Here is a 56,232-nt window from a genome sequence, read left to right on the forward strand (position 1 = left end):
GCCCTACTGGCGGCCCACATTATTTTCCCCGCCGCCGCGCCCCCGCCGACGCGGGGGGGCGCCGGGCTACTCTGTTCGGCGTGGCAGACGAAAGTGGGTCGGTGTCGGTGTCCGATTCGGGCGACGAGGGCAAGCGGCGCAGGAAAAAGGCCGACGACAAGAAGCAACGGCCGTTCTGGCAGGAACTGCCGATACTGGTCGTGATCGCGGCGGTGATCGCCGCCCTGATGGTCACTTTCGTCGGGCGGCCCTACGTGATCCCGTCGCAGTCGATGGAGGACACGCTCCAGATCGGCGACCGCATCTACGTGCAGAAGATCAGCTACTACGGTTCCGAGCCGGGTCCGGGCGATGTGGTGGTGTTCGTCGGCCCCGAATCGTGGAACGGGCACTACAAGTCCATCCGCTCCGACAACGCGGCCATCCGCGGTGTGCAGAATTTCCTGTCGTACTTCGGCCTGGTTCCGCCCGACGAGAACGATCTCGTCAAGCGTGTGATCGCCGTCGGCGGGCAGACCGTGCAGTGCTGCGACCCGCAGGGCCGGGTGATGGTCGACGGGAAACCGCTCGACGAGCCCTACATCAAGAAGGACTACCCCTGGTTCACCGACCGTCCCAATGCCGTGTACCCGGCCGGGCGGATGTTCGGGCCGGTGAAGGTGCCCGAGGGGCATCTGTGGGTGATGGGTGACAACCGCAACGAGTCGGCCGATTCGCGCGCTCATGTGAGCGATGATCTGCAGGGCACCGTCCCGGTCGACAACGTGCGTGGCAAGACCGTGTTCAAGATCTGGCCGCCCGGCCGGATGGGCCCGGTGAGCTCGCAGAATCCGCAGGACAACTAGACACGGGGACAATCGAACTGTGGGGCAGGATCGGACCAGCTGGCCGCCGCGGGTGGTGATGCGCCGGGCGGGTGGCCTACGCACGCTCGAGGCGGCGCTCATCCGCGGTGGCCTCGGCCCGGTGGCCGGTGTCGACGAGGCCGGGCGCGGGCCCTGCGCGGGACCGCTGGTGGTCGCCGCGTGCCTGCTCGCGCCCAAGGCCTACGACAAGCTGGCCGGGCTCGACGACTCCAAGAAACTCACCGAGGCGGCCCGTGAGGAGCTGTTCCCGGTGGTCAAGCGCCTGGCGCTGGCCTGGAGTGTCGTGGTGGTCCCCGCCTGGGAGATCGATGCCATCGGCATCCACGTCGCCAATATCGAGGGGATGCGTCGTGCGGTCGCCCATCTCGGCCGCACCCCCGGCTACATCCTGACCGACGGATTCAAGGTCCCCGGTCTGCCCGCGCCCTCGCTGCCCGTGATCGGTGGCGACGCGTCCGCGGCGTGCATCGCGGCGGCCAGCATCCTTGCCAAGGTCACCAGGGACCGCATGATGGTCGAGCTCGACGCCGAGCTGCCCGGCTACGGTTTCGCCGCGCACAAGGGCTACAACACCCCCGAGCACACCGCGGCCCTGCGCGAGCTCGGACCGAGCACCGAACACCGCCGATCTTGGCGGAATGTGCGCGAACTCGAGGTGCCGGACGGTAGCCGGGTGGCTACCCGCGCGGCTCATGCGCGATGATGTGATCAATGAACGCGGCGCTGCTAGCAGGAGGATGTCCCACCCGATGAGTGCTGAGGACCTCGAGAAGTACGAAACCGAGATGGAACTGTCGTTGTACCGCGAGTACAAGGACATCGTCGGCCAGTTCTCGTACGTGGTGGAGACAGAACGGCGCTTCTACCTGGCCAATTCCGTCGAGCTGCGGCCACAGAACGCCGACGGCGAGGTCTACTTCGAAGTGCGGATGAGCGATGCCTGGGTGTGGGACATGTACCGTCCCGCCCGCTTCGTCAAGCACGTTCGGGTGATCACGTTCAAGGACGTCAACATCGAAGAGCTGGAGAAGCCCGACCTCCGTTTGCCCGAATAAGGGGAGTTGTCCCCAGGGGACGAGTTGTCCACAGGTTTTGTGTTTCCGCAGGTCGTGATCCCGGCGTAGCTTCGCGCCGGGATCACGCTTGCACCCGTGACGGACAAACAGGCGCTCGGCGCATACGGGGAGAAGCTGGCCGCGCAGTATCTGTGCGAGGCCGGGATGCAGATCGTCGCCCGCAACTGGCGGTGCCGGTACGGGGAGCTGGACCTGATCGTCCAGGACCCGTCGGTGACGGCGTTCGTGGAAGTGAAGACACGGTCCGGCCTCGGCTTCGGCAGCCCGGCCGAGTCGGTCACCTTCGGTAAACAGCAGCGGATCAGGCGCTTGGCGTTGTTGTGGCTCGCCGAGCAGGACGGGCCGTGGCGGCGCATCAGGTTCGATGTGGTGTCTGTGCTCGTCCCGCGTGGACGCAAACCGGTGATCGACCACCTGACAGGGGCGTTCTGATGGCCCTCGGACGTGCGCTGTCGGTCGCGGTGACCGGTGTCGACGGCCAGCTGGTGGAGATCGAGGCCGATATCGGCCAGGGACTGCCGTCGGTGAATCTTGTCGGGCTGCCCGACACGGCCCTGCAGGAGTCACGCAACCGGGTGCGCTCCGCCGTGGCCAATACGGGGGAGAAATGGCCCGACGGGCGGGTGATTCTGGCACTGTCGCCCGCGACTCTGCCGAAGGTCGGCTCGGTCTACGATCTGGCGCTCGCCGTGTCGGTGCTGGACGCCTCCGGTGCGGTGCCGGGGGACAAGCTCGTGAAAACCGTGCTGCTGGGCGAGCTCGCCCTCGACGGGCGGGTACGCCGGGTCCGCGGTGTGCTGCCCGCGGTGATCGCGGCACGCAATGCGGGCTGCCCGACTGTCGTGGTGCCCGCCGAGGCGGTGGCCGAAGCCGGACTGGTCGAGGGCGTCGAGGTGCTCGGTGCGACGAGTCTGCGCGCTGTGGTCGCCTGGTTGCGCGGTGAAGGGACGCTGCTGGAACCCGACGGTGTGGTGCCCGGCGTCCAGGTGCCGTGTGGGGACCTCAGCGATGTGGTCGGCCAAGATGAGGCGCGCTGGGCGCTGGAGGTCGCTGCGGCGGGTGGCCACCACCTGCTGCTCACCGGACCACCGGGAATCGGGAAAACTATGCTGGCACAACGTCTTCCGGGGTTGCTGCCGCCGCTGTCGGAGGCCGAGTTGCTCGAGGTGACGGCGATTCATTCGATGGCGGGCTCGTTGACGGCCGAACAACCGTTGATGACGCTCGCGCCGTTCGTCGCGCCCCATCACTCGACATCGGTAACCGCCATGATCGGCGGTGGTTCCGGCATGGCCCGGCCCGGTGCGGTCAGCCGGGCGCATCGGGGAGTGCTGTTTCTCGACGAGTGCGCCGAGATCGGCACCAAAGTGCTGGAGGCGCTGCGTACTCCGTTGGAAGAGGGCGAGGTGCGGATCGCGCGGCGTGACGGTGTGGCTCGCTATCCGGCGCGGTTCCAGCTGGTGCTGGCGGCGAATCCCTGTCCGTGTGCGCCCGCCCGTGATGTCGACTGCATCTGCGCGCCCCTCGCTCGTCGCCGGTACCTCGGCAAGCTGTCGGGTCCGCTGCTCGATCGCATCGATATCTGGGTGCAGATGCGTGGTCAGGCGGGGGCCGCCTTCGGTGACCAGCAGACCGAGACCAGTGCTGTTGTCGCGGCCCGGGTCGCCGCGGCGCGGGCCCGCGCCGCGGAGCGATGGAGTGCGGACGGTTGGGCGACCAATGCCGAAGTGCCGGGGCATATTCTGCGTCAACGGTTCCGGTTGCCCGCCGAGGCGATCGCGCCGATCGAGACCGCGCTGCGGTTGGGGCGGATGTCGGCGCGCGGTGCCGACCGGGCGGTGCGCGTGGCCTGGACGGTCTGCGATCTGCGCGGTGGGGAGCTGCCGAGCGTGCAGGATGTGCTGGCGTCGTTGAACTTCCGTCAGCGGGGTGGGCAATGACGGGGGTACAAGCGGTCGGCACCGTCGACCTCGATGTCGATGAGCGCAGGCTCGCGTGGGTGTATCTGTCTCGGGTGGTGCAGGGTCCGTGTGCGCCGTTGTCGGCGCTGATCGCCTCGGTGGGGGTCTGCGAGGCGGCGCGGGCGGTCCGCGAACACGAGTTGCCTGCCGCATTGCGCGGGCCCACCGCCGCGCGGCGTGAAATGGACTCGGCTGCCAAGGATCTCGAGACGATACAGCGGATCGGCGGCCGGGTCATCACGCCCGATGACGATGAGTGGCCCGGCTGGCGCATGCTCGGCCTCGACCAGCTCGACACCGACCGTGACCGCGAAGCGGCCGTACCGCTCGTGCTGTGGGCGCGCGGACCGCTGTCGCTGCGAACCGCATCGGAACGCGCTGTGGCAGTGGTCGGTTCCCGATGCAGCAGCGGGTACGGGATGCAGGTGGCCAGTGAGATCGCCTGTGACCTCGCCGGCCGCGGCTGGACCATCGTGTCCGGTGCGGCCTTCGGCATCGACGCGGCCGCCCACCGGGCCGCACTCGCCGTCGGCGGGCCGACGGTCGCCGTCCTGGCCTGCGGCGTCGACCGCCCCTACCCCGCACAGCACGACCGGCTGCTCGCCGCCATCGCAGACAGCGGTCTGGTCGTCAGCGAATACCCACCCGGCGTCGCCGCCCAGAAACATCAGTTCCTGGCCCGCAACCGGCTCATCGCCACACTGGGAGACGGCGTACTGGTGGTGGAAGCCGGATTGCGCAGCGGTGCAAGGAATACCGTGAAATGGGCTCGTCGCCTAGGTCGCCCGGCGATGGCGGTTCCCGGGCCGGTCGGGTCCGCGTCATCGGTGGGATGTCACCGCATGATCCGCGAAGGTGAAGCCTTGCTCGTCACTCGCGCCGAAGACGTCATCGAGGAAGCGGGGCCCCTGCGCCTCCCCGTCGGCGAAGGCGCGCCCACCGACCCCGCCCACCACCTGCGCGGCGCCGAAGCCGAGGTCTACGCCGCCCTCCCCACCATCGGCTCCCGTCAACCCCGCGACCTGGCCGGCCAGTGCGGTCTCGACCTGGCCACCGTACGAGCCGTCCTCCCCAGCCTGGAACTGGCCGACCTGGTCGGCTGCGATTCCGAGGGGTGGTTCCGCACCCGTCGCCCGGGCTGACCGGCTCGTCGAGCTCGCGGTCCGCGACGACGAGCGAACATCACTGCCCGCCGGAACAGGTGGGCTTTGTGGTGTCGCCCTGGAGCGGGAGAGTTGCAGGTCTTTTGCCTGGATGGGTGGGAGCTGGTGTCGGCGTTGGGCGTGAGGGCGATGGCGATACTGCCGCCTCGTCGGCCAGGTGACCGCAGCGTCCCAGGCGCCGATCCTCTTATCGGGATAGCGGCGGTGCCTGGCCGACGTGTGGGCGTGGGCGGAATGTGAAAGCGCGAGAGCGACGTGTCCGAGGTGGCGGTGCCCGTCGGCGGTGTGATCGCTCGGGTCGCCGCCGCTGCCACTCGTCGACCCAGCGGTGTGGGTGGTGTGTGAGGGTGCCGGGTGTGCGGCGTGGTGGGTTGCGTGATGCAGGGGGAGGGGCGACGGTGGGGGGATGGATGTGTTGCCCGAGGATTTGACTGCTTTGCTCGGGGAGTTCGGGCGTCATCTGCGGCTGGGACGGAATCGGTCGGCGCATACGGTGCGGGCTTATGTGGGGGATGTGCGGTCTCTGCTCGAGCATCTGTACGCGCGGTCGGCGGATGCGGCGTTGCGGGAGCTCGATCTGGGAGTGTTGCGGTCGTGGCTGGCCGAGCTGGCGGCGGGTGGGGCCGCGCGGACGACACTGTCGCGTAGGGCTTCGGCGGCACGGACTTTCACCGCGTGGCTGACCGAGACAGGACGGCTGGATATCGATCCGGGGCTGCGGTTGCAGGCCCCCAAGGCGCACCGTGTGCTGCCTGCGGTGCTCGGCCGTGAGCAGGCGGCACAGGCGATGGGTGCGGCGGAATCCGGTGCGGCACAGCAGGACCCGATGGCCTTGCGTGACCGGCTGATCGTGGAGCTGCTGTATGCCACCGGCATCCGGGTGAGCGAACTGTGCGGCCTCGACCTCGACGACATCGACCGTGAACGCCAACTCGTCCGGGTACTCGGCAAAGGCAACAAGGAGCGCTCGGTGCCCTTCGGCGCCCCGGCCGAGGCAGCCCTCGTCGCCTGGCTGCGTGCCGGCCGCCCCGCCCTGGCCAACGAGCGTTCCGGTCGAGCGCTGTTCCTCGGCCAGCGTGGCCGCCGCCTCGACCAACGCCAGGCGCGGACCGTCGTCCACGACGTTGTCGCCGCCATCCCCGGTGCCCCCGACATGGGCCCCCACGGCCTGCGCCACACTGCCGCCACCCACCTGCTCGAAGGAGGCGCCGACCTTCGCGTGGTCCAGGAACTCCTCGGCCACGCCAGCATGGCAACCACCCAGCTCTACACCCACGTCTCCGTCGAACGCCTCAAACGAGTCCACGACCAAGCTCATCCCCGCGCATGATCGTCACGCCGACGCCACAACCGCGGTGAACGACCATATTCGACCCGATGCTTGGTCTGTCGGTTGCCGACTCAGCCAGATCGGCCGTTGCCGCGACCAGGTACACCTCGACCCGCTGGGTCAGCTCGTCGAATACGAGAGGCTGTAGAGGTGACAGCGTGGATCGATCCTCGTCGGCGAGTTGTGGGTCGACGCGGCGGTTGTATGAGGTTGATCGGGGATGGGCTGTCGGGGGCGCATGATGGGTGGCGGAGGTGATGGGATGACATTGCCCGAGGTCGGGGCCGAATCCGAGGACGGGGAGGGTGAGGTCGACTATCGGTTCACGCTCGCCAACGAGCGGACTTTTCTGGCGTGGATCAGGACCGCACTCGGCCTGCTCGCCGGCGGCGTCGCGGTGCACACCCTTGTTCAGCCACCGCGATTGGCGGGGTTCGCCGGTGTGATCACGCTGGCCTGTCTGGTGATGTCACTGGCCGTCGCGGTGGGCGCGTATCGGCACTGGCGTCGGGTGAATCGCGCGATGCTGGCAGGTGGGCCGTTGCCGGGCACGGTGCTGGTGCCGGTGCTGTCGGTCGGCGTCGCAGTGATCGCCGTACTCGCCTGTGTGGCGGTCGTACTTTCGTGACCGCGCCGACCCTTGCCATGGAACGCACCGCGCTCGCATGGCGGCGCACCGCCCTGGGAGCTGCTGCCTGTGCACTGCTTTTCGCGCACGAGGCGACCACCGAAGACGGCATGTGGATCGTTCTTCCCTGCGCCGCCGCCGCCGCGGCCGTACTGCTCGCCGGTCTGGGCTGGTATCGCGGTCGGACCCTCGGTCGGGGCCGCTCGGCGGGCGGGCATCGGCTGGTGTCGATCACCACCCTCGTGGTCACGCTGGTCGTCCTCATCGCCGTAGCCGAGGTTCTGCTCGGCAGCCGATACGCATCATGACTCCGATCGAAGAACCGTAACGTCGGGCACCGGAACTCGATCGACGGGTACCGAGCAGGCAATTACAGTCGACTCTCATGACCGCAGGATCACCGGACCAGCCCCTCACCGCGTTGCGGGATCGCCTGCGCACCGCGCTGAAGCCCGCGATGAAAGCCAGGGATCGCAGCGCGGTCTCGGCGCTGCGATCAGCCCTGGCCGCGATCGACAATGCCGAGGCGGTCGACGTCGGCGACGCGAAAGCCGGTGCGCTGGAAGACAGTGCCGTCGGCCTCGGCGCCGCCGAAGTCCGCCGCCGGGAACTCACCGAGGACGACATCGTCGAGATCGTCCGCCACGAGATCAACGAAAGACGCATCACCGCAGGGGAATACGACCGCCTCGGTGCTGTGGACCAGCGCGACCAGGTCACCGCGGAGGCCGACGTGCTGAGCGCCTTCCTCTGACGACCGGCCCCGTGTGGGTCAGCTTCCGGTATTGCTCGGCAATGTTCGAAGGTAGCGGTGGGCGAACCAGTGTTGCAGCAGTCGCGCGACCGGCCCGCCCAGGCGGGTGTACCACGCGGCGGGTGTCGAAAACGCGGTGACCAGTCCGTACACCGTGTCGTCGGCCGGGTCGTATTCGACCGCGAACAACTCCTCGCCCCGTTCGGGATGCCCCGGCAACGTGCCGTAGGCGAACCCGCGGCGGTTCGGTTCGTCGAGCACATAAACCACCCGGCACGGCGCATTGATGCCGAGCGGCCCGGCGCCGAGACGAACCGTCAATTCGGTTCCCTCCCTGGCGTTTTCGGAATCGGCGCGCTGAAAGATGCCGACTCCCTTCTGCATCCCGAAGGCGAGGATGTGCGTCCCGGCCCGATCGAACAGTTCGCGACCGCGCCCTATAGGTCGCCGGAGCCGGAACCGGTGGTAACCGGCAGGAAGCGTCGTCGCGCGGGTCGCGCCGACGTCGGGATAGGTGAAGGGCGTTGATTCTGCGGGCACAGTATCGATTGTGGCCGGTATTCCCTGCGGCTCCGTGCCGGGTCGTCGAGGTCACAGTGCCGGGCTCAGCGGTTTGAGGCGTACCGGGACTTCGTGCAGGAGACCCAACGGGTCGATGTATTCGCGACGGCTGTGGATGCTGGATTCGCGGCGGACACCCCAGTGCAGGCAGGCCGGTGCCGGGCAGCCCTCGTGTCCGGCGACCAGGGTGCCGATCGGGGTGCCGCGACCTATCCGGGCTCCCACTTCTACCTGCGCCTGCACCGGCTCATATGTGGTGCGGAGGCCGCCCTCGTGGTCGATCGACACCACAGGTTTCCCGGCGACCGTGCCCGCGAAGACGACGATCCCATCGCCCGCCGCGAGAACCGATTGACCTTCGGCGCCTGCCAGGTCGACCCCGCGATGGCCCGGCAACCAATTGCGCTCCGGCTTGTCGAACCGCCGTTCCACCGTCGGTCGTGGACGCAGCGGCCAGCCGAACGGTCCGGTTTCCACCGCCCCGACCGGCGCCGCCCCACCCGCGACCACCGTCAGCACGAGGACAGCACCCGAAATCCAGGCGTACGGACGAACCCGGCTCGCCATCGTCGAGCGCCTCAGCGATGGGGGCGTGGCGCAGGCACGCGCTGTGGCACCAGCACGCGCACGAGTTCGCGCAACGCGGCAGGCAGGTCCGCCGCCGAACCGCTTCCGCCGCGCACCCGAATCTCGAGCTCCGGCGCGGAACCACGATCCTTCTCCGGCCGAGCCCGCTGCTGGGCAGGCGCCGCAGACCCGAGGTCGTGCACGGTCACCCGAACTGGAACCGGTGCTGGAACCAGTGCCCCCTTCGGCATCTGGCCGGGCCGCAGAATCGGTGCCTTGCCACAGGAACCGGGCCGCCGCACCGGCACCCGCTCACTGCCGTCGACCGGACCTTCGACACCGCCACACCCCGCCGGAATCCCGGCATCAACGCCTCCCTCAGTGCCCGCGGTGGCGCACGGGCTGCCGGCAGCGCCGACCCCGGTAGGTCGTGGCGCGAGCGGCCCCGGCACCACGATCACAACGACGGGCCCAGGTGCGGCTTTCTCACCAGGCGGTGGCGGCGCAGGCGGTACAGATCCCGGTGCCGCCGCCCGAGACGGTGGGGAAACGACCTCTCCGTCACCCGGTGGCTGCGCGAGGACGGCACACACCGGGGCGGGATGACCGGCCGCCGGCGCCGCTACACCCACCGCGCAGAGGAGGGGAAAGGTGGTGATCAGGACACGCGTCAATGTGTTCATGGCACAACTGTCGACCGCACAATCCCTGAGCGGGACAACGATTTCCCGATTGTGGACAACTCCGGCACATGTGGATATCGCGCACTTCACCACGGAAATCCCCGGTCGGCGAGCGGGGGCGATTTCGGCCCTGGCCTGTCGCCGCGTAGACTGAACGAGCGGTTTGTGCTCAGCAGCAACACGTGTGCACGGCACGGACCGACTTCGCGCGCCACCCGTGCTCGTCCATCCGGTCGTCGCTCGCAACGCAGACGGTCCGCGAGGGCATGTCAGCGCGAGTTCTCCAGCGGATGAACAGTGAAATCGCCGGCTGGTCCCGATCACGTCGATCGGGTCCGGTGGTTTCGGTGGCGCCAGGGCAGTCGATCGCCGATCGGCTGCGTCAACCGGCAACGAAAGAGGGTACGGGAGCTATGGCTGTCGTAACTATGAAGCAGCTGCTCGACAGCGGCGCGCACTTCGGGCACCAGACTCGTCGGTGGAACCCGAAGATGAAGCGGTTCATCTTCACCGACCGCAACGGCATCTACATCATCGACCTGCAGCAGACGCTGACCTACATCGACAAGGCCTACGAGTTCGTCAAGGAGACCGTCGCCCACGGTGGCACCGTTCTCTTCGTCGGCACCAAGAAGCAGGCCCAGGAGTCGATCGCGGCCGAGGCGACTCGCGTCGGTATGCCCTACGTCAACCAGCGCTGGCTGGGTGGCATGCTCACCAACTTCTCGACCGTCCACAAGCGCCTGCAGCGCCTGAAGGAGCTCGAGGCCATGGAGCAGACCGGTGGCTTCGAGGGTCGCACCAAGAAGGAAATCCTCATGCTCACGCGTGAGATGACCAAGCTGGATCGCACCCTCGGTGGTATCCGCGACATGGCCAAGGTGCCCTCGGCCATCTGGGTCGTCGACACCAACAAGGAGCACATCGCCGTCGGCGAGGCTCGCAAGCTGAACATCCCGGTCATCGCGATCCTGGACACCAACTGCGATCCCGACCTGGTCGACTACCCGATCCCGGGTAACGACGACGCGATCCGTTCCGCCGCTCTGCTCACCAAGGTCGTCGCCTCCGCGGTGGCCGAGGGCGTGCAGGCCCGCGCGGGCCGCGCTTCCGGCGATTCCAAGCCCGAAGCCGGTGCCGGCGAGCCCCTCGCCGAGTGGGAGCAGGAGCTGCTGGCTCAGGCGACCCCGGCCGCTGAAGCCCCCGCCGCCGAGGCCCCGGCCGCCGAGACCCCGGCCGAAGCCGCTGCCGAGGTGAAGGCCGACCCGGCCCAGCACACTCCGGCCGACTTCTGAGCTGATCGGTAGCACACTGTTCACCTTGCCGACCCGTCTGAATTCAGACGAGGTCGGCAAGGTGGCGTAAATACCGAACGAACAACTGCCTGGCCCGGCCGAGACATCAGTTCTGCTCTGGTTTCTCGGCCGCCTCGATCTGGACTGACCAGAGGGTGCGACGAAGGAGCGCCCGCCGGGAGGGAAGATCGAGGCCCCCAGGGCCGAGAAACCCGCGGCGCCAGCCGCCATAGACACAGGAGGCTCGCCCCCGATGGCGAACTACACCGCTGCTGATGTGAAGCGGCTCCGGGAGCTCACCGGCTCCGGCATGATGGACTGCAAGAACGCGCTGGCCGAGTCCGACGGCGACTTCGACAAGGCCGTCGAGGTCCTGCGCATCAAGGGCGCCAAGGATGTCGGCAAGCGTGCCGAGCGCGCCACCGCCGAGGGTCTGGTCATCGCCAAGGACGGCGTCATGATCGAGATCAACTCCGAGACCGACTTCGTCGCCAAGAACGCCGAGTTCCAGGAGCTGGCCGACGCGATCGTCACCGCGGCCGCCGCTGCCAAGCCGGCCGATCTGGACGCCCTCAAGGCGCTGAAGCTGGACAACAGCACCGTCGACGAGGCCGTGCAGGCGCTGGCCGCCAAGATCGGCGAGAAGCTGGAACTGCGTCGCGTCGTGTCCTTCGACGGCCCGGTCGCCACCTACCTGCACAAGCGTGCTTCGGACCTGCCGCCCGCCGTCGGCGTGCTGGTCGAGTACGAGGGTTCCGGCGACGCCGCCGCCGAGGCCGCTCGTGCCGCGGGCATGCAGGTCGCCGCGCTCAAGGCCAAGTACCTCACCCGCGACGAGGTGCCCGCCGAGACCGTCGAGAACGAGCGCCGCATCGCCGAGCAGACCGCGCGCGAAGAGGGCAAGCCCGACGCCGCACTGCCGAAGATCGTCGAAGGCCGCGTCAACGGCTTCTTCAAGGATGTCGTCCTGCTCGAGCAGGCCGCCGTCACCGACTCCAAGAAGACCGTCAAGGCTCTTCTGGAGGACGCCGGCGTGACCGTGAAGCGTTTCGCGCGCTTCGAGGTCGGCCAGGCCTGATCAGGCCGACCGACGCCCCCGATGCGCTCAGCATCGGGGGCGTTTTGCCGTGCGCCGCCGACGCGCGGACCGACCCGGCGCGGGCCGCGCGCGAGGGGGTCTTGTGTGGTGGCGGTAACCGGATAAGGCAGGATGGATGCCGCTCTGCCTTGCTGTGCGGCCTGCTCCGCGCGCCCGCAGTTCGAACCGATCTCACCTCGCCGAAGGAGACGAACACCCATGACCGACCCGGGTAACGACCGCCCTGGATATCGCCGGGTGCTGCTGAAGCTGGGTGGGGAGATGTTCGGTGGCGGTGGTGTCGGGCTCGATCCCGATGTCGTGCAGACCGTGGCCGAGCAGATCGCCGAGATCGTCGAGACAGGCGTCCAGGTGGCCGTGGTGATCGGCGGCGGCAACTTCTTCCGCGGCGCCGAGCTCGAGGAGCGCGGCATGGAACGCGCCCGCTCCGACTACATGGGCATGCTCGGCACCGTGATGAACAGCCTTGCGCTACAAGACTTTCTGCAGCAGCAGGGGGTGGATACGCGCGTGCAGACCGCCATCACGATGGGCCAGGTCGCCGAGCCGTACCTCCCGCTGCGCGCCAAGCGTCACCTGGAGAAGGGTCGCGTGGTGATCTTCGGTGCGGGCATGGGCATGCCCTACTTCTCCACCGACACGACCGCGGCCCAGCGTGCGCTCGAGATCGGCGCCGACGTGGTGCTGATGGCCAAGGCCGTCGACGGCGTGTTCGACGCCGACCCGCGCGTGGACGACAACGCCAGCATGTTCACCGAGATCACCCACAAGGAAGTGATCGAGAAGGGTCTGAAGGTGGCCGATGCCACCGCTTTCAGCCTTTGCATGGACAACCAGATGCCGATGCTGGTGTTCAATCTGTTGATCAAGGGCAATATTGCTCGTGCGGTCGCCGGTGAACCCATCGGCACCTTGGTTCGGTCCTGACCCCGCACTCGCGGACGATGACGATGACGACGCTGTGGAGGAACCGGTCGTGATTGATGAAGCGCTCTTCGATGCCGAGGAGAAAATGGAGAAGGCCGTCTCGGTAGCGAAGGACGATCTGGGCAGCATCCGCACCGGGCGCGCCAACCCGGGCATGTTCACCCGGGTCCTGGTCGACTACTACGGCACGCCGACGCCGATCACCCAGATGTCCAGCATCTCCGTGCCCGAGCCGCGCATGGTGGTGATCAAGCCGTACGAGCAGAGCCAGCTCGGTCCGATCGAGAACGCCATCCGCAACTCCGATCTCGGCGTGAACCCCACCAACAACGGTGACATCCTGCGCATCACGATCCCGCAGCTCACCGAGGAGCGGCGCCGCGAGATGGTGAAGATGGCCAAGGGCAAGGGTGAGGACGCCAAGGTCTCGATCCGCAACGTCCGTCGCAAGGCGATGGAAGAACTGGGCCGGATCCAGAAGGATGGTGAAGCGGGCGAGGACGAGGTCGGGCGCGCCGAGAAGGAGCTCGACAAGACCACCGCCAAGTACGTGGGCCAGATCGACGAGCTGGTCAAGCACAAGGAAGCCGAACTGCTCGAGGTCTGAGCGCAGATCTCGCCAGTCCCGCTCGTGCGGGGGATGAACGGAACGACGAGTTGAGCGACGGGACAATCGTGGCCGAAGACGCCGCCGCCACAGGTGCGGCACCGGAACCGGAATCGCCGCCGGACACGGTCGAGCCGACCGGCGCGGCCGCGGCAGGGGACGAACCCGGCGCGGCCGTGCCGCAGGAACAGCCGCAGGCTCCGGCCTCGCGGGCGGGTCGCAACCTGCCCGCGGCGCTGGCGGTCGGCTTGGGCCTCGGGTTGTCGCTGATCGCGATCCTGTTGTTCGTTCCGAAGGTGTTCATCGGCGTCGCCGGTGTCGGTGTCGGCGTGGCCATGTGGGAGGTCACCAAGCGGCTGCGCGAAGCCGACGTCCTGGTGCCGCGCATCCCGTTGCTCGTCGGCGGCCAGGCGGTGTTCTGGCTCGGCTGGCCGTGGGGCGCGAGCGGGGTGCTCGGCGCGTTCGCCGCGACGGCGTTGACCTGCATGGTCTGGCGCCTGTTCGATCACGGCCTGAGCACCGCGCCACGGAACTTCCTGCGCGACACCGCGATCGCGATCTTCACGCTGTCCTGGATCCCGCTGCTCGCGGCGTTCTCGACGCTGCTGCTGCTCGAACCCGACGGCAACCTGCGGGTGCTCACGTTCATGATCCTCGTCGTCTGCTCCGATGTCGGCGGTTACGTCGCAGGCGTGCTGTTCGGCAGGCATCCGATGGTGCCCGCGATCAGCCCGAAGAAGTCGTGGGAAGGGTTCTGCGGTTCATTGGTGTTCAGCGTGATCGGTGGTCTGCTCACCGTCACGCTGCTGCTCGAGGCCAACTCGATGATCGGTGTGGTGCTCGGTGTCGGCCTGGTGGTCGTGGCGACCCTCGGCGACCTGATCGAATCGCAGATCAAGCGTGAACTCGGTATCAAGGACATGGGCACGCTGCTGCCCGGACACGGCGGGATCATGGACCGGCTCGACTCGATGCTGCCCTCGGCGTTCGTGTCGTGGCTGGTACTCAGCGCGTTGGTCTGAGGCGCTCAGGGTTGCCGGGCGGCATGGCGTAGCTGCAGGATGCGGATGCCGCCGACCAGCCCCATCACCAGTGCGCCGAGGATCACCGACAGCAGCACCATGATTCCCAGCGGTAGCGAGAAGCTCCAGAACAGCAGCGTCACCTGCACCTTGTCGAGATTCTGCAGGATGAAGATCAGCAGGACGATCCCGAAGATCGCGGCAGCGAGCAACGCCATCCACGTGTAGCCGGTGCGCGACCGCACCAGCGCGTCCGGCTTCGGTCGTTTGACGGGTGCGTGCGTGGCAGGCGCATGCTCGGGTTCCCGGCCGGCGGTGGGCTCGGCCTCAGGCTCGCGCGCCGGTGGCGTGCCTGATTCTGCGTTCGTGGACATACCTCGATCATGGCCGACCGCTATCACCGCTGCACGCATCTTCTCGATAACGGCGCCCGGCGTGGCGGCCCGGTCGCGGCGTTTGGGACAATGGAGGAATTATGGCCACCTCCCTGCCCCTTGTGTTCGATGCCCCGCGTCGCGGTATGCCGCCGCGCCACCTCGCCGATCTCGACGCGGACGAGCGCAAGGCCGCGGTGCAGGAGCTGGGCCTGCCGAAGTTCCGCGCCGATCAGCTGGCCCGCCAGTACTACGGCCGCCTGCAGTCCGATCCGGCGCAGATGACGGATCTGCCCGCCGACGTGCGCGAGAAGGTGGGCGAGACGCTGTTCCCGCCGCTGCTCGACGTGGTGCGTCACCTGGCCTGCGACGAGGGCGACACCCGCAAAACGCTCTGGCGAGCGCACGACGGCACGCTGCTCGAGAGCGTGCTCATGCGCTACCCCGACCGCAACACGCTGTGCATCTCCAGCCAGGCGGGCTGTGGCATGGCGTGCCCGTTCTGTGCGACCGGCCAGGCGGGGCTCACCCGCAATCTGTCGACCGCCGAGATCGTCGACCAGGTGCGGGCCGCGGCCGCCGCCCTACGCGACGGCGAGGTGCACGGTGGACCGGGCCGGTTGTCCAACATCGTGTTCATGGGCATGGGTGAGCCCCTCGCGAACTACAAGCGCGTGGTCAACGCGGTCCGCCGGATCACCTCGCCCGCCCCCGACGGCCTCGGCATCTCGCAGCGGTCGGTGACGGTGTCGACCGTCGGCCTCGCGCCTGCGATCCGCAAGCTGGCGGACGAGGACATGTCGGTCCGCCTGGCCGTCTCGCTCCACACCCCCGACGACGAACTGCGCGACACCCTGGTCCCGGTCAACAACCGCTGGCCCATCTCCGAGGTCCTCGACGCCGCCCGCTACTACGCCGACAAGTCCGGCCGCCGCGTCTCTATCGAATACGCCCTGATCCGCGACGTGAACGATCAACCGTGGCGCGCCGACATGCTCGGCAAGAAACTCCACAAGGCCCTCGGCCCGCTGGTCCACGTGAACCTGATCCCGCTCAATCCCACCCCGGGCAGCGAGTGGGATGCCAGCCCGAAGCCGGTCGAGAAGGAGTTCGTACGCCGCGTGATCGCCCAGGGTGTGTCCTGCACAGTGCGCGATACCCGCGGCCAGGAGATCGCCGCGGCCTGCGGTCAGCTCGCGGCCGAGGGGTGACCTCCGGCGCCGGGTGGTCGCCGCCCGTCGGTACGACGGATCGACAAGGCTTGTCAGCCTAGATCGGTGAGCACGGTCCGGGCTTCGTCGAGAAAGTTCGCGGCGGCAGGCCCCCATGCGTAGCGTGCGGCGTCGAGCGTGCCGATCAACGCGGCGAGCGGATCGGGGTTGGTCGCTTGGTGCACCGCGGCCCACATCCAGAAGTTCGCGCGGTCACCGACCAATGATCGGCGTGCGCGCAGTTCGGCTTCCGGTGTCAGGGTCCGGCTTTCGATACTCGCGACCACATCCGGGTCATCGGCCAGGTGCGCGAATTCGGCCGTTCGGCGCACAGCCCACCACGTCATCTGGTTCTGCCGGTCGGTGGGCAGATCCGCTAGAAGGTCGGTGTCGCCTCCCAATGGACCGTGCCCCGCGCCGGTGCGGGTGCCGTCGGATCGGCGTGGCACCGGGTATAGCTCACCGAGCAACGGGATCACGGCGAAACCGATTCCGGTCGACTCGATCCGGGCGAGATCGCCCTCGCCGAATCCGCTGCCGGTGAAACGTTCCAGTGCGACAAGTCCCTTGGCGATCCGGTGGCCGTAGTCGTCGAAATCCAGGTCACGCAGGATCGGCTCGAGCGCGGGGTCGTTCTGCGGTTCGCCGAGTTCGAACGCGGCGACGATCCGGCCGTCGTCGGCGAAAGACAGCCGCGTCACACCGTTGACGTTCCAGTACAGCGATGCCGCGCGTGTACCACGGGACAACGCGCGCAGTTCCGGTACATGGCTGCCCTGGTAACCGTTGTACTCGACTGCCAGCACCGCGTCGGTGAGGGGAGCCACCGCGATCCACGGGTCACCGCCGGTCATCGCGCGCTCCTCGAGCGCGGCCATCTCCTCGGGTGCGGTGGGGTCGGCGCCGAAAGCACGGACGACACCGTCGGGTCGCGCGGCGGCGACGACGGTGATCGTCGCGGCCTCGGCGAGCGAAGACGTCTCCACCCAGCGATAGGGGTCCTCCGGCCTGGCCGCGAGGAGCGGCTCGGCTTCGCCCCGCAACCGGTGACCGAGCCGATCGGTGCGCTTGTGCACGATGGTGTCGGCGATCGGCGACTGCCACACGGTGATCTGGAAGGACTCGGGTCGCTCGGCCTCGTCGCGACCGGCGGCATGAACCCGGACGCGGTAGGTCCCCGGCCACGGCGGCGTCAGTTCCTCGAGCGAACCGTATCCGCCATATCCCGCGGCGGGCGGTGCGCCGAGTACCGATGCCAGTCCGCGCGTCGCCGTCCAGGAGACCTCGACGACCTCGTCCCATCCGCTCGTATCGACCTCGGCCGGTGGGCCCTCGAATACCTCGACTCGCACCGAGACGGTGCCATCGGCGGTCCCGGTCCGCACCGCGACGCCTCCGGGAACGACCGTGACCAGGCCGTTCTCGCCGAACTCCGCGGTTTCAGGGAAGTCGGACTCGGTCAGCGCGAATCGATGGTCGTCGGCCCGCACGGCACCGGAGGTATAGCGCGGATACAGGTACCCGTCGCGGACCTTCGCGATGTGCGCGGCAGCGTACTCAGCCGGCATCGGCGCGGCGCGCAGCAGGGGGCACGCCGCGATCAGGCCGGCGCCGATCACCCGCGCGGGATCGTCGCCTTCGCCCAGAGTCCGCAGCACGATCGTTGCCACGGCCACCCCCAAAGCGAGGTAGCCCGCACCATGCGCGGCCGTGACTCCGGACTCGTCGAGCGTGCTCGCGGATTCGGGCAGGCTGGGGGAGCGCAGTTGTCCGGCGACGTCGGAATGTTCGCTGAGCCGGGCGGTCAGCGCGACGACCGACCCCAGTGCGCCGGGGCGGACGGCCTCCAGTTTATCGACCGCTGTCGTCATTTCGCTGTTGCCCGACATGTACCCGAACATGACGGCCCGACCGTCCCGCTGTTCGGGCAGCAACGCGACCACGTCCGGCGCCGCCGGTACGACGAGCTCGGCGACGGGCAACTCGAGTGCGCCGAGTATCCGCTCGGGCAGCAGCTGTCCGAGTAGGGAGAGCTCGGCACGGATACCGCGCTCCGCGAGCGCATGTGGCGCGGACTCGTTGCTGGTCAGCCGTAGTTTTCCCAGCGTGGCCGCTGGTCGCGACGGAATCCGTGACCGTACCGTCCGCATGGTCTCGATCACGATCGGTGCGAGCTCGTCGATGACCGCGTCCGCAATTTCCGTCATTGCCCCTCGTTTCGCTGTCCCGACCGTGTGCCTGGAATGTACCTGGGGACCAGGCCGGGCCAGAGGATGGCCAGACGCGGCCTGGATCGATGCTCAGGGGCCGCCGGGCCTCGAGCGGGCAATGCGTGCGGGCGGCCGACATGGCGAGTCGGCGGGGAATTCGAAACTGTTGCGGCCCAGGCGTTATCGGCGCGGGACCGCAATGATGCGCGCGTCCGAGATCGTTGACTATGGCGCGCGAAACAGCCTCTGTCACAGTCACTCTCGAGCTCGAAGCGGGCAATGCCTCGTTGATGACGCTCGGCAAGATGCTCGGGCCGACCGGGGTTCCACCGTTCGAGGTGAAGCGGAAATACGATGCGGCGACGGCGGATCGGCGTGGGGAGATCATTCCCGCTGTCATCACGATCGATGCACGCAAGCGGTGGACGATGCGGCTCAAGACGCCGCCGACTGCCTCCCTCATCCGGGCCGCGCTCGGGCAACCGGGATCGCCGCAACCGGGACACAAGCCGGTCGGTGCGCTCAGTCGCGATCAGTTGCGCCGCATAGCGATTCGTAAGCTGCCCGACCTCAACACCAACGATGTCGATGCGGCGATGCGCATCGTGGCGGGTACGGCTCGGTCGATGGGGGTGCGGGTCGAAGAATGACCCGGACCCTGATGGTGTGGTGTGGCCTGCACTAAGTTGGACCGGTAATCGATCGGTTCGACAACGGGGGATCATGCTTGCGACGGGGGATGTTTTCGCCGGGTACGCGATCGAACGGCAGCTCGGTCGTGGCGGGATGGGTTCGGTGTATCTGGCCAGGCACCCTCGGCTGCCGCGCCAGACCGCGCTCAAACTGCTGAATCCGGAACTGTTCTCGGACAACGAGATCCGGGCCAGATTCGAGCGGGAGGCCGATCTGGCCGCGCAGCTCGAACACCCGAACATCGTCACCGTGTACGACCGGGGCGCCGACGACGGGCGGCTGTGGATCAGCATGCAGTTCGTCGACGGTGTCGATGCCGCCGCCATCGAGCATCCCGTTCCCGCTGCCCGCGCGCTGCACATCATCGAGGGCACCGCCGCCGCACTCGACCACGCGCACGGCAACGGCGTGCTGCATCGCGACGTGAAACCGGCCAATATCCTGCTGGCCGCCGCGAACGGTCCGGAGCGCGTGCTGCTCACCGATTTCGGTATCGCGCGCCCCCGCGACGACGTCCACCACCTCACCCAGACCGGAACCTTCACCGCCACCCTGGCTTTCGCGTCCCCCGAACAGCTCACCGGCGCCCCGCTCGACCATCGCGCCGACCAGTACTCCCTCGCTTGCACGCTGTACTCGTTGCTCACGGGACAGGCTCCGTACGAGGCGGCGAATCCGGTGCTCGTCATCCAAGGCCATCTGCAATCCCCACCGCCCTCGGTACGCAGGCACCGGCCGGATCTCCCCGCCGCGTTGGACGCGGTCCTGGCGCGGGCGCTGGCCAAGCGCCCGGCGGACCGCTTCGATTCGTGTGCGGAATTCGCAGCCGCCGCCCGCCGTGCTCTCACCGGGACAGGTGGGCAACCGACGGTATTCGCCTCCCCTGTGCACCAGCAGTATTCACGCCCGTCGATGCCCGCGCCACCAGCCCCGCGACCGGTGCCGGTCCGTCCCGTTCCGGTCCGGCGCGGGCGTGGCGTCGTTCCGCTGATTCTGCTGACGGTGTTCGCCGCCATCGCGGGCGCCTCGTACTGGGTGTGGCAGGACGACAGCACTTGGGTGTCGCAGATTCTCAATCGTTCCCGTGCCCATCGCGACATCGCCGCGATGTCGGCGGCGTTCCCGCAGATGCTGCCGCCCGGTGAAGCCGACGGAACATCGCTGTCGAACCCCTACCTGACCGGGGTCGGTGCGGGTGGCCGCGCCTGTGAGGCCTATGTCAATACGACCACGCGCAACGAGCTCCAGTGGGAACTGACATTTCAAGAGGCGCATGCCAAATGGTCGTGCAAACCCGCCGACATCAACGCGACCAGATTCGCCTTCTACGCGTTTCCCTCCGCGGAGTCGGCGAAGGCGGCGGTCGCCCGATTCGAGCGCGAGACCAAAGATGTCGGCAGCGGGTCGTCCGGCACACGCACCGACGACCACCGGGCGCTCTTCTTCAAGGACCAGTACGGCAGAGACAGCTACAGCATGACCGTGGTCGTCTCCACTTTCAGTGACCCGGGGCGAGAACACTGGGTATTCCTGTTCTCCCGGGATTCGGATGTGCTGGCCGAGGACCTGCCCGAACTGCTGAAGGAACTGACCACCTTCCCGATGAGCTGAAGGATGCCCGCGACGGCACGAACGCCGTTTTGGTAGGGTCCAGCGCGTCGGACGACGAGCGAGATTCGGGGGTCAGAGTGGTTTCTGACGGGACGGTATTCGCCGGATACACGATCGACCGGCAGCTGGGTCGCGGCGGGATGGGTTCGGTGTATCTGGCCAGGCATCCTCGGCTGCCGAGGTGGACCGCGCTGAAACTGCTGAATCAGGAGCTGTTCTCCGACGCCGAGATCCGGGCCCGGTTCGAGCGGGAAGCCGATCTGGTCGCCCAGCTCGACCACCCCAATATCGTGACGGTGTTCGACCGCGGTGTGGAGAACGACCAGCTGTGGATCAGCATGCAATACGTCGACGGGATCGACGCGTCGATGCTCGATCCGGCGACGCTGCCACCGGACCGGGCGTTGCAGATCATCCGGGAGACCGCCGTCGCCCTGGACTTCGCGCATCGCGCGGGCGTGCTGCACCGCGATGTGAAACCGGCCAATATCCTGCTGGCCAGGTCCAACAGCCAGGAGCGGGTGTATCTCACCGACTTCGGCATCGCGCGCCTGCGTGACGATTCCGGTCACCTCACCGAGACCGGCTCGTTCACCGCGACCCTGGCCTACGCGGCACCCGAGCAGCTCACCGGTGTCCCGCTCGACCATCGCGCCGACCAGTACTCGCTGGCCTGCACGCTCTACACCCTGCTCACCGGCACCGCGCCGTTCGAGGCGCCGAGCCCGGCCGCCGTCATCACCGGGCACCTGCAGTCGCCGCCACCGCCGGTGAGTCCGCGCCGGGCCGGGCTGCCGCCGAATCTGGATGCCGTGATGGCGCGGGCGCTGGCCAAGCGACCAGCCGACCGGTTCTCCTCCTGCGAGGAGTTCGTCGAGGCCGCGCAGCGGGCCATGCGCACCGGGACTACCGGTGCCCGCCCGATCGCTCGTCCGCCGTCGGGGGCGCACGCTCAGCCGTTCCTGGGAATGCAGCCGATGCGGCCGGTGAACAACTCCGGTGCCGCGATTCCGGTCGCACCGGTTCCGCCGATGGCGCCGCGACCGGCGACCCCCGCTGCCTGGGCCCAGCCCGCGATGCGCGCGCCCATGCCGCCACCGCCGCCCGCGCGGGGCGGTTGGGGGTCGATGTTGGGGGTGCTGCTGGTGGTGTTCGCCATCGTGATCGGCATCGCGGTGCTCATCGCTGTGCTGACGAACCTGTGATCGGTGCGCCGACCTGTTCGGCGCGTGCCATATTCTGATCCGAATGAGCGACTTCGACGTCACCGCCGCCGACTCCATCGACCTCGTCCGGCTGCGTCGGTTCGTCGCCGTGGCCGAGGAACTGCATTTCGCGCGCGCCGCGAAGGCGTTGCGGATTCCGCGTCAGGCGTTGAGCGCCACTGTGATCGAGCTCGAAGGCGAATTGGGCACGCGTCTGTTCGTGCCCGGCGCGTCGCCGACCCAGCTGTCCGAGGACGGCGCGACCCTGCTCGACCACGCGCGGGAACTGATCCGTGCCGACGAGCAGGCACAGCGCGAGCAGAAACCGGAGGGGCCCGCGAGCCTGCGCGTCGGTTTCGTGCCGGGGGTGACGGTGTCGAAGTGGGCTCGGGTGTGGGGCGAGCGGCTGCCGGACCATCCCCTCGAGGTGCTCGGTGTCGCGCAAAGCGAGCAGGAGAGCGCGCTGCGCGAGGGCCGGGTGGACCTGTGCTTCGTGCGGTTGCCGATGGACCGGTCCGGAATGAACGCGATCCCGCTGTGGGAGGAGACGCCGGTCGCGGTCGTGCAGAAGGACGACGCGCTGTCGCTGCTCGATGCGGTGAGCCCGGCCGACCTGGCCGACGAACAGCACCACGACAGTGGCGATCTGGATCAGGCCGCCGACACCCTGGCAATGGTCGCCGCCGTCGGGGGAGTGGCGATCGTGCCGCAGTCGATCGCCCGACTGCATCATCGGCGCGACCTGGTGTACCGCCCGATCAGCGACACCGAGTTCACCCGGATCGCGCTGGCCTGGCCCGCCGACGGAGATTCGGAACTGGTCGAGGAATTCGTCGGGATCGTGCGCGGCCGCTCGGCCAACAGCTCACGCGGCGCGGAACCGGCCAAGCCCGCGCAGGAGCGTGCGCCCAAGAAGCAGGCGCCCAAGAAGCAGACCGCGCAACGCAAACCCGCCAAGACCGGCCGCAAGCCCGGCGCCCGACGCGGCCGCTGACACGACGATGCCTGCGGCGCGATCGAATCGCGGCCGCAGGCATCGGTGCGGGTGTCTACCTCGGGATGCGCTTGGTGAGCGAATCGACGACGAGGATCAGCGCGAGCAGACCGGCGAACACGATGAGGAAGATGTCCTCGACGTGGCCCTGGTGGTTGCCGATGGTCATGCCGAGCAGCGCGATCACGACGAACCAGCCGGCGATGCGGAAGGTCTTGGGCGACTCGCCGCTCCAGCCCCACGCTGCCGAGGGCACCTCGGCGGGGTCGACGCTGGTGGCGACGGCGCGCTCGGTGCTGGCTTTTTCGAGGTCCGTGGCGGCCACGATCGCTCCTTAGGGCTCGAGTTCTGGTTGGGCGAGTGTGCATATCGTGGCATACGACCGTTCGTCGTAGCCAGCAGCCCTGCCACAATGGGCCCGTGTCCCACCACGCACCCCGTGCCGCGCACGGCAATACGGCCTCGACCGACCGGGTGAAGGTGCTGCTCCTTGGCAGTACCGGTTCGATCGGCACCCAGGCGCTCGAGGTGATCGCCGCCAACCCCGACCGCTTCGAGGTGGTCGGGTTGGCCGCGCGCGGCGGCAACCCCGCGCTGCTCGCCGAGCAGATGGCCGCCACCGGCACCCGCAATGTCGCCGTGGCCGATCCCGCCGCCGCCCGGAAGCTCGATCTCGATCTGGGCGGGCCGGGGGCGGTGACCGAACTCGTGCGCCGCACCGAGGCCGACGTGGTGCTCAACGCCCTGGTCGGTTCGCTCGGCCTGGAACCGACGCTGGCCACTCTCGAGGCGGGGACAAGGTTGGCGCTGGCCAACAAGGAATCCCTCGTCGCGGGTGGTTCGCTGGTGACCCGGGCGGCCGCGCCCGGCCAGATCGTCCCCGTCGACTCCGAACACTCCGCCCTCGCCCAATGCCTGCGCGGCGGTCGCGCCGAGGAAGTCGACCGGTTGGTGCTCACCGCCTCCGGCGGCCCGTTCCGCGGCTGGACCACCGAGATGCTCGAATCGGTGAACCCCGACGAGGCGAAAACGCATCCGACCTGGTCGATGGGTCCGATGAACACGCTGAACTCGGCCTCGCTGGTGAACAAGGGCCTGGAACTGATCGAGACCCACCTGCTGTTCGGGGTGCCCTACGACCGCATCGATGTCACCGTGCACCCGCAGTCGATCGTGCATTCGCTCGTCACGTTCACCGACGGCTCCACCCTGGCCCAGGCGAGTCCACCGGATATGAAGCTGCCCATCGCCTTGGCGCTCGGCTGGCCCGACCGCCTGCCCGGCGCTGCCACGCCCTGCGATTTCGGCACGGCGTCGACCTGGACGTTCGAGCCCGTCGACGACGCGGTCTTCCCCGCTGTACGTCTGGCCAGACGAGCCGGGGAGGCGGGCGGCAGCGTCACCGCCGTCTACAACGCCGCCAACGAAGTCGCCGTCTCGGCCTTCCTTGACGGCGCGATCAGCTTCCCGGCCATTGTGCGCACCGTCACCCGCGCGGTCGAGGCCGCGGACCGCTGGCGTGCCGAACCCGATACCCTGGACGACGTCCTCGCGGCCGACCGCTGGGCCAGGGAGTTCGCCGCCGAGGCCATCGCCGAAGTACCGACGCCCTGACCTGACCGACTCAACGGGACCCCCCCACGTTTTTCGGCCGCCTTCGGATTCGGGGTTACGAGGCCGAAAAACCGCGGCGCCAGCCGCCAAGAACAGAGAAAGGGCCAGATGGTATTCGCGTTCGGGTTTGCCCTGTTCGCCGTCGGTATCACGATCTCGATCGCGTTGCACGAATGCGGGCACATGTGGGCCGCGCAGGCGACCGGCATGAAGGTGCGCCGCTACTTCATCGGTTTCGGGCCCCGTATCTTCTCGTTCCGTCGTGGTGAGACCGAATACGGCCTCAAGGCGCTGCCGCTCGGTGGTTTCTGCGATATCGCGGGCATGACGGCCCTGGACGAGCTGGAGCCCGAAGAGGTGGACCGGGCGATGTATCGCCAGTCCACCTGGAAGCGGCTGGTGGTGATGTTCGGTGGCATCGCCATGAACTTCCTGCTCGGTTTCATCCTGCTGGTGGTGCTCGCGGTGGGCTGGGGTCTGCCGCAGCTCGAGCAGCCACCCGCCACCGCGCTCGGCACCATGAGCTGCGTCGCCCAGGAGACGCCGGACAAGAAGCTCGCGCCGTGTACGGGTGACGGTCCGGCTCAGCGCGCCGGTTTACGGCGTGGCGACGTGGTGAAGGCGGTCAACGGCGTCGAGGTGACCACCTGGGCGCAGTTCCAGGCCGAAACCCAGAAGCAGACCGGCACGTTCACCTACACCATCGAACGCGACGGCGACACCCTCACCGTGCCCGTGACCCCGGAGCGGGTGATGCGCTCGCCCAAGGAGGGCCCGGCCCGCGAGGTGTCCGCGGTCGGCGTCGGCCCGGATTACGCCGAACCGCAGCAGTACGGCGTGGTCGACGCGATCCCGGCGACCATCGTGTTCACCGGTGACTTCTTCGTCGAGACAGTGAAGTCGCTGGCCAAGATGCCGCAGAAGGTATCGGCGCTGTGGGAGGCCGTCACCGGTGGCGAGCGCGACCCGGAGACCCCGGTCAGCGTCTACGGCGCGAGCCGGATCGGTGGCGAGACCGCCGAGCGTGGCCTGTGGGGCATGTTCATCCTGGTTCTGGCCAGCCTGAACTTCTTCCTCGGCGCGTTCAACCTGCTGCCGCTGCTCCCGCTCGACGGCGGGCACATCGCGGTGGTGCTCTACGAGAAGGTGCGCGATGTGGTGCGCTCCTGGCGCGGTAAGGCCCCCGCGGGCCCGGTCGACTATCTGAAACTGCTCCCCGTGACGTATGTGGCCGTCGTGATCGGCGGTGCGTTCATGCTGCTCACCCTGGCCGCCGACATCGTCAACCCCATTCGCCTACCCTGATCCGCGTACGCCCGCTGTCGCGCCCCTCACAGGGTGCGGTGCGAGCGTGCGCGACTAAGCTCGGAAGCAATCAGCCCAGGTCGATTCGAGATCCGTAGGAAAGAAGGCAGCCGACCGTGACCAGCACCATCGGATTGGGGATGCCCGCCGCTCCCGCTGCTGTTCTCGCACCACGGCGCAAAACCCGTCAGCTCATGGTCGGCAATGTCGGCGTGGGCAGTGACCATCCCATCTCGGTGCAGTCGATGACGACCACCAAGACCCACGACGTGAACGCCACCCTCCAGCAGATCGCCGAACTCACCGCCTCGGGCTGCGACATCGTGCGCGTGGCGTGTCCGAGGCAGGAAGACGCCGACGCCCTGGCGACCATCGCCAAGAAGTCACAGATCCCGGTGATCGCCGACATCCACTTCCAGCCCCGCTACATCTTCGCCGCCATCGATGCGGGCTGCGCCGCGGTGCGAGTGAACCCGGGCAACATCAAGGAATTCGACGGCCGCGTCGGCGAGGTCGCCAAAGCCGCGGGCGCGGCGGGCATCCCGATCCGCATCGGCGTGAACGCCGGTTCGCTGGACAAGCGGATGATGGAGAAGTACGGCAAGGCCACCCCCGAGGCGCTGGTCGAGTCGGCGCTGTGGGAGGCGAGCCTGTTCGAGGACCACGGCTTCGGCGACATCAAGATCTCGGTCAAGCACAACGACCCGGTCGTGATGGTCGAGGCCTACCGTCAGCTCGCCGCGCGCAGCGACTACCCGCTGCACCTCGGTGTCACCGAGGCCGGCCCGGCGTTCCAGGGCACCATCAAGTCGGCGGTCGCGTTCGGCGCCCTGCTCAGCGAGGGCATCGGTGACACGATCCGCGTGTCGCTGTCGGCGCCGCCCGCCGAAGAGGTGAAGGTCGGCGGCCAGATCCTGCAGTCGCTGAACCTGCGTCCGCGCAAGCTCGAGATCGTGTCGTGCCCGTCGTGCGGACGCGCCCAGGTGGATGTGTACACGCTGGCCGACGCGGTCGCGGCCGGTCTCGACGGCCTCGAGGTGCCGTTGCGCGTGGCCGTGATGGGTTGCGTGGTGAACGGGCCCGGTGAGGCCCGCGAAGCCGATCTCGGAGTGGCCTCCGGCAACGGCAAGGGGCAGATCTTCGTCAAGGGCGAGGTCATCAAGACCGTGCCGGAAGCGCAGATCGTGGAGACCCTGATCGAGGAGGCGATGCGGATCGCCGAGGAGATGGGCACCGAGCCCGGCGCGCAGCCGGTGGTCACCGCGGGCTGATCCCTCACGGTCCGGCGACGGATTCACCTCGACCCGTACCACTGCGCCCGCTTTCGTGGCAGGCTGGTGCCGTGCGGAGTCTGCTGGAGCCGACGCGACGGTCCAAGGCCACCCCCGCGCGTCCGGTGACCGGGCGGGACCTGGCCGAGGTGCTGCGGGTCCTCGATGCCGATCCGGTCGCCTCGTGCATGATCGCGGCCCGTGTCCAGGAATTCGGCCTCGACACCCGTTCCGGTGTCGGCGAGTTGTGGAGTCGCGGCGGTCCCGCCGACTCCCTGTGCTTCTCCGGTGCGAACCTCGTTCCGCTGCGCGGTGACCAGCAGGCCCTTCGCGCGTTCGCCGATCGGGCCACCAGGTGGCCGCGCGTGTGTTCCTCCGTGGTCGGCAGGCAGGAGCTGGCGCTGCCGCTGTGGGAAATGCTGGCGCCGAGCTGGGGACCGGCGAGGGAGTTGCGCGCCGACCAGCCGCTGCTCGCCCTGGCCCAACCTGCCCTCGCCCGCCCGGACAGCGCGGTGCGACGAGTGCGACCCGACGAGATCGACCGCTACCTCACCGCCGCGATCTCCATGTTCATCGAGGAGGTCGGCGTCGACCCGCGCGCGGGCGACGGTGGCCGCGGTTACCGCCGCCGCATCAAGAGCCTCATCGAATCCGGCCGGGCCTGGGCACGTTTCGACGACGGCGAAGTGGTGTACAAGGCCGAGATCGGGTCGTTGTCCCGGCGCACCGGTCAGATCCAGGGCGTGTGGGTGCATCCCGAGCATCGCGGTGCCGGGGTGGGCACGGCGGGTACAGCCGCTGTCGCGAATGCCGTTGTGTCGACCGGCCGTACGGCCAGCCTGTACGTGAACGACTACAACCAGATCGCCCGACGTGCTTACAGCCGTGTGGGTTTCCGTCAGATCGCCACCTTCGCGACCGTCCTCGTCGATTAGTTTTCCGCCGCTGACCCGGCGTTGTTGCGTCGTCGGCGCCGGGTTCGCCGTTACCATCTGTGCCGATGAGGACTCGGATGTTCACCACCTGTGCGGTGCTCGCGCTCGCGCTCTCCTCGGGCGCGTGTTCGACGGGTCCGCAGGGACCGGCGCCCGCCGCCCAGGATTTCGCCGAGGCCCTCGCCGACCGCGATCTGGTCACCGCGGGTGGTCTCACGACCGCGCCCGAGAAGGCCACGGCCGCACTCACTTCCACCTGGGACGCCCTCCAGGCCGAGAAGCTGACCGTCCGCACTGGTGACGCGCGCGTGCAGGGCGACACCGCCACCGTCGACTACACCTACGAGTGGACATTGCCCAAGGGCCGCCGATGGACCTATTCGGGTGAACTGCAGATGGGCCGCAGTGACGGCCGCTGGCTGGTGCGCTGGACCTCCACCGACATCCACCCCAAACTCGGCGACACCCAAAGCCTGGAGTTACGAACCCAACCCGCGCCGCGCGCGCGGGTCAACGAGTCGGCGGGCAGCGATGTGCTGGTGCCGGGCAAGGTGTCACGGGTGCGGTTCACGGTCGCCGACGCCCCGGATCCGGAGCGGGTCGCGGGTGCCCTGGCCGGTGCGCTGAGCCGCATCGATCCGGTGGCTTACACCCCGCAGGCCATTCTGTCGGCCGCGCGCAAAGCCGATGGGGCGTACACGGTCGTTCTGCTCAGCGAGTACGAGGCCGAGACGCTCGGCGCTCACCTGATCGGTCTGCCGGGGGTGACGCTCACCCAGGAGTGGGACATGGTGCCCACCGATCGCAAGTTCGCCCCCGACCTGCTCACCCAGGTGCGCAAGACCGTGATCGCCGAGGTCGACGGCAAGGCGGGCTGGAGCGTGGTCACCCGCAACGCCAACGGCGCGGATCTCGATGTACTGCACGAGGTCCCGGCCCAGCCGGCACCGTCGTTCGCGCTCAGTATCGACCGTTTCGTGCAGAATTCGGCGCAGCACGCGGTCGACCTGCGCACCGAGCAGACGATGATGGTGGTGATCCGGCCCTCGACCGGCGCGATTCTCGCGGTGGCCCAGAACAAGGCCGCCGACCGCGACGGACCGGTGGCCACGAGCGGTCAGTACCCGCCCGGCTCGATCTTCAAGACGGTCACGGCGTCGGCCGCGATGGCGGCGGGGATCGCGACGCCCGAGACAGTGCTGCCCTGCCCGAGCCGGACAACCATCGGCGAGCGGACGATTCCCAACTACAACCTCTTCTCGGTGGGTGATGTGCCGATGGCCACCGCCTACGAGCGCTCCTGCAACACCACCTTCGCGGGGCTGGCGAGCAGGCTCGAACCCGACGCGCTCACCGAGGCCGCCGCCCGCCTCGGTATCGGCCAGGACTACCGGGTGGCCGGGTTACCGACGCTGTCGGGGTCGGTGCCGCCCGCCGACGGGCTGGTCCAGCGCGCCGAGGACGGCATCGGCCAGGGCCGGGTGGTGACGAGCCCGTTCGGGATGGCACTGATGGCCGCGGCGGTGGCGCACGGGTCGGCGCCGGTGCCGTATCTGATCGCGGGCAGGCCAACCGAGATCGTCGGTGAGCGGCCCGAACTCGCGCCCGAGGTGGTCGAGGGACTGCGTGCGATGATGCGGATGGTGGTCACCGGCGGCACCGCCGAACGCATCCGCGATCAGGGCGAGGTGTACGGCAAGACCGGTGAGGCGGAGGTCGACGGCGGATCGCACTCGTGGTTCGTCGGCTATCGCGGCGACATCGCCTTCGCGACACTGCTGGTCAAGGGTGGCAGTTCCGACAACGCGGTCGCCGTCACCCGTGACATGTTCGCGGCGCTGCCGCCCGGCTACTGAGCGCGATACGGCGGGACGACGTAGGCGTCTTTGTCGGTGTGCTCGACCGCGTCGCGATGGACCACTTCATAGCCGGGCGCCGGTTTGGGCGGCGCGGATTGGACTCGGGCGTCGAGCAGATCGATGGCCATGGCACCGCCGAGAATCATTCCGGCGGTGGTCAAAATCAGGGTGGAACGGCTCATATTCGTCTCCCTCGTCCAGGGTTTCGACGTGTTCCGAATGGGAGAACCGTAGAACGCGGAAGCGCTCGGCAACAGGCGGCGGCAGTAAGCGACACACAATTGTTGCCATATGTGCGGGCGTGTTCGAACGTAATCGCTATGCGACCGTGACGATCCGCCGTCGCGATCGAACGCGCTGCTCAGCGGGTACGTGCAAATGAAATTGCATTGTCACGCACGTTGCAGGGTCGCGCTCAGATGATGTTGCAGGGATTCGCCGACGGCGGCCATCCGCAGCGTGTACTCGATGGTGTCGCCGGTCACATGGAAGGAACGGCCTACCGCGGTCACCGATTTCGCCGACCCGCTCAACCCGATATTCGTCGAATTCAATTCGAGTCGAATTCCGTCGACGGTTTCGGTGAGTGTTCCCTCGCAGATCTCGGTGATTCCGGTGGGGTGGGCGAGCACCAGCTCGACCCTGCCGGGTGCGGGCGCGCGCAGATAGCCCGTCTCCGCGTGCAGCGGGCGGCCGTCGTCGGCGGCCTTGGTCCGCTGCCGGTACGTCAGGAACGGGCGGCCCAGATGACCGAAGGTGATCTCCTCGAGGTAATCGAAGGGATCGATGGTCGGGTACTCACCGTGACCTCGCCCGCGCCAGGTACCGAGCAGCGGTGCCAGGGCGGCGACGGCGGGATGCGGGGCGATGGGCGCGCTTGGTTCGACCACGCGCGACAGCCTAGACCTGCCACCACAGCCATGTTCACGGCACACCGTCACACGGGTCGGGATAAGGTCAGCGTCGCCTGAACGCCGTCCGGCGGAGGTCGAAAGGAATGAACGTTGAACGGACATGTGAGGGGCACCCGCCGGGTGCTGTCCGGGCCGGTGCGCGGTGCGGTTCTCGGCGCGGTGCTCTTGGTCGCTGCCGCGTGCTCGAGCACCGATCCGGCGGGCGACGGTGTCGCCGCCCTCGACGGCAACCGGTACAGCCGAACCGATCTGGCCGCCAGCTCCGACTCCTATCACGCCCAATTCACCATCGCCGAGATGGTCGACGCCTGGGGTCTGGCGAATCGTCCCAAGGGCGCGGGCGGACATTTCTGGGTCGGCGCGGGTGGTAAGTCGTTCCAGTTCCTCGGTGATGTCAGCGAGTCGGCGGATCCGGCATTGCAGAAACTCACCAGGGACCAGTTCGAATCCGTCGCGATCCCGGGCACCGATGCCGACCCGTCCGACAAGTCGGCGGGCAAGACGACCGGTGTGGTGTTCAACCCCGCCCCGATCAATTCCGATCTGTTCGCGGTGCGCGACCAATGGGTCGATCTGAACGGAATGCCGGTCCCGCTCGGCGGTTCGGCGCGATTCATCGTCGGCACCGATTCCGGCCGGATCAACGCCTGGACCGAGCAGGCCCCCGACGGAGCCGTCATCCGCCGCAACGGCGGCGCCAACCAGGTTTTCGACGGTTCGGCCCAGGGCATGTCGTTCCTCGGGCTCGCGCTCGCACCCTCCGGTGACAAACTGCTGGCCGCCGACTTCGGCGCCGACCCGCAGATCCGCACCTTCGACAAGTTCTGGCAGCCGGTGGCGACCACTGGCTTCGCCAATCCGTTCGCCACCGGCAAGCCCATCGACCCCGCCAGTCCGGAGAAGGGCAACAAGGCCGTTCCCGGTGACCCGGCACCGTTCAACATCACCACGGTCGGCAGCCGGGTGTTCGTCTCCTACGCCGTGACCAAGGCCGACAAGAAGGACCCCGAGGCCTTCGACAAGGGCGAGGAGGTCTCGCTCGACGCCAAGGCCGACGAAGCGGCCGACGGCACCCCGGACAAGGGCAAGGTCGCCGAATTCGACGCGGCGGGCAAGCTGGTGCGCATCATCGACGACGGCGGGCGCCTCAACGCACCGTGGGCGGTGACGATCGCGCCGTCGAATTTCGGTGCACTCTCGGGCAAGTTGCTGATCGGCAATTCCGGTGGTCTCGGCCGGGTCCTCGCCTTCGACGACACCACCGGAACCTTCGTCGACTACCTGCGCGACAGCGACGGCGAGCCGGTGCAGATCGAGGGACTGTGGGCGTTGACGTTCGGCAACGGTGAGAGCGCGGGCGACGCCGACGCGCTGTACTTCACCGCAGGCCCACGTGAGGAGAAGGACGGACTGTTCGGCAGTCTGCGCGCGCTGTAGCGCGGCGGGCACACGCCAGGCGAACAGGACAACCTGGATGTCCGCAGGCCTGTTCGCTTCCGTCTGGCATCGTGGTAGGGGACAGTGGTGGCGGAGTGTTTGCCGGGGTGGCCGAGCCGGAGGTGCCAGATGACGGTGATGCGCTGTGAGACGCGGTTTTCGGTCGACCGGACCAGGTTGCCCGGACGTGAGCTGATGCTCGCCGCGTTCCGTGGAATGGCCGAGGGCTACCACCCGGTGCTGCACGCGGCGGCCGAGCTCGCGGTGCTGCACCAGGTGCGCGACCGCACGCCGGCCTTCGAGGCGCCCGGCCTCGACCGTCGCCGGGCGCAGCTGATGCGCGCGATCGACCGCTGGGTGATCCTGGCCGCCCCGCTGCCCTCGGCCACCGCTGCCGAGCACTGCGAAACCCTCGGCATGCTCGTCGACCGGCTCGCCGCGCACAGCGCGCGACTGTTCGTCACGATGGCCGACGCCACCGACGCGCAGTTCTACGACGAGTGGGCCCGGCTCGACGACCTCGCCGAGAGCTACCAGCGTCTCATCGACGATCTGTGGGCCGGTTCCCGCTGTCTTCCCTCGGTCGTCCACTGACCGATGCCCCCGGAATTGTTGGCTCGGTAGAACTTTCGTACGACGTACCATTTGTTGTGCGCACAGACGAGGAGCAGGCGCGGACCTGCGAGTGGTCCCGCGAGGTGTACGCCGAACCACGACCCGCTGCCGCGTTGTCGACCGTGCTGCCGATCCGTCCGCGCTCCAACTCGGTAGACGGCACACCGCTGTTCTGTCTCGCCGGTGAGGCGGGCCTGGCTTGGCCGTTCGCCTGCCTGCTCGCCCACCTCGAGCCGGAGGTACCCGTCTACGGACTGCAGACGCTTGTCGACCTGCCGACGATCGGCGACTACGCGCAGCACTTCCTGACCGAGATCCGCCGGATCGCTCCGCAGGGGCCGTACCGGTTGCTCGGATGGTCGGCGGGCGGCCTCGTCGCCCAGGAGATGGCGGTGCGGCTAGGGGAGGACAAGCAGGTTGTCCGGGTTGTCCTCCTGGGCACGGATGCCGGCGCCGGAACGCTGTCGCCGACGACGCCGGGCAGATTTGTCGAGCGTCTCATCGGCGTCGCGGACAACGAATCCGGTTCGCCCACCCCGGAAACGGGCATTGACACATCAGCGGCCGAATCGACCGACAGGCTGGCGGGCACGATCGCCGTGACGGGCGACGGATTGCGGCACCTGATCGATCACTCCGACGCGCTCGCACGCGCAGCGTCGACCCACCGCCCACGGAGCCTGCCCGGCGATCTCGTCCTGGTCGTCCCCGAGCGCGATCGACCCGATGCGACTGCCGTGGTGGGGGATTGGCGACGGATGGCGGGCACAGTGACGGGCCATGCCGTCGACGCGACCCTCGACGACCTCCTCGCACCCGAGGTCCTCGCCCAGATCGCCGACCTGCTCACCGAATGAGTGCAGCTACCGCTTTCGATCCAGCCCGGCCGCGATCTCGTCGCGTGCCCGCTGAATCAGCGCGGCGGAATCACGTGGGCTCAGCGCCATGGCCCGCAACTGGTCGAAGATCACGCCGAACCGGCGGATCTCCGAATGACCTTCCACCAGGTCGTGCACCGACATGCTCTCCACGTACACCAGTTCGGGGTCGACGGGATTGCGGAAGTCGAGCAGCGTGAACGACCCGGCCATGCCGGGATGCGCGCCCGCCTCGAACGGCAGGACCTGCAGGATCACGTTCTTGCGCTTGGTCTCCTCCAGCAGCCGGTCGAGCTGGCCGACCATGGTCACCGGACCGCCGACCACCCGGCGGATGGCGGCCTCGTCCATCACCACCCACAGCTCGAGCGGATCGTCCTTCGTCAGGTTGACCGCGCGGTCCATGCGCGCCTTGGCCCGGCTCTCCATCACGGAGGCATCGAGGCGCGGCATCGACGTATCGATCACCGCCGCCGCGTATTCGAAGGTCTGCAACAGGCCGGGCACAGTTGAGGTCTGGTACTGACGTGCCGAAAGTGCTTCCGCCTCGAAGTTGATGTAGGTGGCGTAGACATCGGACAACGCGCCTTCGTACGCATGTGACATACCCGGTTTGAGCGCGTCGCTGAGCAGGCTCATGGCCTCCTCGCGCATTTTGTCGCTCACCTGGTACAGGTCGAGCATCGCGCTGAGAGTGCGCCGCTGCGGGCGCGCCTGCGCCATTTCGATGCGGTACAGCGTCGTCACGTTGATGCCGGTGCGCGCGCTCACGTCCTCTTTGCTGAGCTGGGCGGATTCGCGCAGCTCACGGAGCATCGCGGCGAGCCTGCGAAGCCGGACGGTGAGTGTGGTTCGCTTGCCTGCCATGGGTGCCCCTTCGCCTGTGGCGCGTCACGTGAATCGCATTATTGCGCTGCTCGCCCATGCTGTCACGTGTTCGGGAAAGAATGCCGGTCGGCCTGTTCGCAGGTGGTCAAGTGACCCGCGGTTCTGTCAGGGCGGCTTTACTGCAGGAGTGACAACGCAATCTTGCGTTTCCCGTTGTGAGCGAGCATGATCCAGTTAGCCTGGTTGCGAGCAAGCCGAACAGAAGACCGGGATAACCGAATCGAGAGCCAATCATGTTGGTATACAAATCTTGGGTGTCGGGTGAATTCGGGGCGTTGCGATGAGCGCGCCGGTGATGGGTGGGGTACTGCCGACGGCGCCACAATTGTTGTGCGCCTTTCAGGGGCGGCGTTTCCAGGATCGCGAATTGCTGCGATCGGCACACGCGCTCGCTGAGCTGCACGAACGGCGGGCACAGGTGCGTGACGCCGCATTGATCGCCGAAATAGATTGCCGTCGCGGAGAACTCGTCGACGACATCAACGACTGGATTGTCGCCGAGATTCCGGTGAACAGAACAGGCGCGTCGTTGCATACCGAAAGTCTCGGCGCCGTCGTCGACCGGATGGCGCGCAGCTGGGTGGATGCCAACCAGGCCATCGACCTGGACGGCGCGCGAAGCGACAGCACGCACAAGCATTGGTATCACCTTGCCGAACTGGTCGACGGCTACACCGACCTCGTCACCGATGTGATCGGTGGCAGGCGAAGGCTGCCCGAGCAGTAAGGGCTACGTGGGTTCCGGTGACAGCCTCGCCTCGAAGGCGACGCGGTCACCACGATAGAGCGAGCGCACCCGTTCGATGGGTGTGCCGTCCGCATCGACACTTCGCCTGTGCAGCAGCAACATCGGTAGTGCGGTCGTGCTTTCGAGCAGGCCCGCTTCCCGTGGCGAGGCGAGAACGGTCTCGATGCGTTCCCGCGCACCGGCAAAGCTCACGCCGGTGGCGCGGATCGCGGCGTAGAGCGACGTGGTTGGGTCGTAACTGCCACGAAGCCCGCCGAAACGATGCAGTGGCAGATAGGTGCTTTCCAAGCCGATACGTTCACCGTCGGCGAGCAGGACGCGTTCGAGGTGCATCACCGGCGTGCCGGGTGCCACCTCGAGATCGGTCGCGGTCTGCGCGTCGGCGGGAACGTCTTCCCAGGCGACGACTATGCGGCCGGGTACGCGGCCGAGGCTGATCGCGCCCTCGGTGTAGGAGCGCAGCGACAGCGGCTGGGTGAGTTTGGGCCGCGACACAACCGTTCCGCGCCCGCGCCGGCGAATCCTGCCCTCCACCAGCAGTTCTCGCAGCGCGTGGCGCACCGTCTCGCGCGCCACTCCGAAGCGGGTGGCGAGATCGCGTTCCGACGGCACCGGGTCGCCCTCGTCGAGTTCGGCGAGGATCGCGTCGATTTCGGTGCGGACGCGGAACACCTTCGGGACGCGCGTGGTGTGCGGTGAATCCATGCCGCTCAGCGTACCCGGATTGGTCTATACCAAAAGTTAACGCGGTGTTCGCTCCGGCCACACCTATCGGTCTAGACCATTTGCCACTATCGGTGCCATGCGATTGGTCATCATCGGTGGTGGGATTCTCGGCACGGCGCACGCCTGGGCCGCGATAGCCCGCGGCCACGAGGTCGTCCACCTGGAACGCGAACGCGAGGCGCGCGGCGCGACGGTCCGCAACTTCGGCCTGGTCTGGGTATCCGGGCGGTCGGCGGGCGAACTGAAACTCACGCTGCGTTCGCGCGAGCTGTGGGAGGAGATCGGTGGTCGCGTCGCGGGTGTCGGTTTCCGGCCCGCCGGGTCCATCACCCTGGTCCGCACCCCGGCGGAGCTGGCCGTCGCCGAGGCCGCCGCGGCGGGGCCGGCCGCTGTCGATCGCGGTTTCACCCTGCTCGAACCCGAGCAGGTGCTGGCGCGTAACCCGGCGCTGCGCGGCAAATACCTTGCCGGCCTGCACTGTTCGACCGACGCGGCGGTGGAGTCGCGCCAGGCGCTGCCCGCGTTGCGTGCCCACATGGCCGCCAGCGGCCGCTACACCTTCCACGAGTCGACCGAGGCCCGGTCGGTCACCGATACCGGCGCCGGTGCGGTGGTGCTCGACGATCAGGGCCGCCGTCACGAGGCCGACCTGGTCGTGCACTGCCCCGGCGCGGCGCATTCCGGGCTCACCCGGGAACTGGCCGGTGTGCTGCCGGTGCGCCGGGTGCGGTTGCAGATGATGCAGACCGAGCCGCTCGGCGAAGAACTCACCACGGCGATCGCCGACGGCGACAGCTTCCGCTACTACCCGGGTTTCGCCGGCCCCCAGGTGGATTCGCTCACGCGCGAACAGTCGCAGACCGCCACCGCCGCCGAGCACAAGATGCAACTGCTGTGTGTGCAGCGGCTGCACGGCGGGCTGACCATCGGCGACACCCACGAATACACCGAACCGTTCGCCTTCGACGTCGACGAAGCGCCCTACGACCACCTCACCGAGGTGACCGAGGAACTGCTCGGCCGCAAGCTGCCACGCGTGGTGCGCCGCTGGGCGGGTGTCTACAGCCAGAGCGTCGACCCGGACGCCATCGTCACGCGGGTGCGGGCCGACACCAACGTGTGGGTAGTGACCGGCCCCGGTGGTCGCGGCATGACGCTGGGCCCCGCCCTCGGCGAACAAACCGCCGACGAGATCGGACTGTGAGGATGACCGTGCACCACGACAACATTCAGCTCGCTGTGCTCGACATGGCCGGCACCACTGTCGCCGACGGCGGGCTGGTGCTTCGCGCCTTCGAGGAGGCGGCGACCGCGGTCGGGATCGAGTCCGACGGCCCACGTCGCGAGACGGCCCGCCGGTACGTGCTCGACACCATGGGGCAGTCCAAGATCGAGGTCTTCCGCGCGCTGCTCGGTGACGAGGACGCGGCCCAGGCAGGCAATCGCGCCTTCGAGGCGGCCTACGACGCGCTCGTCGGCGAGGCCGACATCGCGCCCGTACCCGGTGCGGTAGAGGCGATCACGGCCCTGCGCGACGCGGGTGTCCGGGTGGCGCTGACCACCGGGTTCAGCCGCGGCACCCAGGACAAGCTGCTGTCCGCGCTCGGCTGGGCCGAGCTGGCCGACCTCACCCTCGCCCCGTCCGACGCCGGCCGTGGCCGTCCCTACCCGGACATGGTGCTCACCGCGGCCCTGCGACTGCGGGTCGACGCGGTCGACCGGATCGCCGTCCTCGGCGACACCACCAGCGATATCGCGACCGGTCTGGCGGCCGGGGCGGGCATCGTCGCGGGCACCCTGACCGGTGCGCACAGCGCGGCACAGCTGCGAGAGGCGGGCGCAACTCACGTCATCGACTCCGTCGCCGACTTCCCCGCTCTGCTCCTTGCCTGAACTTCCGTTGCGGCGACCGCCGCGGCGAATGCACCTCCGTGAAACGAAAGTTGCTGTCATCGTGCGTACTTCCCCCACCAGACGCCGCCTCGCGCGCACCGCGTTGCTGCTGGCAGGCGTCACCGCCGTCGCGTTCTCCTCGGCGTGTGGCGGCACCGGAACCGAATCGGCCGACGGCCGCACCGTCACCGTGTACTCGGCCGACGGCGTCGGCGGCTGGTACAAGAACCGCTTCGACGAATTCACCGCGCGGACCGGGATCGCGGTGAACCTGGTCGAGGCCGGGTCCGGCGAGGTGGTCAACCGGGTCGACAAAGAACAGTCCAACCCACAGGCCGACCTCGTGGTCACCCTGCCGCCATTCATCCAGAAGGCCGAACAGTCGGGTCTGCTCCAGCCCAGCGGCATCGACACCGCCGCGATCCCCGCCGCCGACAAGGATCCAGACGGCAACTACGTGACGATGGCCAACAACTTCCTGTGCTTCATCGCCAACCCGTCGGTCGATACTGCCGCGCTCACCTGGGACGACCTGCTGAAGCCGGAGTTCAAGGGCAAGCTGCAGTACTCGACGCCCGGCCAGGCCGGTGACGGCACGGCGGTGCTGGTGCTGCTGCAGCAGTTGCGCGGCAAGCAGGGTGCGCTGGACTACCTGGCGGCGTTGCAGGCCAACAATGTCGGCCCGTCGTCGTCGACCGGCAAGCTGCAGGCCAAGGTCGACAAGGGTGAGCTGCTCATCGCCAACGGTGACGTGCAGATGAACCTGACCACGGTGAAGGAGAAGGGTTCGAAGTTCAACGTCTTCTTCCCCGCCGCCGACGGCAAGCGCTCCACCGTCGCGGTGCCGTACATGATGGGTCTTGCCAAGGGTGCGCCGCACAAGGACGACGCCACCGAGCTGATGCGTTTCCTGCTGGCGCCCGAGGCGCAGGCAGCGCTCGGACCCGAGGCGTTCGCGGTGTCGCCGCGTACCGATGTGCCCGCGCCCGCCGAGGGCGGTCCCGCCGCGGCGATGCGTGGTGTCGACGTGGTTCCGGTCGACTGGAACACCGTGCTCACCGAACTGGATGCCGATCTCGCGGCATACCAGAAGGCAACCGGCAGCTGAAACCCCCTGTAAAAGGAGTCGACAATGTCCGATGGTGACGTCCGCACGGGGTCCGTCGTTTCGGCCGGTGCCACCACGACCGAACCGGCGATCGTGTTCGACCGGGTCGGTGTGAGCTACGGCCGGGGCCGCAAGGCCGCTGTCGCGCTGGCCGACTTCAGCCTGCGCGTCGCCGTCGGTGAGACGGTGGCGTTGCTCGGCCCGAGTGGGTCGGGTAAGTCGACCGCGCTCAAGGCGCTGGCCGGATTCGTCCGTCCCACTTCGGGTTCGGTGCGGTTGGCCGGACGCGATGTCACCGCGTTGTCGCCTGCCGAGCGGGGGATCGGCGTGGTCGTGCAGTCGTACGCACTGTTCCCGCACATGAGCGTGCACAGCAATGTGGCGTTCGGGTTGAAGTCGCAGCGGGTGCCGCGCGCCGAGATCGGGCCGCGCGTCACCGAGGCCTTGGAGATGGTCGGCATGGGTGGTTACGCCCAGCGCCTGCCGAGGGAGCTGTCGGGTGGTCAGCAGCAGCGGGTGGCGATCGCCCGTGCGCTGGCCATCCGGCCCAAGGTGCTGCTGCTCGACGAACCACTCGCCGCCCTCGACGCTCAATTGCGGCACTCGATGCTCGGCGAACTGCAGGAACTGCGGAAAGCGTTGCCCGACACGGCGATGCTGTACGTCACCCACGATCAGGCCGAGGCGCTCGCCCTGGCCGACCGGATCGCGGTGATGCGTGATTCGCGCCTCGTCGACATCGACACCGCCGAAAACCTCTGGCAGCGACCGCCTTCCGATTTCACCGCCGGGTTCCTCGGCGGGGCGAATCTGGTGCCGTGCACGGTGAAGCACGTCACCGGGACGGCGGCGCTGGTCACCGCGGGCACCTCGACGCTGCGTGCCCAGGCGCCGGTGCCCGGTGTCGGGCAGGACGAGTGGAAGCCCGACGACGACGCGCTGCTGTGCGTGCGCCCGCACACCGTCAGCCTCGGCAAGACCTCGGATCGCGACGCGTTGCGCGCCACGGTGCGAAGTGCGGTCTGGCGTGGAGCCTCGACCCGGGTCGAGTTGGATGTCGACGGGTTGCCTTCGGTGCTCGCCGCCGACGTACCGGGGCATTTCACCGCTGCGGTGGGCTCGGTGGTCGGTGTGGTGTTGCCCGATCCTGCCGGTGTGTTGATCGCGAACACGATCGGTGCGGGTTCTCGCGGCGTGGGATCGGCATCATGATCTCGGCTGAATTCTCTGCGGTGGTCGGACACGACTTCGGTGTGTCCTACGACGGCGAGGTGCGGTGATGAGCGCACCGGTGCTCGATCCTCCCGGAGTCGCCGATTCGGAAGCTGTTGGTACGCAGCGCTCGTGGGTGCCCGTGCTCTGGGCTTTGCCGCCGGTGCTCATCGTGCTCGGCATCGCCGGCTATCCGATTCTTCGAGTCCTCACGGAGTCGACGCGCACGCCGAGCGGACGCGGCACCGAGGTGTGGTCCTCGGTTCTCGGCTCGGCGGCCTTCCGGGAAGCGTTGTGGCGCACCATCTCCATCGCCGTGTGTTCGACGCTCGGCTGCCTGGTGCTCGGCACGTTCCTCGCGATCGTGCTCGCCTTCGTGCCGTTTCCCGGCTCGGGTGTGGTCGGCAGACTCATCGACACCGTCCTCACGCTGCCGTCGTTCCTCATCACCCTGGCCTTCACCTTCCTCTACGGCACGGCCGGTGCGGTGAACGCACTGATCACCGAATTGACCGGGGCGACAACGCCTGTCATCGATTTCCTCACCACGCCGCTGGGGGTGATCCTCGCCGAGATCACCTTCTTCACCCCGTTCGTGGTGCGACCCGTGCTCGCCGCGTTCGCGCAACTGCCACGCGAACAGCTCGATGTGGCGGCCAGTCTCGGTGCCTCGCCGTGGCGGGTGTTGCGACAGGTGGTGCTGCCCGAAGCGTGGCCCGCGCTGGCGGCAGGCGGCAGCCTCGTGTTGTTGCTGACGCTCAACGAGTTCGGCATCGTGCTGTTCACCGGCGCCAAAGGTGTCATCACGCTGCCCGCGTTGATCTACACCCGTGGCATCGTCACCTTCGACCTGCCCGGCGCCGCCGTCCTCGCCACCGTGCAGGTGGTGCTGTCACTCACCCTGTATCTCGTCTACCGGTTCGTGTTCGCCCGGTTCATCGCCCATCCGAAGGAGGACTGATCGTGCTCGTCTGGACTCCACGCGGAAAGCTGTTGGTGCTCACGGTCTTCGGGCTCGTGGTGACGGTGGTCTTCGTGGCTCCGATCGCGACGGTCGTCCTCGCCGCGCTCGCGGGCACCTGGACCGGCCCGCTCCCGTCGGACCTCGGCTTCGCCAACCTCGGCGCTGCGGTGAGCGGTGAACAGGCCGCGAGCCTGTCGGTGAGCCTGCAGACCGCGCTGCTCGCGGGTGCGGTCGCCCTGATCGTGGGCACCTGGGCCGCCCTCGCGGCCCGTGAAGCTCCCACCTGGTTGCGCCGCCTCACCGACGCCGTCTTCCACCTGCCGGTCGCGGTGCCCTCGGTGGCCATCGGCCTGGGCGTCCTCATCGCCTTCAACGAACGTCCGCTGCTGCTGGGCGGCACCAAGTGGATAGTCATCCTGGCCCACACCGTCCTGGTCCTCGCCTACGCTTTCAGCGCTATCTCCGCCGCCCTCGACCGCCTCGACCCCGCCTACCGCCAAGCCGCCGAATCCCTCGGCGCAGGCCCGCTGCGGGTCCTGCTCCAAATCACCCTCCCCCTCCTCCTGCCCGCCCTCGGCGCCGCAGCGGGCCTCTCGATAGCCCTGTCCATGGGTGAACTCGGCGCCACGATCATGGTGTACCCCGCCACCTGGAAGACGTTGCCCGTCAGCATCTTCGCCCAAACCGACCGAGGAGAAGTCTTCGACGCCGCCGCCGCGACAACCATTTTGGTCGCGGTGACTCTCGTAGTCCTCGTGGTGCTCGGCCGGTTGCGCGGCCGCGCAACCGTGCGCTGAGCGTTGCGTCGACGGCGCGGCCTCGGTCGCCCCGAAGCTAGAGCAGTGCGGCGGCGTCTACCGCGGTGAGACCACCGTCGATGCGCAGGTCGTGGCCGTTGATGTAGGAAGCCTCGGCGGAGGCGAGGAACGCGACGGCGGCGGCGATGTCCTCGACGGTGCCGATCCGGCCGGCGGGGGAGAGGGCCGCGACTCCGGCCTGTGCCGACTCGGAGAGTTCGGCGCGGAAGGCCGGTGTGTCGATGTAGCCGGGGCTCACCGAATTGACCCGGATACGCCGTGGCGCCAATTCCGCCGCGAGCGTGCGCGTCAGATTGTGTACGGCCGCCTTGCTCGCCGAATACAACGCCGCACCCGGCACACCCCGATGCAGGCCGAACGACGCGTTGATGACGATGGCACCGTGGTCGACCAGCAACGGCAACGCCTTCTGGATCGTGAAGAACGCCCCCTTGAAATTGCTGTCGATCACCTGCCCGAACAGGTCGTCACTTACCTGCTCGATCGTCTGAAAGGACCCGATCCCCGCATTGGCGAACACCACATCGAGCCGCCCGAACCGCTCCGAAATCGTCCCCATCACAGCATCCAGGTCGTCGAGATCAGCCATGTCCCCGGCGATCCCGACCGCCTGATCACCCAACTCCCCGACCGCCGCATCGAGCCGCCCCTTGTCCCGGCCGGTCACCACAACCCGCCCACCCTCCGCGATCAACCGCCGCGCAGCAGCCAACCCCATCCCACTGCTCCCCCCGGTAACCAGAGCGATCTTCCCGTCGAACCGAAACCTGTTGTGCGTCATGCACTCACCCTGCGCCTCCGCCGAACAGGCAACCAGTGCGCGTTTATCAGGGGTGTGCCAACACCACCCTGGCGGCACGGAACGGCGGATGCTCAGCGCGAGACTCGCGGAACCGGTGTCTTCCCCGTCTTAGCGGGAAGCGCGGGCGCTGACCCGAACAGTAGGTGGTGCGTACAGCCACCGCTGTTCGTCTGCTAATTCTCGCTGCGCCACCGCGATCGTCTCTTGTGAGACTCCGTGGACTACCAGAGCTTCGTGCGCCTGCGCCCAGGTGAGGCTCCACATGCGCGCCATCGGTGAATCACCGCGAAAGAAGGGAATGTCGGCGTCGGCCCGGATATCGACGAGCCCGAGCGCCGCCAACCGAGTGGGCAGCGTGCGCGCCCACGATTGGTTGGCACCCGCGGTTTCGGTGGAACGGGCGAAGGCGCGCCAGACTTCCCCGAATGCTCCCGGCATCTCACCGAGCATACCGAGCCCATCGCCTTCCTCGAGCACGAGCACTCCGCCCGGTGCCAATGCCCGAGCCAATCTCTCTACTACGATTTGTCTTTCGGCGATGTGGAGCAGCACGAACCGGGTATGGACGAAATCGAAGGCGCCTGCGGGGAGCGGATCGGTGACGAGGTCCATCCGGACGGTTTCACCACCGCGGTCCGGCAAGTCGGTGAGATGACGCGGATCGGCGTCCACAGCCAGTACTCGGCCACCGGGCAGCGCGACGGTGCACAGCCAGCGTGCGAAAGACCCACCACCAGCGCCGGCCTCGAGGCATCGCCAGCCGGCAGCTACGCCGAGCTGTTGCGCCAGCGCGATACTCCCCGGGTCGTACGCCCCACCGAGCAAGCTCAGCCGTTCCTCGGCGAGACTCCAGTCGTTGGGCAGTGTGTAGTCCATCCTCAGACGCTAGGACCGTCGACCTGAACGTCGAGGTGATTCGGCGACCCCCGGCCACGTCAGTGGTCGATGCCACAGGGCGTACAGACGATGCCGCTGCTGTTCTGGCTCAGGCGGATTCGGTGAGGTGGAGGTGGGGGAGGGTGGTCAGGCGGGCGTGGGTGGCTGTGCCCGGTTTCGGGTTGTAGAGGACTACGGACCAATTGGGGTTGTCGGCGACGGTGAGGGTTGTCGCGTCGAAGAACAGTTCGCCGGCTTCGGGGTGGAGTAGCGCGTTGACTGCTTGCGCGGGTACACCCACCTCGTGCCGGTCCCACAGTTGTGCGAAATCGGGTGACGATGCCACGAGGTCTTTTGCCACACGGTCGAATTCGTCGTCGTGCGGGGCGAGCGCCGCGTCGGCACGGTAGGCCGCGACAACACCCGGTGCCGCAGCGGCCCAGATCTCGGGCAGGCCACGGTAGCGGGGACTGGTGAAGAAGGTAACGAGGCAGTTGTGTGGTTCCCCGTCGTCGCAGCCGAAGAGCCGACCGGCAAGAGTGTTGAACGCCAATATGTTCCAGTAGCAGTCGCGCACCACGGCGGGCCCACGCTCCCACCCATCGATGAGCGCCCGAATCTCCTCGGTCACCGGCGTTCCCGACCCACTCGCGGGCGGCGGGTTGAGTCCGGCGAGCAGATACAGGTGCGAGCGCTCGGCATCGTCCATCCGCAGCACCCCCGCCACCGCGTCGAGCACATCGCCGGACACCGAAATGTCGCGTCCTTGCTCGAGCCACGTGTACCAAGACACCCCGACCCCCGCCAACATCGCGACCTCCTCCCGTCGCAACCCGGGCGTCCGCCGCCGCCCACCCGCAGGCAACCCCACCTCACCGGGTGAGATCCGCTCCCGCCGAGCCCGCAGAAACTCGCGCAATTGTTCACGCCGCCGAACCGATGCCGCACCGCCCATGACTCCAACGTAGTCACTCGGGGCAGTGGGGAGATCGGGGGTCGCGGAGTGTGCCGCACCGAACATGGCTTCGCGGGTCGGTGTGGTGCGGCACGCTCGGCAGGGGTCAATCGACGATTGCCGTTGCCTCGAGTTCCACCATCATGTCCGCCTCGAACAGTGCGTCCACGCCGATGAGTGAGGCGGGGGGCATCGGGTTGGGTAGGCCGATCTCCGCGGCGACGGATTCCACGCCGGACATGAAGGCACCGGCCTGGTCGGGGGTCCATCCGGTGACGTAGAAGGTCAGGCGGAGGACGTCGGCGAAGGTGGCGCCTGCGCCGGCCAGGCCGACGGCGGTGTTGCGCAGGGCTTGGGCGACCTGGCCGGCAAGGTCGCCGGGTGCGACGGGCGTTCCGTCGGCGAGACGGGCGACCTGCCCGCTGACGTGCACGTGCCGCGATCCGGTGCCCACAGCCACGTGGTGGTAGGGCGCGGGCTGCAGCATTCCGGCGGGGGTGATGTGCTCGACAGTCATGGTTCTTGCTCCGTTCGTTGTAAGTATCGCTAAGCTACCTAGTGCACAAAGGACACTTCAACGAAATCAGGTTTCAGCATGGATACCGCCGACGAACTCCGCATCGACACCGCGCACCGTGAGCTGCTGGACCAGGTGCTCGACAAGTGGTCGCTGAGCGTTCTCAACGAACTCTGCGAGCGACCGTCCCGGTTCAACGAATTGCGCCGCGCCATCCCCTCGGTGACGCAGAAGTCGCTCACCGCGACCCTGCGCAGACTCGAACGCAACGGGGTGATCGAACGGCACGTGGTCGGCACCCGTCCGGTCGCGGTCGAGTACCGGATCACCCCGCTCGGCAAAACCCTGCGCCACCCGGTCGACGTCCTGCTCGCCTGGGCGGCCGAACAGATGCCCGCGATCCACCGCGCCCGCGATGCCTACGACGAGCGTGAGGAAGCAGAACTGGGTGCGAGGTGAATCCGGTGGGCCTTGGCTCATCGGGGAGGACTCGACCGCAACGTCGTCGCCTGCGAGTCTGTGTCGGTACCCGGGCTTAGGCTGATGACGTGTCGGTGCTGCCTCTGATCTTCACCGCTGGCTGGGCCAGCGGGATCAACGCGTACGCGGTGGTGTTCCTGCTCGGCTTGTTCGGGCGGATCGGGTGGACCGACGACGTGCCCGCGGGCTTGGAGCGCACCGATGTGCTCGTCGCGGCGGGCGTGCTGTTCCTCATCGAAGCCGTGGCCGACAAGATCCCGTACCTCGACTCGTTCTGGGATGCGGTGCACACGGTCGTGCGTCCGGCATCCGGGGCGGTGGTGTCGGCTCTGATTGCCGGACAAGACGATTCGCTACCCACATTGTTCGCCGCGGCCGTGGGCGGCACGACCGCGCTGGCCAGTCACATCGTCAAAGCCGGTACCCGGATGGCCATCAACACCTCACCGGAACCGGTCACCAATATCGCGATGAGTACCGCCGAGGACTTGAGCGTCGGCGGCATCATCACGCTCGCGGTGTTCTTTCCGGTTCTGGCAGCCGTCATCGCCGCGATCTTGCTGGCGATCGGGTTGTGGGTCGTGTACCTGTGCGCCAGCCGGATCCGCCGCTACCTGCGACGAAGAAGGGAACGGCGCGAGACGCGACCGGTCGACGCACTCGAGTAGATCACCGCGCCTGCGGCGCCACCTTCGAACCGAGCAGATCGATGGTGTGCAGCACCTTCTCCGGCGGCAGTGTGCCCACGCTGGTATGCAGCATGAACCGGTCGAGGCCGAGGGTGTCGCGGACATCGGCGATCTTGGCCGCCACGTAGTCCGGGGTCCCGACGAACAACGACCCACTCTGAGAACGCAACGCGTCGAACTGCTGGCGCGTCATCGGGCCCCAACCGCGCTCGCGTCCGATCACCGACATCGCCATCGCGTACGGCTCGTAGAAATCGGCGACCGCCTGCTCGTCGGTGTCGGCGATGTACCCGTGCGCGTGCACCGCGACCGGCTGCTTCTCGTGCCCACCTTCGGCCAGCGCCCGGTGATAGAGCTCGACCAGCGGCTTGAACCGCGCGGGCTGCCCACCGATGATCGCGATCGCCAACGGCAGACCGAGCAGCCCGGCGCGGATCACCGATTCGGGACTGCCGCCGACCGCGATCCACACCGGCAGCGGCCGGTCGTCGGTGCGCGGGTAGACGGTGGCCTCGTGCAGCGGTGCGCGGAACCGGCCCGACCAGGTGACCGGCTCCTCCTCGCGCAGCCGAAGCAGCAGGCCGAGTTTCTCCTCGAAGAGCGCGTCGTAATCGCCCAGGTCGTAACCGAACAGCGGGAACGATTCGGTGAAAGACCCACGCCCGGCCATCAATTCGGCCCGCCCGTTCGACAGGCCGTCCAGCGTCGCGAAGTCTTGATACACGCGCACCGGGTCGTCGGAGCTGAGCACGGTCACCGCGCTGGTCAGCTGGATCCGTTCGGTACGGGCTGCCGCCGCGGCCAGGACCACGGCCGGTGCGGAGGCGGCGAAATCCTGGCGGTGGTGCTCGCCGACGCCGTACACATCCAGGCCTGCGGCCTCGGTGGCCACGGCCTCGTCGACCACCTGACGCAGCCGCTCGGCCGCCGTGGGCGCGGGCAGATCGCCCGTGGGGTACCGCTCGGCGAAGGTGGTGAGCCCCAGTTCCATGTGAACCTCGTTTCCAGGTCGCGTTCTGTTCCCCAGTCTAAACGGACCGTGGTCCGATATCATTCCCGTTTATGCTGGCCTCATGATCGAGGACCCCGCCGACGACCTGACGGTCACACCACCGAAGCAGTGGGCGGTCGGTGTCCCCGCCGTGGTCAACGCGCTGAAGTACTCCCTGTCGCAGAGCACGCTGCCGCGCACCGCGCTCACCTTGCTGAACATCAATCAGACCGATGGTTTCGACTGTCCCGGTTGCGCGTGGCCGGAGCCGAAGCACCGGACCACCAACGAGTACTGCGAGAACGGCGCACGCCACATCGCCGACGAGTCGACCACGCGTCGCGTCACCGCCGATTTCTTCCGCGAGCATCCCGTCGCCGAACTCGACACGATGTCGGACTACTGGCTCAACCAGCAGGGCCGCCTCACCGAACCGATGGTGAAACGACCCGGCGCCACCCACTACGAACCCATCGGCTGGGACGACGCCCTCGACCTCGTCGCCACCACCCTGCGCGGCCTCGACTCGCCGGACGAAGCCGTGTTCTACACCTCGGGCAGGCTCAGCAACGAGGCCGCGTTCCTGCTGCAACTGTTCGTGCGCGCCTACGGCACCAACAACCTGCCCGACTGCTCGAACATGTGCCACGAATCCAGCGGGTCGGCGCTCACCGAAACGCTCGGTGTCGGCAAGGGCAGCGTGTCGCTGGAGGACATCTATCAGGCCGACCTGATCTTCGTCGTCGGTCAGAATCCCGGCACCAACCATCCGCGCATGCTCTCGGCGCTGGAGCAGACCAAACGCAACGGCGGCACGATCATCGCGGTGAATCCGCTGCCCGAGGCCGGACTCATCCGGTTCAAGAATCCGCAGAAGGCGCGCGGTGTGCTCGGACGCGGCACCGCCATCGCCGACCAGTTCCTCAAGATCCGCCCCGGCGGCGACCTCGCCCTGTTCCGCATGCTGAACCGGCTGCTGCTCGATGCCGAAGACGCTGCCCCCGGCACCGTGCTCGACCACGAGTTCATCGCCGAGAACACCAGTGGTTTCGACGAATTCGCTGAGCAGGCCCGCGCGATCAGCTGGGACACCGCGCTCGCCGCCACCGGGCTCACGCGCGAGGAGATCGAGCAGGCGCACCAGCGCGTGCTGGCGAGCAAGAAGATCATCGTGTGCTGGGCGATGGGCCTCACCCAGCACAAACACGGCGTGCCGACCATCCGCGAGATCGTCGACTTCCTATTGCTGCGCGGCAATCTCGGCCGCCCCGGTGCGGGTGTGTGCCCGGTGCGCGGGCACAGCAACGTCCAGGGCGACCGCACGATGGGCATCTGGGAACGTCCGCCGCAGGCCTTCCTCGACGCGCTCGGCACAGAGTTCGCCTTCACCCCGCCCGCAGCACACGGTCTGGATTCGGTCGGCGCCATCCGTGCCATGCGCGACGGCAAGGCGAAGGTGTTCGTCGGTGTCGCAGGCAATTTCGTACGCGCCACCCCCGACAGTGAGGTCACCGAGGCGGCATTGCGTCGCTGTGCGCTCACCGTGCAGATCTCCACCAAGCTCAATCGCTCGCACACGGTGTGCGGCGATACCGCGCTGATCCTGCCGACACTCGGCCGCAGCGACCGCGACATCCAGGCAGGCGGCGAACAATTCGTCACCGTCGAGGACTCGATGAGTGAAGTGCACGCCTCGCGCGGGCGCCTCGACCCGGCCTCACCACACCTGCTCAGCGAGGTGGCCATCATTTCCCGGCTCGCGCGCCGCACGCTGGGATCCTCGGCGATTCCGTGGGAGGAGTTCGTCGCCGACTACGGGACCATTCGCGACCGCATCTCCCGGGTCGTGCCCGGTTTCGAGAACTTCAACGAGCGGGTGGCGCAACCGGGTGGGCTGCGGTTGATCAATCCGGTCAACGAGGGCGTCTTCCGAACCGCCACCGGTAAGGCGCGGTTCACCTGCAACGAGGTGACCTCGCTCGACGTGCCACCGGGTTACCTCGTGTTGCAATCACTTCGGTCCCACGACCAGTGGAACACCATTCCCTACGGCAGCGACGACCGCTATCGCGGCATCCACCACGCGCGCCGGGTGGTGCTGGTCAACCCTGACGACCTCGCCGAACGCGGCCTGGCCGACGGCGACACCGTCGACATCGTCAGCGTGTGGCGCGACGGCAGTGAACGGCGGGCCGAGAAGTTCGTCGTGGTCGCCTACCCGGCGAGCCGGGGGTCGGCGGCGGCCTACTACCCGGAGACCAACGTCCTGGTACCCCTCGACAGCGTCGCCGACATCAGCAACACCCCGACCTCGAAGGGCATCGTCGTCCGCCTCGAACCTGTCACGACCGATCCCGGGGTCCGCTGAGAGGTCGCCAGGGAGCTCGTGTGGCAGCTCGGCTTTGCACAATCAGGCACGTATGGGCCGCCAGCGGCTACAGCACCCTGGTGGACCCGGTTGTTTGCTGTAGATGTGCTGTGCCACAATCGTTCGATCATGGTCCGCCACACCGGCTTCCGGTACCAACTCGACCCCACCGTCGAGCAGTCGGTAGTGCTCGCCCGCCACGCCGGAGCGGCCAGGTTTGCGTTCAATCGCAGCCTCGACACGGTGAAAGAAGCGCTCGCCCTCCGCAAGACCGATCCTGAACACCGGGTGCCCTGGTCGGGGTTCGACCTGATCAACGACTTCAACGCTTGGAAGAAGACCGAAGATGCGGGACGGGTCGTTGCCGTCGACTCGGGTGGGACCGCTCAGATAGTGGTGACCGGGTTGGCGTGGCGAAACCAGTTGTGTCAGCAAGTATTCGAAGAAGCTGCTGTCGACTGCGGACGCGCGCTGGCCGCGTTCACCGATTCCCGCAGGGGCAAACGAGCGGGTCGGCGGGTCGGGTTTCCCCGGTTCAAAAAGAAGCTCGAGACCACTCCCTCATTCCGCATCCGAAACAAGCACTCCAAGAACGGGCGGGCCGCGATCCGGGTCGGCGATAATGAGACCGTTCGTTCGGTGACGTTGCCGGGGATCGGTGCGATCAAGGTCCGGGCCGATACCCGACGCTTGCGGTGCATGCTCGCGAAGGGACGGGCAAAGATCCTGTATGCCTCGGTCAGCTTTCGGGCCCAGCGGTGGTGGATCAGCTTGACGTGCGAAGCGAGTGATCTGCACCACAAACACCACCACCAGCCGCACAACCCCGGCGATCAAGGTGGCTGGGTGGGGATCGACCGCGGCTTGACCGTGCTTGCGGTCACAGCGACCGCCGAGGGTGCCGAGCTCGCACGGGTCGCCGCGCCTAGACCGCTGACAGCAGCCCTTGGTACCCAACGTCGACTCGCGAAAGCGGTGTCACGCAAACAGCGCGGGTCGATCAAACACCGCCAAGCCGCCATGCGATTGGCGCGACATCATCACCGCGTCGGAAACATTCGTCGTCATTTCGCTCATGAGCTCACCAACGAGCTGGTCAAAAACCACGACCGGCTCGTCATCGAAGGCTTGAATGTGGCGGGAATGCTGGGCAACCGCCATCTGGCTCGCGCGATCAGCGATGCTGGGTGGGCCGACCTCGCTCGGCTGTTGACGTACAAGCAAAGATGGCGGGGCGGCGAGATCGCGGTCGCGGATCGATGGTTTCCGTCGAGTAAACGCTGCTGCGTCTGCACGAGGATCAACCCAGGTCTGCGGTTGGCTGATCGAGTTTTCGTGTGCGAATGCGGGCATCGTGGTGACCGGGACTACAACGCTGCGGTCAACCTCGCGCAATGGCCCACGATCGAGAAAGTCTTCTCACAATCCCCGGACCCCCGAGCAGGAGGCCGGGTTACCAAAGCTCGCTGACAGGTGGGCGCTGGCCGACACCCTCGCGGTGTTGGTGAAACCAACCTGGTCGACGCGAGAACCATCGCTCACTCCGCGGTTGTGGCGTGAAGTGACGGACGCCCGAGAAGGGCGGTGTCTGGATGCTGCAGAGTGTCGAGACACGCTGTAAGTACACTTCCGGTATGTCCGTGCGCACCCGTCAGCCACTCGTCCCCGGCACCCAGTCGCCGATCCGGGATGTCCCGCGTTCCATCGAGCGCCCCGAATACGTGTGGAAACCGACGGTCAACGAGGGCAAAGAGCCCTGGGTGCAGACGGCCGAGACCATCGAGAAGATGCGGATCGCGGGCAAGATCGCCGCCCAGGCACTCGAGGAGGCGGGCAAGGCGGTGGCGCCCGGCGTCACCACCGACGAGCTCGACCGCATCGCCCACGAGTACATGTGCGACCACGGCGCCTACCCCTCCACGCTGGGCTACAAGGGTTTCCCCAAGTCGTGCTGCACCTCGCTCAACGAGGTGATCTGCCACGGCATCCCCGACTCGACCGTGATCGAGGACGGTGACATCGTCAATATCGACGTCACCGCCTACATCCACGGCGTGCACGGCGACACCAACAAGACCTACCTCGCCGGTGATGTCGACGAGGAGGTGCGGCTGCTGGTCGAGCGCACCGAGGAGGCGACCAACCGGGCCATCAAGGCGGTCAAGCCGGGCCGCGCGCTCAATGTCATCGGCCGTGTCATCGAGGCCTACGCCAACCGCTTCGGCTACGGCGTTGTTCGCGACTTCACCGGTCACGGTGTCGGCCCCACCTTCCACAGCGGCCTGGTGATCCTGCATTACGACCAGCCCAGCATCGATTCGGTCATCGAACCGGGCATGGCCTTCACCATCGAGCCGATGATCAACCTCGGCGGCATCGACTACGACATCTGGGACGACGGCTGGACCGTGGTCACCAAGGACCGCAAGTGGACCGCGCAGTTCGAACACACCCTGGTGGTCACCGAGACGGGCGCGGAAATCCTGACCCTGCCGTGAGTGGTGTGCTGCGCGGGGCACTGCTGATCGCCGGGACCACCTCCGACGCGGGCAAAAGCGTTGTGGTGGCGGGGATCTGCCGGATGCTGGCGCGGCGCGGGGTGCGGGTGGCGCCGTTCAAGGCGCAGAACATGTCGAACAATTCCGTCGTCACGCTCGACGGTGGGGAGATCGGGCGCGCGCAAGCTCTGCAGGCGCGCGCCTGTGGGCTCGAGCCGAGCGTGCGGTTCAACCCGGTGCTGTTGAAGCCAGGCAGTGATCGCCGTTCCCAATTGGTGGTGCGTGGGAAGGCGATCGGAACAGTCGGCGCACGAGACTATTTCACGCGCCGTCAGCAGTTGCGGGAAGTAGTCGCGGACGAACTCGCGTCGCTGCGTGCGGAATTCGATGTGGTGATCTGTGAGGGCGCCGGGTCGCCCGCCGAAATCAACCTGCGCGCGACCGATCTGGCGAACATGGGGCTGGCGCGTGCGGCGGACCTTCCGGTTCTCGTCGTCGGCGATATCGACCGGGGCGGGGTGCTGGCCCATTTGTTCGGCACTGTCGCCGTCCTGGAACCCGAAGACCAGCAACTCATCGCGGGGTTCATCGTCAACAAGTTCCGCGGTGATGTGTCCCTGCTCCAACCCGGCCTCGACCAGCTCTACGCCCTCACTGGCCGCCCGACCCTCGGCGTGCTCCCGTTCGCCGAAGACCTCTGGCTCGACGCCGAAGACTCCCTCGGCACCATCGCGGGCACTCCCGTCGGCCGCCCCGCCCCACCCCACGGGACCGACTGGCTCACCGTCGCCGCCATCCGCCTACCCCGCATCTCCAACTCCACCGACATCGAAGCGCTGGCCTGCGAACCCGGCGTCTCGGTCCACTGGGCCGACAGCCCCCACCAGATCGCCGGCGCCGACCTCGTCGTCCTGCCCGGTTCCAAATCCACTGTCTCCGACATGGAATGGTTGCGCACCAAGGGAATCGATGACGCCCTGCGAGCCCGAGCCGCAGCGCGTCGCCCCATCCTCGGCATCTGCGGCGGCTACCAGATGCTCGGCTGCCGCATCATCGACGGCGTGGAATATGTGGTCGGAGATCGCATTCCGTCGCCGACGGCTGCTGTTCCTGAGCGCGACGCCGCCCCGGCAGGCTTGCCCGGGCGTGACTCGGCTTCGGCGGGTGTGCCCGAGCGCGGCGTGGCTTCGGTGGGTGCGCCCGAGTACGACGCTGCCCCGGGACGTGCGCCTGCAGACGAGGGAGTTCAGGCCGGGAATCCGTGGGTGGGCGACGGCCTCGGCCTGTTCGACCTGGACATCGAGTTCGCGGAGCCGAAGATCGCACAACAGGTAGCCGGGACTGCCGCCGATGTCCCGGTCCACGGCTACGAAATCCACCACGGCCGGGTGCGGCGTACCGGCGACCCTGCCTGGCTCACCATCGGCGGTGCTCCGGAAGGCAGTGCACGAGAAGCGATCTGGGGTACCCACGTGCACGGCGTGCTCGAATCCGACGAGTTCCGCCGCGCCTGGCTGACCGAAGTCGCCACTCGAGCGGGACGTACCGGCTTCACCGTCGCCCCCGATACGTCCGTCGCCGCCGTGCGGGAAGCCCAGCTCGACCTACTCGCCGACCTGATCGAGAAGAACGTCGATATCCCCGCCCTGGAAGAACTGGTAGCGCGCGGCGCGAGCAACCTCCCGATCATCCGAAGTGGAATCCTCGACGTCCCCGGTGCGTAAAAGCGTTCACGCCGTGGACTCGGCGGTAGTGCTGCTCGGTTTCGGCCGGCCACGGCTGAGGGCGTACGCGGCGAAGGCGAATACCAGGGCCGGGGCGCCGAGTACGACGACGCCGAAGATCCAGATGTAGTCCTTGGCGGCGGTGGCGGGTGTGGTGTAGGCCTGGGTGTCTTTGCCGATGTCGATGAGAACCATTCGGGCGTCGACTGTTTCGCCTTCGGTGACGTCGAAGAGTCGGACGGTGCGCCCGTCCTCGACGATCGTTCCGATACCCGCGTGGCCGCTGCTCATCCCCGAAGTGGAGCTTTCCTCGATCCGGACGGTCACCTCCTCGCCGAATCCCGCGAGGTAGGCGGTGGCGTTGACCAGATGCGCGACCCCCGTCAGCGCTCCTGCTCCGAAGACGACGGCGCCGACCGCGCACAGCACGGCCTGGATGATCCTTTTCACATGCCCCCCATGATGTCGATAGAACTCGATGGCCATCCTATGGCGAGTGGCACGGCTGTGCCTCAGGTCGCGACGCCCGCCGGGTGTGGAACCGCTCTCGTCCTCACCGAGAGCGCACCCCTCTTGTGACAGGTTTGGCAATTCGACGGTTCCGGGCAGTGAAAGCCCAGTACACGGGCATCGGCCCGATGGAGAGCCGGGGCCGAACGGCAGGTGGCGTTAAGGGTGGGCGTGTACCGTAAACCGGCATGAAATCTCGGCAGATCACGGTCGGTGACCAGGCCTGGACAGTGCGGGTCGACGGGCCCTCCTCACGGCACAATGTGCTGTTGCTTCCCGATGCGGACGACCCTGCTGATGTGTTCGACAAGGTGTGCGCGCGGCTGCACGAATCCGATCTGCAGACCGTCGTCGTGGAATCCGTCGAAGGGCTCGAGCCCGCGGGGGTGCACGCCATTCTCGACGAACTCGAACTGCCCTACGTGAACGTGGCCGGACGCGGTGCGGGGGCGGCACTCGCGTGGCGGGTGTGCGCGGGCCGCTTCGGCCGGTTCATGAGTCTCGTCGTCGCCGACCACGGCCACCCCGCCGTGCCCGGCGCCGACGGCACGATCCCCGACCCGGCCTGCCCGCCCCTCGAACTCCCGGTGACGATGATGGTCACCAAGAGCCTGCCCCGCGCCACCGCCGACGCCTCCGGCCGCTTCGTCTACGGCGAATTCCGTGTCGTCCCTTTGGAAGTCGACAACATCGCCACCGAGGCTGGCCACGAACTCGCCACCGAGATCGTGTTGCGCACCAGCCTCTGGTGAAACGGGGTCAGGACTTGCGGTAGGCGGCGAGCCAGTCGAGCCAGCTGTCGGTCTCGGCGAAGGCGACCGCGCGAACGGCCTCCGAGGACAGGAACACGTCGTGGCGAGCGCCGTCGATGGGGACGATGGTGGTGCGTTCGCCCAGGCAGCCGGCCCAGCGCTGGATCTGCTTGACGTCGAGCACAGCATCGGCCACGTCGACGGCTGAACTGTGCTGGCGCGCGAACTTGGTGACCCGCGAACGCAGGATCAGCGCGGGTACCCCGATGGTGAGGCCCTGCTGCAGCCGTGCCTGGCCCTGCCGGATCGCCCGCAACCAGCCGAGACGCACCGGTTCGCCGGTCAACGGCTTCCAGTCCAGGTTGTAGTCCCATTCACCCGAGCGGGTGTGGTGCAGGCTGTCGCCGTAGGCGGTGCTCACACCCATACCCGGGATCTGCGCGAACGCCCGGAACCGGCCGACGGCGTTGATGATGGGCGTGCCGACGGTGCGGTAGTACGACGGTCCCTGCAGGTCGAACCAGGGGCTGTTGAGCACCACACCGACCACACCCGCCGCCGCGCTACCACCCGCGGCTTCGAGCCGGTCGAGCCACAGCGGCACGATGAGGCCACCGGTCGAATGCGCGACGACCAGCACATCGTTGCCGGTTTCCTCGCGGGCGATCCGCAGCGCCTCGCTGAGTTCCGCGTCGTAGAGCGCCAGGTCGCTGACGTAGTGCGCGCTCTGTCCTTCACGCCGCGAGCGGCCGCATTTGCGCAGGTCGAGAGCGTAGAAGCGGTGGCCGCGTGCGGCGAAATGCTCGGCCAGGTGCTCCTGGAAGAAGTAGTCGGTGAAACCGTGCACGTAGAGCACTGTCGGCTCGTGTGCCGGGGCGGCGGCGTCGGGCAGGTAGCGAACCAGGGTGGCGACGATCTCGCCCTCGCCGTCGGGGTCGGTGCCCAGCGGCAGGGTTCGCTGCTGGTACGCCGTGCCGAGGATGTCGGCCTGCCACTGCTCGTCGGTCCGGTCGGCGATCCCTTGCGTTTCGTTCGTCACACCCGCCAA

Annotated in this window: 59 protein-coding genes; 42 read left to right on the forward strand and 17 right to left on the reverse strand. The window is 67.8% G+C overall.

Going from position 1 to position 56,232, the window contains the following annotated elements; genetic code table 11:
• The first annotated feature begins 80 nt into the window (after positions 1 to 80).
• The 10 genes from lepB to LDL21_RS13615 all read left to right on the forward strand — a co-directional run bounded on the left by lepB (position 81) and on the right by LDL21_RS13615 (position 7,778).
• A complete protein-coding gene (lepB, locus tag LDL21_RS13570; protein ID WP_370465683.1) occupies positions 81 to 845 on the forward strand; it encodes a signal peptidase I in 765 nt (254 codons plus the stop codon).
• A gap of 19 nt (positions 846 to 864) precedes the next feature.
• Positions 865 to 1,569 (forward strand): ribonuclease HII, encoded by a 705-nt coding sequence (locus tag LDL21_RS13575; protein WP_225280365.1) that lies wholly within the window; start codon positions 865 to 867, stop codon positions 1,567 to 1,569.
• A 46-nt stretch (positions 1,570 to 1,615) separates the two neighbouring features.
• Positions 1,616 to 1,921 carry a DUF2469 domain-containing protein gene (locus LDL21_RS13580; protein ID WP_011210678.1) on the forward strand — a complete coding sequence of 102 codons (306 nt, stop codon included), beginning with the start codon at positions 1,616 to 1,618 and terminating at the stop codon, positions 1,919 to 1,921.
• Positions 1,922 to 2,017: 96 nt separating this feature from the next.
• Complete coding sequence (locus LDL21_RS13585; protein WP_067496228.1) at positions 2,018 to 2,374, forward strand: YraN family protein; 357 nt, start codon at positions 2,018 to 2,020, stop codon at positions 2,372 to 2,374.
• Complete coding sequence (locus LDL21_RS13590; protein WP_225280366.1) at positions 2,374 to 3,882, forward strand: YifB family Mg chelatase-like AAA ATPase; 1,509 nt, start codon at positions 2,374 to 2,376, stop codon at positions 3,880 to 3,882. Before LDL21_RS13585 ends, LDL21_RS13590 begins: the two co-directional genes overlap by 1 nt.
• On the forward strand, positions 3,879 to 5,045 hold the full coding sequence (gene dprA / locus LDL21_RS13595) for a DNA-processing protein DprA (RefSeq protein WP_225280367.1): 1,167 nt from the start codon (positions 3,879 to 3,881) through the stop codon (positions 5,043 to 5,045). Before LDL21_RS13590 ends, dprA begins: the two co-directional genes overlap by 4 nt.
• A 427-nt stretch (positions 5,046 to 5,472) precedes the next feature.
• Positions 5,473 to 6,396, forward strand: coding sequence for a tyrosine recombinase XerC (locus LDL21_RS13600; RefSeq protein WP_225280368.1), 924 nt, complete (start codon positions 5,473 to 5,475; stop codon positions 6,394 to 6,396).
• 262 nt (positions 6,397 to 6,658) lie between these two features.
• A complete protein-coding gene (locus LDL21_RS13605; protein WP_225280369.1) occupies positions 6,659 to 7,024 on the forward strand; it encodes a YidH family protein in 366 nt (121 codons plus the stop codon).
• The gene (locus tag LDL21_RS13610) at positions 7,021 to 7,332 is read left to right on the forward strand and encodes a DUF202 domain-containing protein (RefSeq protein ID WP_225280370.1); all 312 of its coding nucleotides are present in this window, start codon (positions 7,021 to 7,023) and stop codon (positions 7,330 to 7,332) included. Before LDL21_RS13605 ends, LDL21_RS13610 begins: the two co-directional genes overlap by 4 nt.
• A 77-nt stretch (positions 7,333 to 7,409) precedes the next feature.
• Entirely contained in the window at positions 7,410 to 7,778 is a 369-nt protein-coding gene (locus LDL21_RS13615) for a GatB/YqeY domain-containing protein (protein ID WP_225280371.1), read from the forward strand.
• Positions 7,779 to 7,796: 18 nt separating this feature from the next.
• Here LDL21_RS13615 and LDL21_RS13620 read toward each other — a convergent pair whose 3' ends face one another.
• From LDL21_RS13620 to LDL21_RS13630, 3 genes are read right to left on the reverse strand one after another with little or no spacing between them, the layout of a single operon-like run.
• Positions 7,797 to 8,327 carry a DUF1990 domain-containing protein gene (locus LDL21_RS13620; protein ID WP_372462189.1) on the reverse strand — a complete coding sequence of 177 codons (531 nt, stop codon included), beginning with the start codon at positions 8,325 to 8,327 and terminating at the stop codon, positions 7,797 to 7,799.
• A 42-nt stretch (positions 8,328 to 8,369) separates the two neighbouring features.
• Positions 8,370 to 8,906, reverse strand: coding sequence for a M23 family metallopeptidase (locus LDL21_RS13625; RefSeq protein WP_225280373.1), 537 nt, complete (start codon positions 8,904 to 8,906; stop codon positions 8,370 to 8,372).
• Between the two features lie 11 nt (positions 8,907 to 8,917).
• Positions 8,918 to 9,115: a hypothetical protein gene (locus tag LDL21_RS13630; RefSeq protein WP_225280374.1), complete on the reverse strand. Its 198-nt coding sequence runs from the start codon at positions 9,113 to 9,115 to the stop codon at positions 8,918 to 8,920.
• Positions 9,116 to 10,002: 887 nt separating this feature from the next.
• Here LDL21_RS13630 and rpsB point away from each other — a divergent pair.
• The 5 genes from rpsB (at position 10,003) to LDL21_RS13655 (ending at position 14,539) form a co-directional block, all read left to right on the forward strand.
• Positions 10,003 to 10,884 (forward strand): 30S ribosomal protein S2, encoded by an 882-nt coding sequence (gene rpsB, locus LDL21_RS13635; RefSeq protein ID WP_067496258.1) that lies wholly within the window; start codon positions 10,003 to 10,005, stop codon positions 10,882 to 10,884.
• 253 nt (positions 10,885 to 11,137) lie between these two features.
• A complete protein-coding gene (gene tsf / locus LDL21_RS13640; RefSeq protein WP_181696823.1) occupies positions 11,138 to 11,962 on the forward strand; it encodes a translation elongation factor Ts in 825 nt (274 codons plus the stop codon).
• A gap of 219 nt (positions 11,963 to 12,181) precedes the next feature.
• Complete coding sequence (pyrH, locus tag LDL21_RS13645; RefSeq protein ID WP_067636525.1) at positions 12,182 to 12,910, forward strand: UMP kinase; 729 nt, start codon at positions 12,182 to 12,184, stop codon at positions 12,908 to 12,910.
• A gap of 49 nt (positions 12,911 to 12,959) precedes the next feature.
• Positions 12,960 to 13,517, forward strand: coding sequence for a ribosome recycling factor (gene frr / locus LDL21_RS13650; protein WP_181696824.1), 558 nt, complete (start codon positions 12,960 to 12,962; stop codon positions 13,515 to 13,517).
• A gap of 176 nt (positions 13,518 to 13,693) precedes the next feature.
• Complete coding sequence (locus LDL21_RS13655) at positions 13,694 to 14,539, forward strand: phosphatidate cytidylyltransferase (RefSeq protein WP_225280801.1); 846 nt, start codon at positions 13,694 to 13,696, stop codon at positions 14,537 to 14,539.
• A 5-nt stretch (positions 14,540 to 14,544) separates the two neighbouring features.
• Here the strand turns inward: LDL21_RS13655 and LDL21_RS13660 are convergent, their stop codons facing one another.
• A complete protein-coding gene (locus LDL21_RS13660) occupies positions 14,545 to 14,913 on the reverse strand; it encodes a LapA family protein (RefSeq protein ID WP_181696825.1) in 369 nt (122 codons plus the stop codon).
• Positions 14,914 to 15,014: 101 nt separating this feature from the next.
• On the opposite strand from LDL21_RS13660, the gene rlmN reads away from it, so the two are divergent.
• On the forward strand, positions 15,015 to 16,124 hold the full coding sequence (rlmN, locus tag LDL21_RS13665; RefSeq protein WP_067636521.1) for a dual-specificity RNA methyltransferase RlmN: 1,110 nt from the start codon (positions 15,015 to 15,017) through the stop codon (positions 16,122 to 16,124).
• A 53-nt stretch (positions 16,125 to 16,177) separates the two neighbouring features.
• On the opposite strand, the gene LDL21_RS13670 is transcribed toward rlmN, so the two are convergent.
• Entirely contained in the window at positions 16,178 to 18,331 is a 2,154-nt protein-coding gene (locus LDL21_RS13670; RefSeq protein WP_225280375.1) for a DUF6461 domain-containing protein, read from the reverse strand.
• A gap of 230 nt (positions 18,332 to 18,561) precedes the next feature.
• On the opposite strand from LDL21_RS13670, the gene LDL21_RS13675 reads away from it, so the two are divergent.
• From LDL21_RS13675 to LDL21_RS13690, 4 genes are all read left to right on the forward strand, one after another.
• Positions 18,562 to 18,984, forward strand: a complete 423-nt coding sequence (locus LDL21_RS13675) for an uL11 family ribosomal protein (RefSeq protein ID WP_225280376.1) — start codon at positions 18,562 to 18,564, stop codon at positions 18,982 to 18,984.
• Between the two features lie 73 nt (positions 18,985 to 19,057).
• Positions 19,058 to 20,638, forward strand: a complete 1,581-nt coding sequence (locus LDL21_RS13680) for a serine/threonine-protein kinase (protein ID WP_225280377.1) — start codon at positions 19,058 to 19,060, stop codon at positions 20,636 to 20,638.
• Between the two features lie 77 nt (positions 20,639 to 20,715).
• The gene (locus LDL21_RS13685) at positions 20,716 to 21,843 is read left to right on the forward strand and encodes a serine/threonine-protein kinase (protein WP_372462179.1); all 1,128 of its coding nucleotides are present in this window, start codon (positions 20,716 to 20,718) and stop codon (positions 21,841 to 21,843) included.
• Between the two features lie 43 nt (positions 21,844 to 21,886).
• Entirely contained in the window at positions 21,887 to 22,837 is a 951-nt protein-coding gene (locus LDL21_RS13690) for a LysR family transcriptional regulator (RefSeq protein WP_225280378.1), read from the forward strand.
• A 55-nt stretch (positions 22,838 to 22,892) separates the two neighbouring features.
• Here LDL21_RS13690 and LDL21_RS13695 read toward each other — a convergent pair whose 3' ends face one another.
• Complete coding sequence (locus LDL21_RS13695; protein ID WP_181696836.1) at positions 22,893 to 23,162, reverse strand: DUF2631 domain-containing protein; 270 nt, start codon at positions 23,160 to 23,162, stop codon at positions 22,893 to 22,895.
• A gap of 95 nt (positions 23,163 to 23,257) precedes the next feature.
• Between LDL21_RS13695 and dxr the strand changes: the two genes are divergently transcribed.
• The 5 genes from dxr (at position 23,258) to LDL21_RS13720 (ending at position 29,818) form a co-directional block, all read left to right on the forward strand.
• Positions 23,258 to 24,451 (forward strand): 1-deoxy-D-xylulose-5-phosphate reductoisomerase, encoded by a 1,194-nt coding sequence (dxr, locus tag LDL21_RS13700; protein WP_225280379.1) that lies wholly within the window; start codon positions 23,258 to 23,260, stop codon positions 24,449 to 24,451.
• Between the two features lie 108 nt (positions 24,452 to 24,559).
• Positions 24,560 to 25,756, forward strand: coding sequence for a M50 family metallopeptidase (locus LDL21_RS13705; protein WP_225280380.1), 1,197 nt, complete (start codon positions 24,560 to 24,562; stop codon positions 25,754 to 25,756).
• A gap of 116 nt (positions 25,757 to 25,872) precedes the next feature.
• Complete coding sequence (gene ispG, locus LDL21_RS13710) at positions 25,873 to 27,027, forward strand: flavodoxin-dependent (E)-4-hydroxy-3-methylbut-2-enyl-diphosphate synthase (protein WP_181696838.1); 1,155 nt, start codon at positions 25,873 to 25,875, stop codon at positions 27,025 to 27,027.
• Positions 27,028 to 27,107: 80 nt separating this feature from the next.
• Entirely contained in the window at positions 27,108 to 27,962 is an 855-nt protein-coding gene (locus tag LDL21_RS13715; RefSeq protein WP_255675070.1) for a GNAT family N-acetyltransferase, read from the forward strand.
• A gap of 65 nt (positions 27,963 to 28,027) precedes the next feature.
• The gene (locus LDL21_RS13720) at positions 28,028 to 29,818 is read left to right on the forward strand and encodes a penicillin-binding transpeptidase domain-containing protein (RefSeq protein WP_225280382.1); all 1,791 of its coding nucleotides are present in this window, start codon (positions 28,028 to 28,030) and stop codon (positions 29,816 to 29,818) included.
• On the opposite strand, the gene LDL21_RS13725 is transcribed toward LDL21_RS13720, so the two are convergent.
• Both LDL21_RS13725 and LDL21_RS13730 read right to left on the reverse strand, forming a co-directional pair.
• Entirely contained in the window at positions 29,812 to 30,003 is a 192-nt protein-coding gene (locus tag LDL21_RS13725) for a hypothetical protein (protein WP_067496292.1), read from the reverse strand. The genes LDL21_RS13720 and LDL21_RS13725 overlap by 7 nt on opposite strands.
• Before the next feature lie 210 nt (positions 30,004 to 30,213).
• Entirely contained in the window at positions 30,214 to 30,711 is a 498-nt protein-coding gene (locus LDL21_RS13730) for a peroxynitrite isomerase (protein WP_225280383.1), read from the reverse strand.
• A 114-nt stretch (positions 30,712 to 30,825) separates the two neighbouring features.
• Between LDL21_RS13730 and LDL21_RS13735 the strand changes: the two genes are divergently transcribed.
• The 3 genes from LDL21_RS13735 (at position 30,826) to LDL21_RS13745 (ending at position 33,644) form a co-directional block, all read left to right on the forward strand.
• The gene (locus LDL21_RS13735; RefSeq protein ID WP_225280384.1) at positions 30,826 to 32,172 is read left to right on the forward strand and encodes a TIGR03118 family protein; all 1,347 of its coding nucleotides are present in this window, start codon (positions 30,826 to 30,828) and stop codon (positions 32,170 to 32,172) included.
• Between the two features lie 129 nt (positions 32,173 to 32,301).
• The gene (locus tag LDL21_RS13740; protein ID WP_181696841.1) at positions 32,302 to 32,766 is read left to right on the forward strand and encodes a DUF4254 domain-containing protein; all 465 of its coding nucleotides are present in this window, start codon (positions 32,302 to 32,304) and stop codon (positions 32,764 to 32,766) included.
• 56 nt (positions 32,767 to 32,822) lie between these two features.
• Positions 32,823 to 33,644, forward strand: coding sequence for a thioesterase domain-containing protein (locus LDL21_RS13745; RefSeq protein ID WP_225280385.1), 822 nt, complete (start codon positions 32,823 to 32,825; stop codon positions 33,642 to 33,644).
• A 6-nt stretch (positions 33,645 to 33,650) separates the two neighbouring features.
• Here LDL21_RS13745 and LDL21_RS13750 read toward each other — a convergent pair whose 3' ends face one another.
• Positions 33,651 to 34,532, reverse strand: coding sequence for a helix-turn-helix domain-containing protein (locus tag LDL21_RS13750; protein WP_181696843.1), 882 nt, complete (start codon positions 34,530 to 34,532; stop codon positions 33,651 to 33,653).
• A 388-nt stretch (positions 34,533 to 34,920) separates the two neighbouring features.
• Here LDL21_RS13750 and LDL21_RS13755 point away from each other — a divergent pair, with 388 nt between their 5' ends.
• Positions 34,921 to 35,280 (forward strand): DUF4254 domain-containing protein, encoded by a 360-nt coding sequence (locus LDL21_RS13755; RefSeq protein WP_067496462.1) that lies wholly within the window; start codon positions 34,921 to 34,923, stop codon positions 35,278 to 35,280.
• A 3-nt stretch (positions 35,281 to 35,283) separates the two neighbouring features.
• On the opposite strand, the gene LDL21_RS13760 is transcribed toward LDL21_RS13755, so the two are convergent.
• The gene (locus tag LDL21_RS13760; protein ID WP_225280386.1) at positions 35,284 to 36,006 is read right to left on the reverse strand and encodes a GntR family transcriptional regulator; all 723 of its coding nucleotides are present in this window, start codon (positions 36,004 to 36,006) and stop codon (positions 35,284 to 35,286) included.
• A gap of 97 nt (positions 36,007 to 36,103) precedes the next feature.
• Between LDL21_RS13760 and LDL21_RS13765 the strand changes: the two genes are divergently transcribed.
• The 6 genes from LDL21_RS13765 to LDL21_RS13790 all read left to right on the forward strand — a co-directional run bounded on the left by LDL21_RS13765 (position 36,104) and on the right by LDL21_RS13790 (position 42,001).
• Positions 36,104 to 37,231, forward strand: coding sequence for a TIGR03364 family FAD-dependent oxidoreductase (locus tag LDL21_RS13765; RefSeq protein WP_225280387.1), 1,128 nt, complete (start codon positions 36,104 to 36,106; stop codon positions 37,229 to 37,231).
• A gap of 2 nt (positions 37,232 to 37,233) precedes the next feature.
• Positions 37,234 to 37,920, forward strand: a complete 687-nt coding sequence (locus LDL21_RS13770) for a phosphonatase-like hydrolase (protein ID WP_225280388.1) — start codon at positions 37,234 to 37,236, stop codon at positions 37,918 to 37,920.
• Positions 37,921 to 37,981: 61 nt separating this feature from the next.
• Entirely contained in the window at positions 37,982 to 39,028 is a 1,047-nt protein-coding gene (locus LDL21_RS13775) for a 2-aminoethylphosphonate ABC transporter substrate-binding protein (RefSeq protein WP_225280389.1), read from the forward strand.
• A 24-nt stretch (positions 39,029 to 39,052) separates the two neighbouring features.
• Entirely contained in the window at positions 39,053 to 40,240 is a 1,188-nt protein-coding gene (locus tag LDL21_RS13780; protein WP_225280390.1) for an ABC transporter ATP-binding protein, read from the forward strand.
• A gap of 67 nt (positions 40,241 to 40,307) precedes the next feature.
• Positions 40,308 to 41,201, forward strand: a complete 894-nt coding sequence (locus LDL21_RS13785) for a 2-aminoethylphosphonate ABC transporter permease subunit (RefSeq protein WP_225280391.1) — start codon at positions 40,308 to 40,310, stop codon at positions 41,199 to 41,201.
• Positions 41,202 to 41,203: 2 nt separating this feature from the next.
• Positions 41,204 to 42,001 (forward strand): ABC transporter permease, encoded by a 798-nt coding sequence (locus tag LDL21_RS13790; protein ID WP_225280392.1) that lies wholly within the window; start codon positions 41,204 to 41,206, stop codon positions 41,999 to 42,001.
• A gap of 37 nt (positions 42,002 to 42,038) precedes the next feature.
• On the opposite strand, the gene LDL21_RS13795 is transcribed toward LDL21_RS13790, so the two are convergent.
• The 4 genes from LDL21_RS13795 to LDL21_RS13810 form a co-directional block, all read right to left on the reverse strand.
• The gene (locus tag LDL21_RS13795) at positions 42,039 to 42,803 is read right to left on the reverse strand and encodes a glucose 1-dehydrogenase (protein WP_225280393.1); all 765 of its coding nucleotides are present in this window, start codon (positions 42,801 to 42,803) and stop codon (positions 42,039 to 42,041) included.
• A gap of 129 nt (positions 42,804 to 42,932) precedes the next feature.
• Positions 42,933 to 43,700: a class I SAM-dependent methyltransferase gene (locus LDL21_RS13800; protein ID WP_225280394.1), complete on the reverse strand. Its 768-nt coding sequence runs from the start codon at positions 43,698 to 43,700 to the stop codon at positions 42,933 to 42,935.
• Between the two features lie 109 nt (positions 43,701 to 43,809).
• The gene (locus LDL21_RS13805) at positions 43,810 to 44,721 is read right to left on the reverse strand and encodes a helix-turn-helix transcriptional regulator (protein WP_308017131.1); all 912 of its coding nucleotides are present in this window, start codon (positions 44,719 to 44,721) and stop codon (positions 43,810 to 43,812) included.
• 40 nt (positions 44,722 to 44,761) lie between these two features.
• Complete coding sequence (locus LDL21_RS13810) at positions 44,762 to 45,172, reverse strand: RidA family protein (protein ID WP_225280396.1); 411 nt, start codon at positions 45,170 to 45,172, stop codon at positions 44,762 to 44,764.
• A 78-nt stretch (positions 45,173 to 45,250) separates the two neighbouring features.
• Between LDL21_RS13810 and LDL21_RS13815 the strand changes: the two genes are divergently transcribed.
• Together LDL21_RS13815 and LDL21_RS13820 are read left to right on the forward strand one after the other, a co-directional pair.
• Entirely contained in the window at positions 45,251 to 45,631 is a 381-nt protein-coding gene (locus LDL21_RS13815) for a winged helix-turn-helix transcriptional regulator (RefSeq protein ID WP_225280397.1), read from the forward strand.
• Positions 45,632 to 45,720: 89 nt separating this feature from the next.
• On the forward strand, positions 45,721 to 46,320 hold the full coding sequence (locus LDL21_RS13820) for a DUF4126 domain-containing protein (protein WP_181696855.1): 600 nt from the start codon (positions 45,721 to 45,723) through the stop codon (positions 46,318 to 46,320).
• Between the two features lies 1 nt (position 46,321).
• On the opposite strand, the gene LDL21_RS13825 is transcribed toward LDL21_RS13820, so the two are convergent.
• Positions 46,322 to 47,332, reverse strand: coding sequence for an Atu2307/SP_0267 family LLM class monooxygenase (locus LDL21_RS13825; RefSeq protein WP_225280398.1), 1,011 nt, complete (start codon positions 47,330 to 47,332; stop codon positions 46,322 to 46,324).
• An 82-nt stretch (positions 47,333 to 47,414) separates the two neighbouring features.
• On the opposite strand from LDL21_RS13825, the gene LDL21_RS13830 reads away from it, so the two are divergent.
• The 4 genes from LDL21_RS13830 (at position 47,415) to LDL21_RS13845 (ending at position 53,922) form a co-directional block, all read left to right on the forward strand.
• A complete protein-coding gene (locus LDL21_RS13830; RefSeq protein WP_225280399.1) occupies positions 47,415 to 49,700 on the forward strand; it encodes an FdhF/YdeP family oxidoreductase in 2,286 nt (761 codons plus the stop codon).
• 129 nt (positions 49,701 to 49,829) lie between these two features.
• Positions 49,830 to 51,170 carry an RNA-guided endonuclease TnpB family protein gene (locus LDL21_RS13835; RefSeq protein ID WP_225280400.1) on the forward strand — a complete coding sequence of 447 codons (1,341 nt, stop codon included), beginning with the start codon at positions 49,830 to 49,832 and terminating at the stop codon, positions 51,168 to 51,170.
• Between the two features lie 164 nt (positions 51,171 to 51,334).
• Positions 51,335 to 52,198, forward strand: coding sequence for a type I methionyl aminopeptidase (gene map, locus LDL21_RS13840; RefSeq protein ID WP_225280401.1), 864 nt, complete (start codon positions 51,335 to 51,337; stop codon positions 52,196 to 52,198).
• A gap of 8 nt (positions 52,199 to 52,206) precedes the next feature.
• Positions 52,207 to 53,922, forward strand: a complete 1,716-nt coding sequence (locus tag LDL21_RS13845) for a cobyric acid synthase (RefSeq protein ID WP_255675074.1) — start codon at positions 52,207 to 52,209, stop codon at positions 53,920 to 53,922.
• Positions 53,923 to 53,928: 6 nt separating this feature from the next.
• On the opposite strand, the gene LDL21_RS13850 is transcribed toward LDL21_RS13845, so the two are convergent.
• Positions 53,929 to 54,372 (reverse strand): hypothetical protein, encoded by a 444-nt coding sequence (locus LDL21_RS13850; RefSeq protein WP_225280403.1) that lies wholly within the window; start codon positions 54,370 to 54,372, stop codon positions 53,929 to 53,931.
• A gap of 248 nt (positions 54,373 to 54,620) precedes the next feature.
• Here LDL21_RS13850 and LDL21_RS13855 point away from each other — a divergent pair, with 248 nt between their 5' ends.
• Complete coding sequence (locus LDL21_RS13855) at positions 54,621 to 55,184, forward strand: alpha/beta hydrolase (RefSeq protein ID WP_181696860.1); 564 nt, start codon at positions 54,621 to 54,623, stop codon at positions 55,182 to 55,184.
• 7 nt (positions 55,185 to 55,191) lie between these two features.
• Here the strand turns inward: LDL21_RS13855 and LDL21_RS13860 are convergent, their stop codons facing one another.
• A complete protein-coding gene (locus LDL21_RS13860) occupies positions 55,192 to 56,223 on the reverse strand; it encodes an alpha/beta hydrolase (protein WP_181696861.1) in 1,032 nt (343 codons plus the stop codon).
• Positions 56,224 to 56,232 lie beyond the last annotated feature (9 nt).

Source organism: Nocardia rosealba (assembly GCF_020216065.1).
GTDB classification, from domain to species: Bacteria; Actinomycetota; Actinomycetes; order Mycobacteriales; family Mycobacteriaceae; genus Nocardia; species Nocardia rosealba.

Coding starts and splice junctions, on each gene's coding strand:
- LDL21_RS13580 (WP_011210678.1), top strand. CDS start 1,616: ATGAGTGCTGAGGACCTCGAGAAGTACGAAACCGAGATGGAACTGTCG.
- LDL21_RS13590 (WP_225280366.1), top strand. CDS start 2,374: ATGGCCCTCGGACGTGCGCTGTCGGTCGCGGTGACCGGTGTCGACGGC.
- dprA (WP_225280367.1), top strand. CDS start 3,879: ATGACGGGGGTACAAGCGGTCGGCACCGTCGACCTCGATGTCGATGAG.
- LDL21_RS13600 (WP_225280368.1), top strand. CDS start 5,473: ATGGATGTGTTGCCCGAGGATTTGACTGCTTTGCTCGGGGAGTTCGGG.
- LDL21_RS13605 (WP_225280369.1), top strand. CDS start 6,659: ATGACATTGCCCGAGGTCGGGGCCGAATCCGAGGACGGGGAGGGTGAG.
- LDL21_RS13615 (WP_225280371.1), top strand. CDS start 7,410: ATGACCGCAGGATCACCGGACCAGCCCCTCACCGCGTTGCGGGATCGC.
- LDL21_RS13625 (WP_225280373.1), bottom strand. CDS start 8,906: ATGGCGAGCCGGGTTCGTCCGTACGCCTGGATTTCGGGTGCTGTCCTC.
- rpsB (WP_067496258.1), top strand. CDS start 10,003: ATGGCTGTCGTAACTATGAAGCAGCTGCTCGACAGCGGCGCGCACTTC.
- tsf (WP_181696823.1), top strand. CDS start 11,138: ATGGCGAACTACACCGCTGCTGATGTGAAGCGGCTCCGGGAGCTCACC.
- pyrH (WP_067636525.1), top strand. CDS start 12,182: ATGACCGACCCGGGTAACGACCGCCCTGGATATCGCCGGGTGCTGCTG.
- LDL21_RS13660 (WP_181696825.1), bottom strand. CDS start 14,913: ATGTCCACGAACGCAGAATCAGGCACGCCACCGGCGCGCGAGCCTGAG.
- rlmN (WP_067636521.1), top strand. CDS start 15,015: ATGGCCACCTCCCTGCCCCTTGTGTTCGATGCCCCGCGTCGCGGTATG.
- LDL21_RS13670 (WP_225280375.1), bottom strand. CDS start 18,331: ATGACGGAAATTGCGGACGCGGTCATCGACGAGCTCGCACCGATCGTG.
- LDL21_RS13675 (WP_225280376.1), top strand. CDS start 18,562: ATGGCGCGCGAAACAGCCTCTGTCACAGTCACTCTCGAGCTCGAAGCG.
- LDL21_RS13680 (WP_225280377.1), top strand. CDS start 19,058: ATGCTTGCGACGGGGGATGTTTTCGCCGGGTACGCGATCGAACGGCAG.
- LDL21_RS13690 (WP_225280378.1), top strand. CDS start 21,887: ATGAGCGACTTCGACGTCACCGCCGCCGACTCCATCGACCTCGTCCGG.
- LDL21_RS13705 (WP_225280380.1), top strand. CDS start 24,560: ATGGTATTCGCGTTCGGGTTTGCCCTGTTCGCCGTCGGTATCACGATC.
- LDL21_RS13720 (WP_225280382.1), top strand. CDS start 28,028: ATGAGGACTCGGATGTTCACCACCTGTGCGGTGCTCGCGCTCGCGCTC.
- LDL21_RS13725 (WP_067496292.1), bottom strand. CDS start 30,003: ATGAGCCGTTCCACCCTGATTTTGACCACCGCCGGAATGATTCTCGGC.
- LDL21_RS13740 (WP_181696841.1), top strand. CDS start 32,302: ATGACGGTGATGCGCTGTGAGACGCGGTTTTCGGTCGACCGGACCAGG.
- LDL21_RS13750 (WP_181696843.1), bottom strand. CDS start 34,532: ATGGCAGGCAAGCGAACCACACTCACCGTCCGGCTTCGCAGGCTCGCC.
- LDL21_RS13760 (WP_225280386.1), bottom strand. CDS start 36,006: ATGGATTCACCGCACACCACGCGCGTCCCGAAGGTGTTCCGCGTCCGC.
- LDL21_RS13765 (WP_225280387.1), top strand. CDS start 36,104: ATGCGATTGGTCATCATCGGTGGTGGGATTCTCGGCACGGCGCACGCC.
- LDL21_RS13770 (WP_225280388.1), top strand. CDS start 37,234: ATGACCGTGCACCACGACAACATTCAGCTCGCTGTGCTCGACATGGCC.
- LDL21_RS13780 (WP_225280390.1), top strand. CDS start 39,053: ATGTCCGATGGTGACGTCCGCACGGGGTCCGTCGTTTCGGCCGGTGCC.
- LDL21_RS13785 (WP_225280391.1), top strand. CDS start 40,308: ATGAGCGCACCGGTGCTCGATCCTCCCGGAGTCGCCGATTCGGAAGCT.
- LDL21_RS13795 (WP_225280393.1), bottom strand. CDS start 42,803: ATGACGCACAACAGGTTTCGGTTCGACGGGAAGATCGCTCTGGTTACC.
- LDL21_RS13800 (WP_225280394.1), bottom strand. CDS start 43,700: ATGGACTACACACTGCCCAACGACTGGAGTCTCGCCGAGGAACGGCTG.
- LDL21_RS13805 (WP_308017131.1), bottom strand. CDS start 44,721: ATGTTCGGTGCGGCACACTCCGCGACCCCCGATCTCCCCACTGCCCCG.
- LDL21_RS13810 (WP_225280396.1), bottom strand. CDS start 45,172: ATGACTGTCGAGCACATCACCCCCGCCGGAATGCTGCAGCCCGCGCCC.
- LDL21_RS13815 (WP_225280397.1), top strand. CDS start 45,251: ATGGATACCGCCGACGAACTCCGCATCGACACCGCGCACCGTGAGCTG.
- LDL21_RS13825 (WP_225280398.1), bottom strand. CDS start 47,332: ATGGAACTGGGGCTCACCACCTTCGCCGAGCGGTACCCCACGGGCGAT.
- LDL21_RS13830 (WP_225280399.1), top strand. CDS start 47,415: ATGATCGAGGACCCCGCCGACGACCTGACGGTCACACCACCGAAGCAG.
- LDL21_RS13835 (WP_225280400.1), top strand. CDS start 49,830: ATGGTCCGCCACACCGGCTTCCGGTACCAACTCGACCCCACCGTCGAG.
- map (WP_225280401.1), top strand. CDS start 51,335: ATGTCCGTGCGCACCCGTCAGCCACTCGTCCCCGGCACCCAGTCGCCG.
- LDL21_RS13855 (WP_181696860.1), top strand. CDS start 54,621: ATGAAATCTCGGCAGATCACGGTCGGTGACCAGGCCTGGACAGTGCGG.